The following is a 56571-nucleotide window of genomic DNA, read 5'->3' as shown; positions in this document are numbered from 1 at the left end:
GCGTTCTTCTTCCGGCCGGTCGGCGCAGCGGTGTTCGGGCGGCTCGGCGACCGGTGGGGCCGCCGTCCGGTGCTGATCCTGGTGGTGTCCCTGATGACCGGCGCGACCGCGCTGATCGGGCTGCTGCCGACATACGCGACGGTCGGCGCGCTGGCGCCCTGGCTGCTGACGCTGGCGCGGGTGGTGCAGGGGCTGTCGGCGGGCGGGGAGTTCGGCGGAGCGGTCGCCCTGATGACGGAGTTCGCGCCCGAGGGACGGCGGGGGCTGTACGGGGCGTGGCAGTCGTTCACGGTGGCGCTGGGGCTGCTGGGCGGGGCCGGGGTGGCGGCGGTGCTGGCGACCGCGCTGACCGAGGATCAGGTGCGGTCGTGGGGCTGGCGGGTGCCGTTCCTGCTGGCGGTGCCGCTGGGCGCGGTGGCGCTGTGGCTACGGCTGCGGCTGGCGGAGACCCCACGGTTCCGGGCCGAGCAGGCGCGCGCGGTACGGGTGCGTCCGCCGCGCCGGGAGGTGGTGCGGGCGGTCGCGCTGGGCGCCGGGCGGGTGATGGGCTGGTCGGCGGCGGGCTACACGTTCCTGGTGGTGCTGCCGTCGTACTTGCAGAGCACGCTGGACGCGAGTTTCCGGCAGGCGCTGATCGCGACCGTGCTCGCCAACGCGGGGTTCGCGGCGGCGATCCTGCCCGCCGGGCGGCTCAGCGACCGGGTGGGCCGCCGCCCGGTGATGCTGGCGGGCGCGGCGGGCGTGGTGGTGCTCGCGCTGCCGCTGTTCGATCTGCTCCAGGACCCGGCCGCGTCCCTGACGGCGAAGGGCGTGGCGCTGTGCGGGGCCGGGGCGGTGGTGGGCCTGATGGCGGGGCCGGGTCCGGCGATGCTGGCGGAGATGTTCCCGACGACGGTCCGCTACACGGGTCTGGGACTCGCCTACGCGCTGTCCAACGCGGTGTTCTCGGGCTGTGCGGGCCTCGTCATCACCCAGACCGTCGAACGGACCGGCGACGCCGACGTCCCGGCGTACTACGCGGCGGCGGCCTGCGCGGTGAGCGCGCTGGCCCTGGCGTCCCGCCCGACGCCCGCACGGACGCGGAGCCAGGGTGAACCAGGGTGAACCAGGGTGAGGAGGCTGTCATGCGGGTGATCGGGCTGATGTCGGGCACGTCGTACGACGCGGTGGACGCGGCGGCGGCCGACCTGCGGCGGGACGGTGACGTGCTGCGGCTGCGCCCGCTCGGGATGGTGAGTGAGGGGTACCCGGAGGAGGTGCGGGAGCTGCTCGCGGCGGCGCTGCCGCCCGCCGCGGTGACGATGGCTCAGGTGTGCCGTCTGGACACCTGGATCGGGCAGACGTTCGCGGCGCTGGCGGTCCGCGCGGACCGGGAGCTGTGCGCGGGGCGGGCGGAGCTGGTCGCCTCGCACGGGCAGACCCTCTACCACTGGACGGAGGGCACGACCGTGCGCGGCAGCCTCCAGCTGGGGCAGCCCGCGTGGATCGCGGAGGCGACCGGGCTGCCGGTGGTCGCCGACCTCCGGGCCCGGGACATCGCGGCGGGCGGCCAGGGCGCGCCGCTGGTCAGCCTGTTCGACACACTGTGGCTGCGGGACCGGCCGGGGACGCCGGTGGCGCTGAACGTGGGCGGGATCGCGAACCTGACGGCGCCCGACGGCACGGCCTTCGACACGGGTCCGGGGTGCGCGCTGATCGACGCGGCGGCGCGCGGCTTCAGCGGGGGGCGGCTGCGCCACGACACCGACGGGCGGCTGGCGGCGGCCGGGCGGGTGCGCGGCGATCTGCTGGAGACCCTGCTCCGGGAGCCGTACTACGCGCTTCCGGTGCCGAGGACGACCGGGAAGGAGCTGTTCCACCCGGGCTATCTGCGGGACGCCCTGGCGGAGGTCGGGGGCACCCTGTCGGCGGAGGACGTGATCGCCACGCTCACCGCGCTGACCGCGCGCACGGTGGCGGACGCGGTGCGCGCGGTAGGCGCGACGGAGGTCCTGGCCTCGGGCGGCGGCACCCGCAATCCGACGCTGATGGCGATGCTGGCGGACGCGCTGCCCGGGGTGCCGGTGCGGCCGACCGACGCGCTGGGCCTGCCGTCCGACGCCAAGGAGGCGTACGCCTTCGCCGTCCTCGGGTATCTCACCGCGCACGGTCTCGCGGGCACCGACCCGGCGGCCACGGGCGCCCGGCATCCGAGTGTGCTGGGGTCGCTGACGCCGGGCCGGGCGGGGCTGCGGCTGCCGCCGCCGGTGCCGGACGGGGGGCCGCGGCGGCTGGTGATCGAGTCCTGACGTCCGGGGCGTCCAGGGGGCGTTCCGCAGGGCCTTCGCGATGAGGTCGTGGATCAGGTACTCGCCCGGACCGCGGTTCTCCTTGAGGCGGTCGAGGGTGCCGGGGCCGAACCAGCCGCAGGCGGAGTGCTTGGCTCCAGTGCGGGGTGGTCCAGGTCGCCGTCGACGTCGACCAGGTAGTCGGCCTCGTGGCGCCGCCCGGCGCCGTCGTCGCCGTCCCAGGTGCTGACGGCAAGGAGTTCCCGGACATGCCGCAGGCGCCAGCCGGGGCGTCGAGCAGGGACTCGCCGGGTTCGACATGGCCGCCGACCACGTCCCAGGTGCCGGGGAAGAGGCGGCGGTCGGCGCTGCGCTTCTGCGCGAAGGCGGTGCCGTCGGGGCGCAGGACGACGGCGCCGACGGTCCAGCGTTCGCCCGGCGCGGGGCGCGGGACTTCGAGGTGCGGGGCGACGGTGAAGGTGCGGTCGGATGCGGGCATGGGGGCCAGCGTAGGAGGGCGGCGGGCGCCGGTCCGCCGTCCCGGGTGCGCGTGCGGCCGGGAAGCGTCGCCGAGTTGTGGCCCGCCCCTCTCATCCCGCTTTCACAGATGCCTCATACGGTGGGGGCATGACGCAGGTGACTCCTCCCGGGTGGTACGCCGACCCCGGGCAGACAAGTGACGGTCCGCCCACCGAGCGCTGGTGGGACGGCAAGGCATGGACGGAGCGGACCCGTCCCGCGGCCCCGGCCGCCGCGTGGGGTCCCCCGGGGCAGCCCCAGGCGGACGGGGACGCGGCGCCGGTCTCCGACCCCGCCCCCGACGCGCCGACGGCCGCCGTGCCGCTCGGCAAGCAGCCCGCGGACACCACGGTGGACGCCCCCTCCCCCGCGGCACCGCCGCCCGGTGAGCCGGCCTACCCCGCGTACCCCGCGTACCCGACACCTCCGGGGGCGGGCCACCCCCAGCCCGGCCAGTACGGTCAGCCCGGACAGTACGGCCAACCCGGCCAGCCCGGCCAGTACGGTCAGCTGAGCCAGCCCGAGTACCTGGGCGGCCATCCCGGCTATCCCGGTTACCCGGGCTACCCGGGGCAGCCCGTGCCGCCCCGCCGCAAGGGGCTCCGGACCGGGATCGCCATCGGGATCGCGGCCGTCGTGCTCGCCAGCATCGGTGTCGGGGTGTACGCGCTGACCAGCGAGGACAGCGGGGGCAGCGACCAGGCGGGGAGCGGTTCGCCGAGCCCCAGCGGGCCCGGACAGGGCGGGCCGTTCGGTGAGGGGCCGGGCCAGGGCGCCCCGTCGCCCACGCCGGAGCAGTCCCTGCCGCCGGAGGTCGAGGGCGGTGGCAGGGTGAACGACCCGGCGAACGCCATCAGCATCGAGGTGCCGGAGGGCTGGACCGGGCAGGCGATGAGCGTCGGCGCCCAGATCACCTCCGACGACGAGTACAAGTGCCCCGGCGACACGTCCAAGAACTGCACCAAGGGCGGCGCGTACTCGGCCCCCGCGGAGATGCACGGCACCAAGGGCAACACCCCGGAGGAGATAGCGAAGGCGGACATCGAGGCCAACGCCGAGGAGTCCTACGGCGGCACCACCTACGGCGCGATCACCTCGCACGAGGTGCTGGCGTCCAAGGCGGTCACGGTGGTCGGCCAGAAGGGCTACCAGGTCCGCTGGAAGGCCGTCACCAGCAAGGGCGCCGACGGCATCGTCGAGTCGCTGGTGTTCCCGTCGCCCGCAGATCCGGAGCACATGGTGATCGTGCGGATCGGTGTGGACGCCGGGGAGAACGAGGGCGTGCTGGACGAGATAGCCAAGAACATCTCGCAGCTCTCCGCCGACGCCGGCTCCGGCTCCGGCTCCGGTCAGGGCGTCTGAGGGGTCCCGGCACCGGCCAGGTGCACCAGGTCGGCCGGGCGGGGCGCCTCTCCGCTCCAGAGGTACCCCGCCCGGCCGTGGTGCGCGCCGCCCCCGTCCCCACGGTGCGGCGCGGTCAGGCCACCGTCCGGTCATCCCGGGACGGCGGCCTGGGTCAGGGGGCCGGAGGTGAGGCCGCCGTGGCGGCCGGTGCGGCGAGGTCCAGTGCCGGGACCACCGCGACCTGCACGAACCGCGCCAGATAGTCCGGGTCCGCGTGTCTGCCCTCCAGGATGGGGCGGGCCCGCAGCACCCCCAGCATCATCGCGGGCACGTACTCCAGTGCCGGATGTCCTTCGGGCACCTCCCCGCGCGCCACCCCGCGCCGGAGGATCTCCTTGAGCGCGGCGACCTCGGGCTCCACGACGGCCTCGCGCAGCGCCTGGCCGAGCCTGCGGTCCTGGACGACGGCGTGGCCGAGCGCCTGGAACAACCGGGTGTCGTCGGCGGACGCCTCCCCGGCGAGCCGGGCGGCCAGCACCAGGTCGGCGGTGAGCGAGCCCGTGTCGACCCCGGCGAACCGCACCCGGCGCCGGGCGCGCAGGGCCGCCGCCACGAACTCCGGCTTGGTCTTCCACTGCCGGTACAGCGTGGACTTGCTGCACCGGGTGCTCGCGGCGATGCCCTCCATGGTGACCGCGTCGTAGCCGCACTGGCGGAGCTGGTCGATCACGGCGTCGTAGAACTCCTGCTCACGTTCGGGCGTCAGCTTGGAGCGGCGCGAGGTGCCGACCGGTTCCGGTCGGTCCGCGGCCTGCGACGTCATGGGCTCTTCTCCTTGCTGCCGAAGCGCCGGGTCGAAGCGCCTCCGAAGCGCTGTCGCAGCACGGCCGAAGTACGGCCGAAGCGCTGCCGGACGGGTGGGGGGTGGGCGGCGGTGATGGTGCGGCCGGTGGCGGTCCGGCGAGGAGAAAACCAGATGTGCCGAATGCCACCGATACGCCAGTGTACCGGTACTACTTCGTATCGGTACACTGGCGTATCGATACGAACCAGTGTCGATGCTCTATACATGCACCATGAGTGAGGGGCCGGGGGATGACCGACGCAGCCGAGCCTGCCGGGGCGGGGTCCGATCCTCCGCAACGTCCGCCGATCCTGCGGGAACTGCTGCTCGTCGCGGGGCTCTTCCTCGTCTACAAGCTCGGCCGGCTGCTCGCCGACGGCCGTACCGCGTCGGCCTTCGCCAACGCGCGGGACGTCTGGCACTGGGAGCGCGTCCTGCGGCTGCCCGACGAGGCCGCGATACAGGCCCTGCTGCTCCACGGCGACGGGCTGATACGCGTGGCCAACACCTTCTACGCCACCGTCCACTTCCCCGCGACCCTCGCGTTCCTGGTCTGGCTCTACTGGCGCCGCCCCGCCCACTACGTCTGGGCCCGCCGGGTGCTCGCCGCGCTCACCGCCGCCGCCCTCGTACTGCATCTGGCGTTCCCGCTGGCCCCGCCCCGGATGCTGGCGGAGACCGGACTCGTCGACACCGGCCGGCTCTACGGCCCCTCCGTCTACGGGCCGCCCGCCACCGACACCCTCTCCAACCAGTTCGCGGCGATGCCCTCGCTGCACTTCGGCTGGGCCCTGATGGTGGCCGTCGGACTGATCGCCGCCACCCGCTCCCGCTGGCGCCCGCTGTGGCTGCTGCACCCGCTGCTGACCCTGCTGGTGATCGTCGGCACCGCCAACCACTACTGGCTCGACGCCCTCGTCGCCGGTCTGCTGCTGGCCGCCGCCCTGCTGGTGCTCAAGGTCCCCCGGTCCGTCCCCCGGGACGGCGCCCGCCGCACCGCCCGTGCCGTACGGCGGCCCGCCGAGCGGCCCCCGCTGGTCGGGGCGGCCCGATGAACGCCTCCCTGCTGGCCGTCGTGCTGTCCCTGCTGTCCGCCGTCGGCTACGCGGCGGCGGCCGTGGCACAGCAGCGGCTCGCCGCCCGCTCGCCCGGCACCGGGCTGCTGCGGCTGCTGCGCGGCGGCGCCTGGTGGGGCTCGGTCCTGCTGAACGCCTCGGGGGCGCTGCTGCACGTGGTGGCGCTGCGCTACGGCCCGCTGACCGTCGTCCAGCCGCTGGGCGCGCTCACCCTGGTCACCGCCGTGCCGCTGGGCGCGCGGCTGGCCGGACGCCGGGTCAGCGCCACCGAGTGGCGGGGTACGGCGTTCACGCTGGTCGGGCTGGCCGCGCTGCTGCTGACCGCCACCGGCCCGGCGCCGGACGACGTGCTCAGTGTGCGGGAGGCGCTGCTGGTGTCGGGCGCCACGGCGGTGCTGATCGCCGTCCTGTGCTTCCCCGGCGTCCGGCCGGGCCTGCGGCACGCCACCGCGTCCGGGGTCGCCTCCGGGGTCGGTTCCGCGCTCACCCAGACCGTGACGGTGGCGGCGACCGCCGGTGCCGCCTCGCTGCTGAGCCTCCAGGTGGTCGGGGTGGCCGTGCTGGTCGCGGCCTTCGCGGGCGGCGGACTGCTGCTGTCCCAGACCGCCTACCGCGACGGGCTCGGCGCCCCGCTCGCCGTGGTCACCCTGGCCAATCCGGTGGCCGCCGCGGTGATCGGGCTGACGCTGCTGGGCGAGCGGTTCCGGGGCGGCCCGGCCGGGGTGCTGCTCGCCCTCGCGGGCGCGGGCCTCGCCGCGTGGGGGGTGGTCCTGCTGTCCCGCGCCGAACCACGCCCCCGCCCGGCCCCACCACCCGCACCCCCCGTGCACCCCACGCCGGCCGCGCAGCCCGCGCCCTCCCTACAACCTCCGCCCGTCATACGGCCCGCGCCCTCCCGGCACCCCGCGCCCACCGGGCCCACCGGCCAGGCCCGGCCGGGCGGCATACCGGCGCCCCGCCAACCGGACTCCGGTCCGGGGCACCTGACGGCACGGTGAGCCGGGGCCCGGCCGGGACCGGACCCCCACCGCGGCGCCAGAACGATCCCGGCGCTAGTCGGTGATGATCGCCGGGTCGCTCACCCCCGGTCGGCCGTTCTCCACATGTCCGGCGAAGCGCCGCAGGAACGCCGGGTCGGCGTCGGAGGTGACGGTGACGTCGTACCAGCGGCGGCTGCGCTCCAGGTCCACGGTGAGGGCGGCGCGGGCGCCGGGGCGGACCCGGAGTGTGCGCGCCCGGCCGCCGTAGGCGTTGGCGACCGTGAGGGTGACCGTGGCGGTGCCCGCGTTGGTGGCGGTCAGTTCGAGGTCGTCGCCGTCGTGGCGGGCGGTGACCTCGGGTCCGGCGGTCCGATTGGCGCCCTGGAAGGTGCGCAGGAAGCCGTTGGGGCCGTGCACGGTCAGATCGTAGGAGCCGCCCGAGTAGGCCGAGTTCCAGGTGTCGGCGAGGGACTTCCCGGCCTCGGTGGTGTACTGCCAGGGGCCGTCCTCGCGGTTGCCGGAGGTCACCAGGAAGGCGGCTCCGGCCTTCGCGCCGGAGGCGAAGCCCAGCGTGAACTTCCCGGCCGCCGCGTCGACCGAGCCGTCCACCAGCGGGGCGTACTTCAGCGGCCGGGTGGGGCGCGAGCCGCGTTCCTGCTTCGGCATGTCCGGGTCGGCGGGCGGGGTGGGCCGGTAGTCCGGGTGGCGGTCGCGGTCCGGCGGCTCGTAGGCGTCGGTGTCGGGCAGCCGGGTGGGCCGGGTGTCCTTGCGGGAGAAGTCGAACGCGGCCGTCAGATCGCCGCAGACCGCCCGCCGCCAAGGGGAGATCTGGGGCTCCAGGACGCCGAAGCGGCGCTCCATGAAACGGACGATGGAGGTGTGGTCGAGGGTCTCGGAGCAGACGTATCCGCCCTTGCTCCACGGGGAGACCACCAGCATCGGCACGCGCGGGCCGAGCCCGTAGGGACCGGCCGGACGGCCGCCGCCGCCCGGGAAGAGGTCGAGGGAGACATCGACGGTGGACTTGCCCTGCGCGGCCGACTTCGGCGGCAGCGGCGGCACCACATGGTCGAAGAAGCCGTCGTTCTCGTCGTAGGTGATGAACAGCGCGGTCTTCGCCCACACGGCCGGGTTCGAGGTGAGCGCGTCCAGGACCTGGGCTATGTACCAGGCGCCGTAGTTGGTGGGCCAGTTGGAGTGCTCGGAGAACGCCTCCGGGGCGGCGATCCAGGAGATCTGCGGCAGCCGCCCGGCCTTCACATCGGCCCGCAGCCGGTCGAAGTAGCCGTCGCCGTTCTTGACGTCGGTGCCGGTGCGGGCCTTGTCGAACCAGGGGTCGCCGGGCTTCGCGGTGCGGTACTTGTTGAAGTAGAGCAGCGAGTTGTCGCCGTAGTTGCCGCGGTAGGGGTCGGAGATCCAGCCCCAGCTTCCGGCCGCGTCCAGGCCGTCGCCGATGTCCTGGTAGATCTTCCAGGAGATCCCGGCCGCCTCCAGGCGCTCGGGGTACGTGGTCCAGTCGTAGCCGAGTTCGTCGTTGCCGAGGACCGGGCCGCCGCCCTTGCCGTCGTTGCCGGTGTGCCCGGACCACATGTAGTAGCGGTTCGGGTCGGTCGAGCCGATGAACGAGCAGTGGTAGGCGTCGCAGACGGTGAACCTGTCGGCGAGGGCGTAGTGGAAGGGGATGTCCTCGCGGGTCAGGTACGCCATGGTGGTGGTGCCCTTGGCGGGCAGCCACGCGTCGTACTTGCCGCCGTGGTAGGCGTGCTGGCCGTCGGTCCAGCCGTGCGGCAGGCCCTCCAGGAACTGCATCCCGAGGTCGTCGGCGTCCGGGTGGAAGGGCAGCACCTCCGTGCCGTTCCGCGTCTGGTGCCACACCGACTTGCCGCTGTCGAGCACGACCGGGCGCGGGTCGCCGAAGCCGCGCACCCCGCGCAGCGCGCCGTAGTAGTGGTCGAAGGAGCGGTTCTCCTGCATCAGGACGACGATGTGCTCGACGTCCTCGATGGTGCCCTTGCGGTGGTGGGCGGGGAGCGCGGCGGCGCGCTCGATGCTGCTCGACAGCGCGGAGAACGCCGTGGTGGCGCCCGCGATCTGGAGGAACTTACGCCGATTGACTTCGGGCATGACTGAGCGACCTCTCGTCCTGTGGAGCCTCGACCGGTCGGGATGGTGATGTTTTGCGCGCGAAAGGAGTGTTCCAAGAGCACCAAACGTCAGGGAAGGGTGCGATGGCGCGCGTGTGAAACTCGGCGGTACGAGAGGTGCGCAAGCGGTGGAGGCGCCCGCTGGAGCCCCGTGCCGCGCCGGGGAGGTCGCACCCGGCACGGCACGGGGAGGTCAGGGCCTGAGCGGTGCGGGCATACCGCGGGGGGGGGCTCAGTCGCGCAGCCAGGCCGCCGTGTCCCGCGGGAGCCGGCCCTCGTCGTCCAGCGGGCCGCTGCTGAGCAGGAGTGCGGAGTGCGCGGGGAGTGGGACGGGGTCCGCGCCGAGGTTGACCACACACCGGGACCCGTCCGCCCGACTGAAGTGCAGCACGCCGTCCGGGGCGTCCTGCCAGGTGAGCGGTCCTTCGCCGAACACCGGGCGGAGCCGGATCGCGTCCCGGTAGAGCCGCAGCATCGAACCCGGGTCGTCGGCCTGCCGGCCGGCGGCGTACGCCGCCCAGCCCGCGGGCTGCGGCAGCCAGGTCTCCTGCCGGGAGCCGAAGCCCGCGTAGGGCTCCGCGGCGCTCCAGGGCAGCGGGACCCGGCAGCCGTCTCGGCCGGGGTCGACCCCGCCGGAGCGGAAGTGCATCGGGTCCTCGATGCGGTCCAGCGGGATGTCCGCCTCGGGCAGCCCGAGTTCCTCGCCCTGGTAGAGGTAGACCGCGCCGGGCAGGGCCAGCGACAGCAGGGCGGCGGCGCGGGCCCGGCGCTCGCCCAACGCCAGGTCGGTGGGGGTGCCGAACGCCTTGGTGGCGAAGGCGAAGGCGGTGTCCTCCCGGCCGTAGCGGGTGACCGTGCGGGTGATGTCGTGGTTGCAGAGCACCCAGGTGGCGGGGGCGCCGACCGGGGCGTGCTCGGCGAGCGTCTCGTCGATCGAGGAGCGCAGCCGCGCCGGGTCCCAGGGGCAGGACAGGAAGGCGAAGTTGAACGCGGTGTGCAGCTCGTCGGGGCGCAGATAGCGGGCGAAGCGCTCGGTGTCGGGGAGCCAGACCTCGCCGACGAAGATGCCGTCGTAGTCGTCGGCGACCTGGCGCCAGGAGCGGTAGATGTCGTGCAGTTCGTCCCGGTCGATGAACGGGTTGGGGTCACGGCCCTCGACGAAGTCGGGCAGCGCGGGGTCCTTGGCGAGCAGCGCGGCGGAGTCGATGCGCACCCCGGCCACGCCCCGCTCGAACCAGAACCGCAGCACGTCCTCGTGCTCCCGGCGCACGGCCGGGTGGTCCCAGTTGAGGTCGGGCTGTTCGGGGGTGAACAGATGGAGGTACCAGTCGCCGTCGGGCAGCCGGGTCCACACCGGTTCGGTGGACCCGGCGAACTGGGAGGGCCAGTCGTTGGGCGGGATCTCGCCCTGGTCGCCGCGGCCGGGCCGGAAGTGGAACAGCTCCCGCTCGGGGCTGCCGGGCCCGGCGGCCAGCGCCGCCCGGAACCAGGGGTGCTGGTCGGAGACATGGTTGGGCACGATGTCCACGATGGTGCGGATGCCCAGCTCGCGTGCCTCGGCGATGAGCTTCTCGGCCTCGGCGAGGGTGCCGAAGGCCGGGTCGATGGTCCGGTAGTCGGCGACGTCGTAGCCGCCGTCCTTGAGCGGCGAGAGGTACCACGGGGTGAACCACAGCGCGTCGACGCCGAGTTCGGCGAGGTACGGCAGGCGCGCGCGGACCCCGGCGAGGTCGCCGGTGCCGTCGCCGTCGCCGTCCGCGAAGCTGCGGACGTACACCTGGTAGATGACGGCGGACCGCCACCAGTCGAGGTGCTGCTGGGCAGGGGTGGGCTGTGCCACGGTTGCTGGCCTTTCTCTCGGTCGTGGGGGGCGGCGGGTGTCAGCCCTTGGTGCTGCCCGCGCTGATCCCGGCGATGATGTGGCGCTGGAAGATCAGGAACATCGCGACCATCGGGATGCTGGCGATCACCATGGCGGCGATCAGCACGGTCAGCTGGATGTTCTGGGAGAGCTGGACCAGTGCCACGCTGATGGGCTGCTTCCCGGTGTCGGAGAAGACCATCAGCGGCCAGAGGAAGTCCTGCCAGACGGCGACCAGGGCGAAGATGGAGACGACCCCGAGCACCGGCCGGGACATCGGCAGGACGATCGACCAGAGGATGCGCAGCTTTCCGGCGCCGTCGATCTCGGCGGCCTCCAGCACATCGCGGGGGATCTGGTCGAAGAACCGTTTGAGCAGATAGAGGTTGAAGGCGTTGGCGACGGCGGGCAGCCAGATCGCCAGCGGATCGTTGAGCAGCCCCAGATCGGCCACCGTCAGGTACTTGGGTACGACGAGGGCCTGGGCCGGGACCATCAGGGTGGCCAGGATGCCGCCGAGGACGATCCCGCCGAACACCGGCCGCAGCTTGGACAGGGCGTAGGCGGCGGCCGTGCACAACACGATCTGGAAGAACCAGGCGCCCGCGGCCTGCACCACCGTGTTCCACAGATGGGTGGGCAGGTCCATCAGTTCCCAGGCGTCGGTGTACCCGGTGAACTCCCACTGCTCGGGGATGAGCGTGGGCGGTGTCCTGGCCACCTCGTCCGGTGACTTCATGGCGCCCGTCACCATCCAGTAGACGGGGAAGAGGAACGCCAGCGCGAACAGCAGGACGACCCCGGTGAAGACGCTCCAGTAGACGGCCCGGCCGCGCGGCCGGGCCAGGGACGCCGGGGAGACGAGGGTACGGGTGCTCATGCGCTGTCCCCCTCCGAGCGGGTGAGCCGCAGATACAGGGCGGAGAAGGCGCCGAGGAAGAGCAGCAGCAGCACGCTCAGGGCGCAGGCGCCGCCGAAGTCGTTGTAGAGGAAGGCGTACTTGTAGATCAGGTAGAGCACGGTGACGGTGGAGTTCTCGGGGCCGCCGCCGGTGATGACGAAGGGTTCGGTGAACACCTGCATCGTGGCGATGATCTGGAGCAGCATCAGCATCAGGATCACGAACCGGGTCTGCGGGATCGTGACGTGCCGGACGCGCTGGAAGATGGTGGCGCCGTCGAGTTCGGCGGCCTCGTACAGCTCGCCCGGGATGGACTGGAGGGCGGCCAGGTAGATCAGGACGGTGCCGCCCATGTTGGCCCAGGTGGCGACGATCACCAGGGAGACGAGGGCGGTGTCGGCGCCGTTGGACCAGTTCGAGGTCGGCAGGTGCAGAAAGCGCAGGGCTTCGTTGGCGAGGCCGGTGCCGGGGTCGTAGAACCACTTCCACAGCAGGGCGGAGACCACCGGCGGGATCATCACCGGGAGGTAGACCACGACCCGGAAGAACGCCTTGGCGTGCCGGAGTTCGTTCAGCACCAGGGCGAGCACGAACGGCACGGCGAAGCCGATGAGCAGGGCGAGCACGGTGAAGGTGAAGGTGTTCTTCCAGGCCGCCGCGAACTCGGGGTCGCCCCAGACCCGGGTGAAGTTCTCCGTGCCGACCCATTCGGGCGCGGAGCCCGGGGTGTACTTCTGGAAGGCGATGACCACCGCGCGGATCGCCGGGTACCAGGAGAACAGGGCGAAGCAGATCAGTCCGCCGAGCAGGAAGCCGTAGGCGCGGACCTGGTCGGTGAGGCGGCGCCGCCCCCGGTCCCCTGCCGGGGGCGCCGCCTTCACCGGGCGGACCGCGACCTTGGCCGCGGTCCGCCGTTGTGCCGTCTTGGTCATCGCGGGTCAGCCCCGGGCGAGGATGTCGTCGATCTTGCCGGAGGCGTCCTTCAGCAGTCCGTCGATGTCGGCGTCCTCCTTGGTGAGGACGGCGGAGACGACCCCGTCGAGGACGGAGTAGATCTGCTGGGCGCTGGGCGGCTCGATCTTCATGTCGAGGCTCTGGTTGCCGTCCAGGAACGCCTGGTAGTTCTCCACCGGGACATTGGCGTTGGCTTCCTTGACCTGCTGGTCCTTCTCGTCGGCGGCGCCGGTGAACAGCCGCGGCTCGGGCAGGCCGACGGGGGCGTCGTTCTCCTTGGCTCGGGCGTAATCGCCGAGGAAGCCGTCACCGGGGGTGAGGAACATGGCGTCGAGCCACTTCAGCCCGGCGCGGATCTCCTCGGGGCCGGCGTTCTTGTTGAACATGTAGCCGTCGCCGCCTATGAGGGTGCCGTTGCCGCCGGGCATCGGCGCGAGGGCCATGTCCTCGTACTTGGCGCCCTTCTCCTTGACCAGGATCGGGATGTTGTCCGGGGCGGAGAGGTACATGCCGAGCTTGCCGGAGCCCATCATCTGCTGGACGTCGTTGATGACGAGGAGCTGCTTGGTGCCCATCGACTCGTCGGTCCAGCGCATGTCGTGCAGCGTCTGGAGGACGGCCCTGCCCTCGGGGGTGTCGATGGTGGCCGACTTACCATCGGCGCTGACCACGTCGCCGCCCTGGGAGTACAGCTCGGCGGTGAAGTGCCAGCCGCCCTGGTTCTGGGCGCTGTAGTCGGCGTAGCCGACGGTGCCGTCGCCGAGCGCGGCGATCTTCTTGGCGGCGGCGCGGACCTCGTCCCAGGTGGCGGGCGGCTGGTCGGGGTCGAGCCCGGCCTCCTCGAACAGCGCCCGGTTGTAGATCAGCCCCATCGAGTAGCCGGTGCGCGGAATGCCGTAGATCTTGCCGCCGACGGTGTAGATGTCCCGCAGCTGCTGCTGGATCGTCTCGTAGCTCTTCAGCTCCTTGATGTACGGGGTGAGGTCCGCGGCCTGGTCGATGTCCACGACATGCTTGGCGTCGGTGAAGTACGTGTAGAACACGTCCTCCATCTGGCCCCCGGCGAGCTTGGCGTCGAAGGTCTTCGGGTCCTGACAGGGGAAGGCGTCGTGCGGCACGACGTCGATGTCCGGGTTGGCCTTCTCGAAGGCGGCGACGTCCTGCTCGAAGAACTGGCGGTCGACCTTGGCGCTCTTGGGCGGCATGCAGTTGACCGTGATCTGGGTCTTGCCGCTCGCGGTGCCCTCGTCGCCCGAACCGCACGCGGTCAGGGCGGTGAGGGAGATGGCACCGGCGGCGAGGCTGACGAAGGTGCGGCGGAACCCGGAGCTTCTCATCGGTGGACCCCTTCGGGCAGGAGCCGCTGAGCCCCTTCGGGCCGAGCGGATGGGCGTCGCACACTCAAGCACCGACGGCAGCATCACGCAAGATGTCGCGTGACGATTGCAATAAACTGACAGAGAAAAGCCGTCCGGTGGGGCTCAGTCGCGCGGCGCTTGCGCGGTGGAACCGCGCACCACCAGTTCCGGTTCGAAGAGCAGTTCCTCGGTGGGCACCGCGCTGCCGCCGATCTGCGCGTTGAGCAGTTCCACCACGGCCCGGCCCATCGACTCGATGGGCTGGCGGACGGTGGTCAGCGGGGGCTCGGTGCAGTTCATCAGCGCGGAGTCGTCATAGCCCACGACGGAGATCCGTGACGGCACGTCGAGACCCTTGCGGCGGGCGGCCCGGACGACCCCGAGGGCGAGGGGGTCGCTGGCGCAGATGAAGCCGGTCACACCGCGGTCGATCAGCTTGGCCGCGGCGGCGTGACCGCCCTCGATGGAGAACATCGCCCGCGCCACATGCTCGTCCGGCAGCGCACCGCCCGCGGCCTCCCGGGCGGCGGCCAGCTTGCGGGCCGAGGGGACGTGGTCGCCGGGGCCCAGCACCAGGCCGATCCGCTCGTGCCCGAGGGAGGCGAGATGGCGCCACGCCTGCTGCACGGCGACCGCGTCGTCGCAGGAGACGCCAGGGAAGCCGAGGTGGTCGATGGCCGCGTTGACCAGCACCACCGGGATGTTGCGGGCGGCGAGCCGCCGGTAGTGGTCGTGCGGGGCGTCCTGCTGGGCGAACAGCCCGCCCGCGAAGACCACACCGGAGACCTGCTGCTGGAGCAGCAGCTCCACATAGTCCGCCTCGGAGACGCCGCCCTTGGTCTGGGTGCACAGCACCGGGGTCAGCCCGAGCTGGGCGAGCGCACCGCCGATCACCTCGGCGAAGGCCGGGAAGATGGGGTTCTGCAACTCCGGCAGCACCAGGCCGACCAGCCGGGCGCGTTCGCCGCGCAACTGCGTGGGGCGTTCGTAGCCGAGCACGTCGAGCGCGGACAGCACCGACTGCCGGGTGGCCTCGGAGACTCCTGGCTTGCCGTTCAGCACCCGGCTCACCGTCGCCTCGCTGACCCCGACCTTCTTCGCCACTTCAGCAAGTCGTCGCGTCATACCCGCAAGAATAGCGCAAGGTGCGCAAGCGACTTGCGTAGCGGAAGCGGTTTTCGGGCGGGGGGTGGGGTGGGGGTTGGGGGGTGGAGGGGGGTGGGTTTGCGTGGTTGCGGGGCGGGGGGAGGGGCGGGGCGGTCCTGTGGCGGGGCGGTTCAGCGGCGAGGCGGGGGCTGGGGGGCGGGAACGGTGCCGGTGGCTTTCGGTGGGGAGGTGAGGGGCCAGCGCGGCGCCGGTAGTGGCTTGGGGGGGCGGTACCGGGGGGCTCCGGGAGGGCTTCCGGTGGGAGGCCGGAGCGGTGACGGGGGCGGGTTCGGCGCCCTGGGGACGGAGGCGGTCCCGGCGCATACGTGTTCCGTGGCCCGGCGACAGAAACGGCGCCGCCCGGCCGTGATGGTGGAGGGAGTTCGACCGAGGCGCCGTCGGCGACCTGAACGCCGACGGTGCCCGGTCAGACCTCGGGCGTGCGGACCACGCTCAGATGGCTCGCCCCGGTCCGCCGCTCCCGGCGGTGACGGCGCGGAGCGGGTGTCGGCTTACGGCTCTCGCGCAGGACCAGCGTCAGCCGGGTGCAGCCCAGTTCCCGCAGGGCCCGGGGGGTCTCGCCGACCACCCGGCAGTCCGTGGTGCCCCAGCGCGGATCGGGGTGGTGCAGCGGACGCACCGCCCCGTCGTGCTCGAACGCGTACTCCCCCATCGCGCGGATCCAGTGCGGCAGCCCCTGGCGGAAGGCGGCCTCCATGATCGGGTCCTGGGCGATGTCCCGGCGGATGGACTGGAGCTGGTGGTCATGGCTGTGGCGCTCGACCGAGGACGCGAAGTGGGCCAGCATCGGCAGACACCACTGGGTCTCATGGTCGCCGAGCACGGCGGAGGCGTCCGGGTGGAAGAGGACGAACCGCAGGAAGTTGTCGTGCGGCATGGCCGTCGGATGGGGACCGACCTCGCGGAAAAGTGTCTCGAACGCGCTGTTCGCCAGGACCACGTCCCAACTGCGGTCGACGACGAAGGCCGGGAAGGAGAGGGCGTCGAGGAGCGAGGCGTAGTCCTGGAGATACGCCTGGGCCTCACGGCTCGCGGGGAGGGACCGCGGTACGGACCGCTGCCCACCTGCCTGGTTCGCCATCGGGAGGTCACCCCTCTTGCCTATGCGGCCTTCTCGCGGCGCATTGATCCTGCGGCCCGGAACCGAGCTGTGTCAACTATCGTGGCATTCTGCGACGGTTGACGGCTGAAATTGGCCACAGTTGTGGCGAGACCTGGATGTGAGTTCGAACGAACCGCTACGCTCCGGGAAGTTCACGGCAACCGCTTGAGAGATGGCTGTGAGAAACGTAGGAGACACGTCGGTGACGGATGGCTACGAGGTTCAGGACGCCGCCGCGTCGGTGGTGCTGTCGGCCGTCGTCGACCGCGTGAGCGCACTCGCCGACCGGCTGGGCATCCCCCACTCCGAGGTCTTCGACACCACCCGGCTCTCGGTGGCCTGCGGGGTCCCCGAGCCCGTGGTGCGCGATCTGCTGGCCGGCCGGACCGCGGGCGAACCCGATGTGCAGGCGCGCTTCCTCCAGCGCCTCGACCTGCTGCGCCGCACCCGCGTCAAGCCCAACGGCCGCAAGCACACCCAGCAGGAGATCGCGGACGGCGCCGGGATGTCCCGGCAGCAGGCGGGCGCCCTTATCAACGGCGACCGGCGGCCCACGATGGAGCACTGCGACGCCATCCAGCGGTTCTTCCGGGTGCACGCCGGATTCCTCACCGCCGAGGACCCCGAGGCGCTCGCCGACGCCCTCCAGCGCACCGAGCAGGAACTGCTCCAGAAGCTCGCCGACCGCGACCGCGAGGCCGCCGCGCGGGCCGCCGCCGAGGACCCGCTGGAGAAGCTGCTCCAGGACCACGGGGTGCGCGGTATCGCCTGGCGCGCCGCCCAACTGCCCACCGACCAGCACCGTGACAAGGTCGCCGAATGGCTGGACATGCTCCTGGAGAGCGTCAAACGGCCCGAGACGTGAGCCGGTGACCTTGGGGACCGTCGGGACCGTGGGGAGTGTCTGTGCGCATCGGTAAGGACATGCGCCGTCTGTGCGGCGAGCTGGTCGCGGAGCTGATCCTCCCCGCGCCCGCCCCGCCGGCCGATCTGTACCGCGCGCTGTGCGCGGCGATGAGCCGCCGCCGTGGCCGCCCCGTGCTGTTCCGTACGGCGGTGTTCCCGCGCAGCGCGGCGAGCGGGCTGTGGATCGACCTGGCCGACCAGGACCTGGTGGTGGTCGAGGAGCGCACGGCGCCCGATCACCAACTGGTCATCCTCGGGCACGAGTTGTGGCACATGGCCGCCGGGCACCATGGCCACCCGGTGCAGGGCGCCGAGGTCGCCGCGCGGCTGCTGCGGGACACCGCCGATCTCCAGGCGGCCGTCCGCGCGGTCGCCGCCCGTACCCGCTTCGACCTCGCGGAGGAGCGGGACGCCGAGGTCTTCGGGCTGCTCCTGGCGAGCCGCTGCCGGGGCTGGCTGGCCGGGGCGGAGCAGCGCGGCCAGCGGGACGACCTGGCGGGCCGCATCGAGGCGTCGCTCGGGTACCCGGGGCGGGAGTAGCGCACCGCGCAACCCGTACGACCCGTCTGCCCCGCCACGCCTCGCCCCGTCAAAAGGGTGACCGGACACCGCTGGTCCGGACGGATTGTCAGTGGTGGTTGGCAAGCTGGAGGTCGCGTCCCGGATGTCCGGGTGCGTGGACCGAGCGAGGGAGAGCCGCCCCATGCAGACCGTACTGCTGACCGATCGTGAACGCGCCGCCCTCCAGGCGTATCTGCGCCTGCTGCACACGGTCAGGGCGGCCTGTGACGGAGACGCCGGGCCACCTGGGGCGACCCGGCCCCGGGTGGTGCCGCCCGCCGTGCTCGCCGAGGCGGACCGGGCGCTGGAGGAGGCCGGACTGAGCGGCAACGAGGAGGCGTTCTTCCGGATGCTGGGCGGCTGGTGCCCCTCGTCCGGGACGCCGTAGCCGCCCCCGGCGGACCTCGCGCCCCGGCCCTGTGTCCCCCGGCCCGTCAGACCGGTGGCACCACCACCGCCGTCGTCGCCAAGCCCCGCTGGACCGTCCAGCGGCCCTCGAAGTGGGTCAGTCGGCGACCGGCGACGAGCGGGCCGGGGACGAGGAGTTCGGCGCGCAGGGTCCCGGAGGAGGCACCGGGGCCGGGGTCGGTGCCGGGGTCGGGGACGAGGTCGATGTCCGCCTCCGAGAAGTCCAGCCAGGCGCGGGTCAGCGGGAACCACGCCTTGTAGACGGACTCCTTGGCGCTGAACAGCAGCCGGTCCCAGTGCAGTCCGGGGCGCAGGGCGGCCAGCCGGGTCAGCCGGTCCCGCTCGGCGGGCAGCGCCACCGCCTCCAGGACACCTTCGGGGAGCGGCCCATGGGGTTCGGCGTCGATGCCGAGCGAGACGAGGTCGCCCTCGCGGGCGAGCGCGGCGGCGGCGTAGCCCTCGCAGTGGGTCATGGAGCCGAGCAGTCCGTCGGGCCAGCCGGGGGCGCCGCGCTCGCCGGGCAGCACGGGCCGGGGCGGGACGCCGAGCCCCTCCATGGCGGCGCGGGCGCAGACCCGCACGGTGGCGAACTCCCGGCGCCGCTTGGGCACGGCGCCGGCGACGAGGGCCGCCTCTTCGGGGTAGAGGGCCGCCTCGGCGGTGTCGTCGTGGGCGAAGGTCTCCACGGCGACGACGGAGGCGGGCAGCAGCTGCTCGATCACCGGGCGGCGACCTCCTCGGTCCTGATCCGGCGCAGCTTGCCGGGGGGTTCGGCGCGGCGGCGCCACTCGCGCGGGTAGCCCACGGAGACCTCTTCGAAGCGGACCCCGTCGTGGAAGGTGGTCCGGGGGATGTGGAGATGGCCGTAGACCATGGTCCGTACCCGGAAGCGGCGGTGCCAGTCGGCGGTGGCGGCCGTGCCGCACCACATGGCGAACTCGGGGTGCCAGAGCACCTCGGTGGGGTGGCGGTCCAGGGGGTAGTGGTTCATGAGGACGGTGGGGAGGTCGTCGGGGAGCGCGGCGAGCCGGGCCTCGGTGTACGCGATCCGGTCCCGGCACCACGCCTCGCGGCTGGGGTACGGGTCGGGGTGCAGCAGGAACTCGTCGGTGCAGACGATGCCGGTGGAGTGGGCGTACTCCAGGCCGTGTTCCTTGGTGGTGCTGCCGGGCGGGAGCCAGGAGTAGTCGTAGAGGAGGAAGAGGGGGGCGACGGCGACCGGGCCCTCGGGGGTCTGCCACAGGGGGTAGGGGTCCTCGGGGGTGAGGACGCCGAGGTCGCGGCAGAGGGCGACGAGCCGCTCGTAGCGCGGGACGCCGCGCAGGGTCACGGTGTCCTTGGGATGGGTCCACAGTTCGTGGTTGCCGGGGGCCCAGACGACCTTGCGGAAGCGGCTCGCGAGGGTGCTGAGGGCCCACTCGATGTCGGCGACGGTCTCGGCGACGTCGCCGGCCACCAGCAGCCAGTCGTCGTCCGTCTCCGGGCGCATCCGCTCCACCAGGGCGCGGTTCTCCGCGTACCCGATGTGCAGATCGCTGATGGCCAGCAGTTGACCGGTGCCGCCGGCCGTGGATGTCACCCGTACCCCCTTGGATCACCTTGGATCAACAAGACGTGACCACGAGATCACACTCCCCAGGGGGCGGGCAAGGGGGTCCGCGGCGGGCCGGACGCCTGGCGTACGCGTCCGTCGCGGCGGTGAACGGGACCCTGCGTTCCGGGGGGACATCATCGGAAAATCCGTAACACGCATGTTGCACGCAGGGTTCCCGGCACCCCGTATGATCGCCCCGACACCACCCGCCGCGACCTCCCTGCCACGCAGGCGGCTCGGTGCATCCCACAACCACCCCTGTCCGGGCACGGACGCGCTTCGTCATGCCCGTGAACCGTGGAAGGACGGCCCTGGATGGTCTCTCGCGTACGCGTCTGGCTCAACCGCACGTACGCGGAGAACGTGTTCTTCATGGATCAGCTGCGGCGAAATCCCAGCGACCGGGCCGTCGAGATCCACGCCACCCACGGTGACCCCGACTCCCCCGTGCTGGCCGCCGCCGACACCGCCGAGCTGGAGCCGGAGGGGCTGTCCCCGGCGGGGTACGTGGAGTACGCGCTCGACCAGTGCGGGCGGCGCGGCATCGATGTGTTCGTGCCCCGGATGAACCAGTCGGCGATCGTGGCGCACCGGGCGGAGTTCGAGGCGGTGGGCACGGCGCTGCTGGCGCCGCCCCCGGAGGCGGTCGCGGTGTTCCAGGACAAGGTGATCGCCTATGAGGCCGTGCAGGCGATCGGGGTGCCGGTGCCGCCGTGGTGGCGGGTGCGCGGCGCGGACGAACTCCTCGCCGCCGTCGAGGAGTTGGAGGCGCGCGGATACAAGGCGTGCTTCAAGCCCGCGTCGGGGGCGGGCGGGGTCGGGTTCCGGGTGATCACCCGGGCGCCGTTCTCGCTGATGCATCTCAACGGCTTCCCGACGCCGTATGTGCAGTTGGATCTGGTGCTTCAGGCGCTGCGTGAGGCCGATGAGCCGGTGGACTGGCTGGTGATGCCTCGGCTGGAGCAGCCGGAGGTGTCGGTGGACTGTCTGACCGGGCCGGACAACCGGGTGCGGCTGGCGGTGGGGCGGACCAAGAACGGGCGGCGGCGCGGGTTCACGCTGAGCGAGCAGTGGATCGGCCCGGCCCGGCTGACCGCGGAGGGCTTCGGGCTGCACTATCTCTCCAACATCCAGTTCCGGATGTTCGGTGACCGTCCGGTGCTGATGGATGTCAACGCGCGCCCGGCGGGCGGGCTGCACCAGCTCTCGCAGTGCGGGATCAATGTCCCCTGGGCGGCGGTGCGGCTGGCGCTCGGCGAGGACCCGGGCGAGATCGCGCCACCGTTCCTGGGGCAGGACTACACGGTGGTGTCGGGGCCCCGGCCGCTGCTGGATTCCGTACCGGCGCAGCGTACGGAGGAACCGGAGCCCGCTCGGGCGGCGGTGCCCGCGCAGCAGCCCGCGGCGGCCGTGCGGACTCCGGCCGAGGTGTTGCCGCTCCAGCCCTTGACACCGTAATTGGTCCATACCAACTTGGGTTGCACACACCGCACCACTCGTACTCCCGAACACCCCACACCATCCAGGGAGATCGCGTGCGCAACCCACGTTTCAGAAGGGGCCGTCGGCTGCTCGCCCTGTGCGGGGCCGTGGCCCTCGCGCTCGCCGGGGCCGTGGCCCTGCCCGGTACGGCCCATGCGGCCAATGTGCTGACCAACCCGGGGTTCGAGTCCGGCGCTCTTACGCCGTGGACCTGCTCCGGGAACCTCGGGTCGGTCGTCTCCAGCCCCGTGCGCGGTGGTGCGCGGGCGCTCCAGGGCGCGGCGAGCGCGAGCGACATCGCCCGGTGCGCCCAGACCGTCGCCGTGCGACCCGGCACCACGTACGCGCTGACCGGCTGGGTCCGCGGGGCGTATGTCTATCTCGGGGTCGACGGCGGCGGTTCGACCTGGACGACCTCACCGTCCGGGTACGCCCAGCTCAGTCTGTCGTTCACCACCGGCGCCACCCAGACCAGCGCGACCGTGTATGTCCACGGCTGGTACGGCCAGGGCACCTACCAGGCCGACGACATCAGCCTGGACGGGCCCGGCGGCCCTCCGGACACCCAGGCGCCGACCGTGCCGGGCGCGCTGCGCTCCACCGCGCAGACCGGGACGACCGTGAGCCTCGCCTGGAACGCGTCCACGGACGACGTGGGGGTCACCGCCTACGACCTCTACAGCGGGGCGAGTCAGGTGCTCAGCGTGTCGGGGACCACCGCCACGGTGGCCGGGCTCGCGCCCGGCACCACGTACACCTTCACCGTGCGGGCGCGGGATCTCGCCGGGAACCGGTCGGGGCCGTCCAACGCGATCACGGTCACCACCGGGCCCGGGGGTGACACCGGGTTCAAGCAGGCCGCGCCCTATCTGTATCTCGGCTGGGGCGATCCGCCGAGCGCGCCGACGGTGATGAGCGCGACCGGGATCAAGTGGTTCACCATGGCGTTCATCCTGTCCTCCGGTGGCTGCAACCCCGCCTGGGACGGCAACCGGGCGCTGACCGGCGGCAACGACCAGGCGGTCATCAACTCCATCCGGGCGGCGGGCGGGGACGTCGTGCCCTCGATCGGCGGCTGGAGCGGCAACAAGCTCGGGCCCAACTGCGCCACCGCCCAGGCCCTCGCGGGCGCCTATCAGCGGGTCATCGACGCCTATGGCCTCAAGGCGATCGACGTCGACATCGAGAACACCGACGAATTCGAGAACGCGGTGGTGCAGGACCGGATCCTGAACGCGCTGCGGATCGTCAAGGCCGCCAACCCCGGGCTGCGGACCGTCATCACCTTCGGCACCTCGACGACCGGTCCCACCACCTGGGGCAACCGGCTCATCGAGCAGGCCAGGGCGCTCAACGCCAATATTGATGTGTTCACCATCATGCCGTTCGACTTCGGCGGCGGCGCCGACATGTACGGCAACACGGTGAACGCGTCCGAGGGGCTGAAGAACAAGCTGAAGTCGGTCTTCGGCTGGGACGACGCCACCGCCTACGCCCATATGGGCATCTCCGGCATGAACGGGCTCAGCGACCAGCAGGAGCTGACCTCCGTCCAGACCTGGACGCAGATCCGTGACTGGGCCAACGCCCGCCATCTGGCCCGGCTGGCGTTCTGGTCCGTCAACCGCGACCGCCCCTGCCCGGGAGGCGGAGTCACCAGCAACTGCTCCGGCATCGCCCAGAACAACTGGCAGTTCACGTCGGTCACGGCCGGGTTCACGGGCTGATACGACCACACAGCGCGACCCGAACGAACAGACCCGACCAACAGCCCGACCTGACCGAACGACGCGACCCGGCCGGAACCATCGGCCCGTATGACCGCGTGGGGGTGCCCGGTGTTCTCGTGTCCACGCCCCTGGTCCGACCGACCGGACCTCATCCGGGTACCCCCACGCTTTCGCCAACTCACCTAGGCAGGGCGGCAGTTAAATGTCCGCGGCGGCGGGGCGGGCGGTCTGGACACGGCCGGACCTGATCGTGCTGCTCCAGTCGCCGAGCTGGGGGCGGAAGACTCCGTGGTCCTGGCTGCCGTAGTCGAGCATCGACGGCTCCCGGTCGACGCCGAGATGGGCGCAGAGCGCGCGGGTGGCGGCCTCGGGCTCACCGCCTCCGCGATCAGCCGCCCGCGCCGCCGTCGTGTGGTCGCGTCCCAGGGTCGGCAGGCGAACTCCGGGTGTCGCGGAGGCGACCAATCCGGTTCACCGGGACCCGGGATCCGCGGCGGCGAGGCGGTGCGTCAGCGGAGATACGCCAGACCCGGATGCACCGCCGTATAGCCGTCGACCAGCCGCCGCGCGACCGTCACCGAGTCGACCAGCGGATGCAGGGCGAACGCCGTCACCGCGGCCGTCCGCGACCCGGTTGCCGCCGCCGCCAGCACCTGACGCTCGACCGCCTTCACCGCGCACACCAGCGCGGTCGCGTGGCCGGGCAGCGGGTCCACCGCGACCGGGTGGGCCCCGTTGGCGTCCACCAGGCAGGGCACCTCCACGACCGCCTCCGCGTCGAGCCCGGCGAGGGTCGTCCCGTTGCGGACGTTGAGGATCAGGGTGGTGCGCTCGTCCCGGGCGATGGCCCGCATCAGGGCGAGGGCCACCTTCTCGTACCCGCCGGACAGGTCGTCGGCCTCGCGCTCCCCCGCCCCGGCGCTCTCCCTGTTCTCCGCCATGTAGGTGGCCTCGCGCTCGGCCCGGGTCCGTTCCCAGGCGGCGAGGGCGGGCGCCGCCGGGTCGCCCGCCTCGGCGTAGAAGGCGGCCTGCTGGTCGCGGAGGAAGGCGCCACGGGTCCGCTCGGCCCGCTGGTAGGCGCTGACGGTCTCCCGGTTGAAGTAGTAGTAGTGCAGATACTCGTTGGGGATCGCGCCCAGCGCGCGCAGCCAGTCCGGGCCGAACAGCCTGCCCTCCTCGAACGAGCCGAGCAGCGCGGGGTCGGCGAGCAGCCGCGGCAGTTCGTCCCGCCCGCCGACGCGCAGCCCGCGCACCCAGCCGAGGTGGTTGAGCCCGGCGTAGTCGATCCACGCCTCGGCGGGGTTCGCCACGCCGAGGACCCGGGCGATACGGCGGCCGAGGCCGACCGGTGAGTCACAGATGCCGACGACCCGGTCGCCGAGGTGGCGGGACATGGCCTCGGTGACCAGCCCGGCGGGGTTGGTGAAGTTGATGACCCAGGCGTCGGGGGCGAGCCGGGCGACCCGGCGGGCGATGTCCACGGCCACCGGCACGGTCCGCAGACCGTAGGCGATCCCGCCCGCACCGACCGTCTCCTGGCCGAGGACGCCCTCGGCGAGCGCCACCCGCTCGTCCTGCGCCCGGCCCTCAAGACCGCCGACCCGGATCGCGGAGAACACGAAGTCGGCGCCGCGCAGGGCCTCGTCCAGATCGGTGGTCGCGGTGACGCGCGGCGCGCCGGGCACGGCGGCGGCCTGGTCCGCGAGTACCCGGGTGACGGCGGACAGCCGGGCGGAGTCCAGGTCGTGCAGGACGACCTCGGTGACCCGGCCCTCGGCGCGGTCGGCGAGCAGCGCCCCGTACACCAGGGGGACCCGGAACCCGCCGCCGCCCAGAATCGTCAGCCTCACGCCGTCTCCGCCTTCGTTGTCGTGGTCGTTGTCGTGGTCGTACTGTCCGGCTGTCGAGGTTACTGCTGATCAGCGTCACCACTGGCCGGACATCGAGGGCACCCCGAGGCTTCAGGGCGGCTTCATCCGGCGGTCCGGGGGCCACGGCATTGTCCACCGGGTGAGTGACGGCAGAGCCGCCGGACGCGCCGACACGGGCGCCGGGCGGTACGAACAGCGCGTGGGCGCGGCGCCGGTCCGGCTGGAGTGCTTCCGGCACGAGGGACCGGTCCTCGGCAACGCCCAGCGCGTCCGGGGCCTGGACTGGCTGCGGGCGCACTGGGTGCTGCCGCTGCCCTCGGGCGGGGTGCGGACCGTGCCGGTCGCGCTGCCCGCGCTGTGCCCCGGTGAGACGGCGGCGCTGCCGCTGCCCCTGCCGTGCGGGAGCGGGGTCCGGCTGCGGATCACGACCGCCCGGGACGAGCCCTTCGCGCCACGCGGCGCCCTCGTCTGTCTGCTGGACCTGCCACCGGTCGCCCGCCGGTCACCGGGGGAGCTGCGCGAACCGCCCCCCGTACCGACGGAGGTGGCGCGCCGCCACGAGGCCGGTGGGGGCCGCCCGGCACTGCCACCGGGCGGGAACCGCCGGGCGCGGCCCCTGCGGACCACCTGAACTCGCCCCTACTCCCCCCGACTCCCCCCGACTCCCCCCTGCTGTGCCTCCCCCACGGTCCTTGTCCCATCCCATCCACCCACGGAGTTCCCCGTGTGCACTTCGCACGACCCGATCGCCGACGGACCCGACCACGGACCCGACCAGGCCCGGTGCGAGGCCCCGCAGGCCGATGCCGCCCGGCGTACGTTCCTGCGGGCGACCGCGCTGCTGGGGGCCGCCGCCACCGCGTCGGTGTCACTGCCCGGCGGTGTCGCCGAGGCGGCCCCGGCGGGCGCCTGGCGGCCCGACCCGGACAGCCGCCGGTTCACCCTGGCCGTGATGCCCGACACGCAGTACCTGTTCGACGGGCCCAGCATCGACGCGGAGCCGGTCGAGGCGTCGCTGCGCTATCTGCTGGAGCACGGCCGGGACGAGAACATCGTCTTCCTGTCCCACCTCGGCGATCTCACCGAGAACGGCACGGAGGCCGAGATCGACGCCGCGAGCCGCGCGTTCCGTCTGCTGGACCGGCAGGGCGTCGGCTACAGCGTGGTCGCGGGCAACCACGACATCCGCTCCTCCACCGACGACCAGCGCGGCCCCAGCCCGTTCCTGACCGCGTTCGGCCCGCACCGGCACCGGGGGCGGCGCACCTTCGGCGGTGCCTCACCGGACGGCTACAACCAGTACCACCTGTTCACGGCGGCCGGACGGCAGTGGCTGGTGCTGGCGCTGGACTGGCGGCTGTCGGAGAAGGGCTTCGACTGGGCCAGGCAGGTCATCGCGGCCCATCCGAAGGCGCCCGTGGTGCTCACCACCCATGAACTGGTCCACGGCGACGACGCGCTGTCCGGGTACGGACAGAAGCTGTGGGACCGGCTGATATCCGAGCACGACCAGATCTTCCTGACCCTGAACGGCCACTACTGGCCCGCCGCGCGGGCCGTGCGGCGCAACGCGGCCGGGAACGACGTCCATCTGCATCTGACGAACTACCAGAACCGCTACTTCGGCGGCGCGGCGATGATCCGGCTGTACCGGTTCGACCTGGACCGGAACACCATCGACGTGGAGACGGTGTCGCCGTGGATCCTGGGGCGGGCGGCCAAGGGGCTGAACGCGCTGGAGCGGCGGGAGATCGAGATGACCGGGGACACGGACCGGTTCTCGGTGGAGATCGACTTCGAGCGGCGGTTCGCCGGGTTCGCCCCGGTGCCCGCGCGGCCCGCCCGTCCGGCACCGGCGCTGCTGGTGCGCGGCACGCTGGCGTACTGGCGCTTCGACGGGCGGCGGGCCGGGGACGAGGTGACCGGCACGGTCCGTGACCTGTCGGGGCGGGGCAACGACCTGACCCTCCAGCGGGTCCTGGACGGGACGCTGACCTGGTCGGACGACCACCACCCGGACCAGCCGGGCCATGGCAGCCTGCGGTTCGTGGCGGGGAAGTCGCCGCTGCGGGGCGCCTATCTGAAGACCGTCGACGGGGCGCCGTTGAACGCGGAGACCTTCCCGCGCGGCTACACCGTCGAGGCGTTCTTCAAGGTGCCCGCCGACTGGACCGGCTCGCGCAACGCCTGGGGCGGGCTGATCAGCCGCACCGGCACCCAGGCGCAGGCCGGACCCGGCGGCGACCCGGAGGAGTCCCTGACGACGCTGTCCCTGTCGGACGGGCCTGCCCTCCAGTGGGCCGTGCGCCCGCTGAACCACCAGGGCGTGCTCACCAACTGGAGCCATGAGACGTCCCGGGAGACCTGGTGGCACGCGGCCGTGGTCAACGACGGCCGCCACACCACGCTGTACGTCGACGGCTGCCCGGTCGTCCGCAACCCCACCGCCCGCTCCACCGGACTGGCCACGCTCGGCCTGCCCTGGCTCCTCGGCGGCTACGAGTACGGCGGCCGGATCGACCAGATCCACCACGGCTGGCTCGGTGACGTACGGGTGGTGGACCGGGCGCTGCCGGTCTCCCAGTTCATGAACCGTTGACGCCCCCGACGACCGACCTCCACCGAGGAGCGCGCATGACCGAGCAGCAACAGCATCATCATCCGCACCACCTGCCCACCTGGGCCGATCCGTCCGTCAGCCCGGAGTCCCTGGACCCGCAGGGCTCCTCCCGCCGTCAGCTCCTGCGCCGCGCGGGCCTGTTCGGCGCCGCGTTCGCGCTGGGGTCCGCCGCGACCCCGGCGGCGGCGTCGGACGGCGGCCGGGGCCACGGCGGCGAGGATCCGCGCCTCGCCTACCTGGTGGGCGACCACCACATCCACACCGTCTACAGCCATGACGCCAAGTACACGTTCTCCCAGCTCGCCGAGAAGGGCGCGGAGTACGGCCTGGACTGGATGGTGTTCACCGAGCACTCCAACGTGGGACACGCCCGCTACGGCGCCGCGCTGGAGAACGCCGAGATCCGCCGGGCGCGGGCCGCCCGTCCCCGCCAGCTGATCTTCCAGGGCCTGGAGTGGTACATCCCGGCCGCCGAGCACGCCACCGTCATCGCCGCGCCGGGCCGGGGCGAGGTCGATCTGCTGACCCGCTTCGAGACGGCCTACGACGGCAAGCTGCTCGGCTACGACAAGGGCGGCGCCGCCGACGCCGACACCGCCCGCAACGAGGCCCACGCCGTGGCCGCCATCAAGTGGCTGGCGGCCCAGCGCCGGTGCGGCGCGATCGACGACGTGCTGGTGCTGGCCAACCATCCGCTGCGGCTGGGCATCGACTCCCCGCACGAGCTGCGCGCCTGGCGGGACGCGGCGCCCGAGATCATGATCGGCATGGAGGGCGCGCCGGGCTCCCAGGGCGCCGCGCTGCCCGGCTGGCGCGGGCCCCACTCGATCCGGGGCGAGTACGAGAACAAGCCGTCCGCGCAGTCCTGGCCGGGCTATCCGGCGGGGGCGTATGTGACGTACGGCGGGTTCGACTGGGCGACGGCCACGGTCGGCGGGCTGTGGGACGCGATGCTGGCGGAGGGGCGGCTGTTCTCGGTCACCACCAACTCCGACGCGCACCGGATCGTCCACGACACCTGGCGCAACGGCGACTGGGCGCCGGGGCAGAGCTTCGACACCACCGGACGGCTGCCCGACCCGGTGGACACCGGCTCCCCGCAGCCCGGCAGCGACTTCTGGCCCGGCCAGTTCAGCCGCACCCACGTCGGGGTCACCCGCTACGGGTACGCGGCGGTGATGGCGGGGCTGCGCGCGGGCCGGGTCTGGCTGGACCACGGTCATCTGCTGGACGGTCTCGACGTCCGGCTGAAGCGGTCCGGTGACCGGGGCCGGGGTGTCACGCTGGGCGGGCGGCTGCGGGTGCGCAAGGGCGAGCGGCTCACCCTGGAGGTGACCGTGACCAGCGCCTCCCGGCCCAATCCGCACGGTGTCCTGCCGGAGCTGGCGCATGTGGACGTGGTCCGGGGCGCGGTGCGCGGGCGGGTCGCGGACCGGGACAGCTGGCGGGCGCCGGACACCCGGGTCGCGGTGACCGAGGACGTGGCGGGCCGCAAGGGCACGTACACCCTGCGGATTCCGCTGGCCGCCGGGGACGAGTCGTTCTACGTCCGGCTGCGCGGCAGCGACGGCAACCGCCATGGCGCCGGGTTCCTGGGGGCGTCCGTCGACCCGCACGGGCCGGTACCGCATCCGCCGGGGGACGGGGACCCGTGGACGGACACGTGGTTCTACAGCAACCCGGTGTTCGTGGACGTGGTGGGGCGTTAGGGCCTGTCGCTCCGGGGCGGGGCGGCGGTCGTGCGACCCGTACGGGTGGCCGCGACCGCCGCCCCGCCACTCCCCCCTTCCCCCCCGGCCTACTTCTTGTCGGCGTCCAGTTCCTCGAACAGGGTCAGCTGGAGGGCGCCCGGTGCCTCCAGACGGGAGTTGAGGGAGTTCCAGGGCGTGCGGGTCGGCTCGGCGACGACCTCGGCCCCGGCGGCGGCCAGCCGGGCGGTCATCACCGTGGAGTCGCCGACCTGGAAGGCGACCCGGACGGGACCGGCGACCCGCCGGCCCACCTCGACGTCGTCGATGAAGGCCGCGTGGTTCGGGTCGGTGATCTCCAGGGTGGCGCGGCCCGCCTCCAGGATGGTGACGTGTCCCCCCTCGGAGGAGAACGCGGCCCGCTCGGGCAGCCCGAGGACGTCCCGGTAGAAGTGCAGGGCGGCGTCGTAGTCCTCGGCGGTGACGACGAGACGCAGTTCCCGGACAGGTGACTCGGCGGACATACAGGGGCTCCTTCGCAGGTCGCGGACGCTCGTCACAACCGCGGCGCCCCGGCGTCCATTCCTGGCCGGTCCACCGGATCGGTGTCACCCCCGCCGACGGCGCCACCGGGGCGTCCTTCACCGACCCGGTCGAGGCGGACGACGGGACGGAGGTGACGTCCACCTTCACCAGCGGTCAGCCGGTCGACTTCGTGAAGGTGAACTGGTTCCGGTTCGGCCGCTGAGGGCGGATCTCGCCGGGCGGGGACCGGCGGGTGCCGGGGACCCTGACAAGTGTCAGGTTCCGGGGGCGCGGTCCGGTGGTTAGCGTCCTGGTGGGGGCGGCGGTGACCGGGGCCGGAGGCGTGCGGTCGGGGTCGTTCCCGGGACACCGTCGATCCGGCCGTCACCGCGGCCGACACCGGAATGAGGACCTATGAGCCGCCGTTCACTGACCACCCTGCTGGCCGCGACCGGTGCCGCCGCGGCGCTGGCACTCGGTTCCGTCCCGGCCCAGGCCGCCCCGTTCTCGGGCGGCAACTACGGGGCCTACGGGATGGAGGGGCAGTATCCGACGGTCGGGTACTGCAATGGCACATTCAGCCAAGTGGGCGCCACCCAGTACCACTCGGGCATGGCGCTGAAGTACTACTACTCCTCCAAGTGCGGCTCGTTCGCCCGGATCGAGAACTCCCGGGCCAACTGCGCCGCCGTGCTCCAGCGCTCCAACAACGGGGTGGGCCGGGTGGACGGCTGGGTCTCCGAGACCGTCGACCCCGGCATCAACTACGCCTACACCCAGATCGGCAGCAACCTGAGCGGCCGGGTCTCCCGGGCGGTGCTCAGCTGTGACGGGCACGATCTGCTGTGGAGCGCCTGGTACTGACCGGTCTCAGCGCAGCTCCGCCCGGAAGGCCGCCGGGGTGCGGGCGGTGTGCTGCTGGAAGAACTTGGAGAAGTTGGCCGCGTCGGGGAAGCCCACGGCGACCCCGACGCGGCCGATCGGCAGCTCCGTGTGGGCGAGGAGACGTTTGGCCTCCAGGACGACCCGGCGGTCGATGAACGCCTTCGGGGTGGTGCCGGTGGCCGCGCCGACGACCCGGGCGAGGGTGCGGCGGGAGTAGCCGAGGGCGTCCGCGTAGCCGGAGACGCTGTGCTGGACGGCGAAGTCCCGCTCCACGGCGTCCCGGAACCGGGTGAACGGGGTGTCGGCGGGCTGCCGGGCGGTCGGGGACGCGCTGATCGCGAGATGCGCGAGGCGCAGCAGGAACGCGGTCAGGGTGTGCCGCAGCACCGCGGTGTGCAGGCTCAGCGGCAGGGTGGTGGTGTCCTCGTACTCCCGGCGGACCTGGTCGAGGGCCGCGGTGAGGGCGGCGGACCGGGGCGGGTCGGGGTGCAGCAGGGGCGGCAGGTCGTAGCGGTAGAGGCCGGTGGCCTCGACGGTGGCGCGGGGCAGGAAGCCGGGCTGCATGGTGAGCACGGTGCCCCGGTAGGCGTCCGTGGCGGCGAGGCGGTGCACCTGTCCCGGTCTGATCCACAGCACATCGCCCGCGTGGGCCTCGTAGGTGTCGAAGTCGACCATGTGGTGGACCGGACCGGCGGTGAGCAGCAGCACGACATGGAAGTCGATCCGGTGGACCCGGCCCTCGGGTGCCTCGCTGTACCAGGGGCGGCCCGGTGCCATGGTGTCGATCCGCATCCCGACGCCGCAGGCGCTGCGGTCGGCGGGGAAGGCGACGGTCCGTATCGCGTCCGTGTCGCCGTCCGGATCGCTCATCCCTGGTGTCCCCTCCCGTGCCGGGTGCTCCCGGACGGGTGTCCGGTGTCCCACTTTCACCACAGGCTGACACACCCCCACCTTCCGACAGAAAAGTCTGACTTTTAAGGTCGAACGCGTCCGGCCGGCGGTGACACCGCTTGCGTCGATCGTGTGAAGGGGACCGACGTCAGATGAGCGCGCAGAGCACGCAGACACAGACAGCGGGCGGCTGGGTCAATCCGCTGCGCGACCCGCGTGACCGGCGGCTGCCCCGGATCGCCGGGCCGTCCGGGCTGGTCGTGTTCGGGGTGACCGGCGATCTGTCCCGCAAGAAGCTGATGCCCGCCGTGTACGACCTCGCCCACCGGGGTCTGCTGCCACCGGGGTTCTCCCTGGTCGGGTTCGCCCGCCGGGACCGGGCGGACGACGACTTCGCGCGGATCGTGCGCGACGCGGTCGCGGAGCACTCCCGTACCCCGTTCCGGGAGGAGGTCTGGCGGCAGCTCGCCGAGGGGATGCGGTTCGTCCCGGGCGACTTCGACGACGACACCGCGTTCAAGGAGCTGCGGATGGTGGTCGAGGAGCTGGACGCCGCCCGGGGCACCAGCGGGAACTACGCGTTCTATCTCTCGGTGCCGCCGAAGTTCTTCCCCAAGGTCGTCCGGCAGCTGAAGCGGCACGGGCTGGCGGACGCCCCGGACGGGGCCTGGCGGCGGGCGGTGATCGAGAAGCCGTTCGGACACGACCTGGCGAGCGCCCGGGAACTGAACGCCGTCGTACACGATGTGTTCGCACCCGAGCAGGTGTTCAGGATCGATCACTATCTGGGCAAGGAGACCGTCCAGAACATCCTGGCGCTGCGCTTCGCCAACCAGCTGTTCGAACCCATCTGGAACCGCAGCTTCGTGGACCATGTGCAGATCACCATGGCCGAGGACATCGGCATCGGCGGCCGGGCCGGGTACTACGACGGCATCGGCTCGGCCCGGGACGTCATCCAGAACCACCTCCTCCAGCTCCTGGCGCTCACCGCGATGGAGGAACCCGCCGCGTTCGACGCCGAGTCCCTGCTCACCGAGAAGCTGAAGGTGCTCAGGGCGGTACGGCTCCCGGCCGACCTGGGGCGGCACACGGTCCGCGCCCAGTACGCGGCGGGCTGGCAGGGCGGCGCCAAGGTGCCCGGCTACACGGAGGAGGACGGGACCGCCCCCGCCTCCACCACCGACACCTACGCGGCGGTGAAGCTGGGGATCGACAACCGGCGCTGGGCGGGCGTGCCCTTCTATCTGCGCACCGGCAAGCGGCTGGGCAGACGGGTGACGGAGATCGCGGTGGTGTTCCAGGGCGCCCCGCACTCCCCGTTCGACGCGACGGCCACCGAGGAGCTGGGCCGCAACGCGATCGTGGTCCGGGTCCAGCCCGACGAGGGCGTCACGGTCCGGTTCGGCTCCAAGGTGCCGGGCACGTCGATGGAGATCCGGGACGTCACGATGGACTTCGCGTACGGCGAGTCGTTCACCGAGTCCAGCCCGGAGGCGTACGAGCGGCTGATCCTGGATGTGCTCCTCGGCGACGCCAATCTGTTCCCCCGTCACCAGGAGGTGGAAGAGTCCTGGAAGATCCTCGACCCGATCGAGGAGTACTGGGCGGCCCACGGCCGTCCGGCGCGCTACGCGTCGGGCAGCTGGGGGCCGGTGGAAGCGGACGAGATGCTCGCACGAGACGGACGGAGCTGGCGCAGGCCATGAAGATCGACCTGACCGACACCACGGCAAGCAAGATCAACAAGGCGCTGGTGGAGGGCCGCCGCGCCATCGGGACCCCGGCCGTGGGCATGGTCCTCACGATGGTGATCGTCACCGACGAGGAGAACGCCTACGACTCCATCAGGGCCGCCGAGGAGGCGTCCCACGAGCACCCCTCGCGCACTCTGGTGGTGATCAAGCGGCACGCCCGCACCCCGCGCGACCGCACCCTGTCCCGGCTGGACGCCGAGGTCCGGGTCGGCGCCGACGCCGGGACCGGGGAGACCGTCGTGCTGCGTACGTACGGCGAGGTCTCCGAGCACGCGGACAGTGTGGTGCTGCCGCTGCTGCTGCCGGACGCGCCGGTGGTGGTGTGGTGGCCGGCCCAGGCGCCGGACGACCCGGCCCGGGACCCGCTGGGCGCCCTCGCCCAGCGCCGGATCACCGATCTGTACGCGGTGGAGAACCCGCTGCGGGTGCTGGAGACCCGCAGACGGTTCTACGCGCCCGGCGACACCGACCTCGCCTGGACCCGGCTCACCCCCTGGCGCTCGATGCTGGCCGCCGCCCTGGACCAGGGCCAGGTGGACATCGTGGCGGCGGCGGTGGAGGCCGAGGCGGAGAACCCGGCGGCCGAGCTGCTCGCCCGCTGGCTGGAGGCGCGCCTCGGGGTCACGGTGGAGCGGGTGGTGACCGACGGTCCGGTGGTCACGGCGGTCCGGCTGGGCACCCCCGGCGGCGAGATCGTCATCGACCGGCCGGACGGCCCGCTCGCCACACTGACCCTGCCGGGGCAGCCGCCGCGGACCCTCGCCCTGAAGGTCCGCCCGACCTCCGATCTGATCGCCGAGGAACTGCGCCGCCTGGACGCGGACGAGATGTACGCGATCGCGCTGCGGGGCTCGGCACCGGCCGGGGCGCACACCTGACGCGGCCCGGCGGCACGGGGCTCGGCAGCGGGCGCGGGGGCGCACCTGACGGAGCCCGGCGGCACCCCACGGCACGGGGCTCGGCACCGGTCGGGGCGCACACCTGACGGAGCCCGGCGGCACGGGGCTCGGCAGCGGGCGCGGGGGCGCACCTGACAGAGCCCGGCCGCACCCCACCGCACCACCCCCCCACCACCGCACTGATGGAACTCACGGAAAGCGAACTGACATGCAGCTGGGTCTGATCGGTCTGGGCAAGATGGGCGGCAACATGCGCGAGCGCATCCGGCGCGCGGGCCACACCGTCGTCGGCTACGACCGCAATCCCGAGGTCACCGATGTCGGCAGCCTCGCCGAGCTGGTCGCCGCGCTGGACGCGCCGCGCACGGTGTGGGTGATGGTCCCGGCCGGGGCCGCCACCCAGTCCACCGTGGACGAGCTGGCCGGGCTGCTGGAGCCCGGGGACGTGGTGGTCGACGGCGGGAACTCCCGCTGGACGGACGACGAGAAGCACGCCGCGGAACTGGGCGCCCGGGGCATCGGCTTCGTGGACGCCGGGGTCTCCGGCGGGGTGTGGGGGCTGGAGAACGGCTACGCGCTGATGGTCGGCGGCGACAAGGAGCATGTGGAGCGGCTCCAGCCGGTCTTCGACGCGCTCAAGCCGGACGGCCCGTACGGCTATGTGCACGCGGGGAAGGTGGGCGCCGGGCACTTCTCCAAGATGGTCCACAACGGGATCGAGTACGCCATGATGCAGGCGTACGCCGAGGGCTGGGAGCTGCTGGAGAGCGTCGACTCGGTGGACAACGTCCGTGAGGTGTTCCGCTCCTGGCAGGACGGCACGGTCATCCGCTCCTGGCTGCTGGACCTCGCGGTCAACGCCCTGGACGCCGACGAGCATCTGGACAAGCTGCGCGGCTACGCCGAGGACTCCGGCGAGGGCCGCTGGACCGTGGAGGCGGCGATCGACCACGCCGTACCGCTCCCGGCGATCACCGCGTCGCTGTTCGCCCGGTTCGCGTCCCGGCAGGACGACTCCCCGCAGATGAAGATGGTCGCGGCGCTGCGCAACCAGTTCGGCGGGCACGCGGTGGAGGCGAAGGGCGGCACGGCGGAGAAGTAGCAGCCCCCCCAACGGGGTGGCGGTGGTGCCGTGTTGACAGCCGTCGGCCGTCCGGACAGAGTCGCCCGCGATGGAGATCGACGATCTGACGGCGGCCGAGCGGCGGGTGTGGCGGGCCTTCCCCCGGGGCGGGACCGTGGACTTCCGGTGCGCGGGCCCGGCCGACGACCCGGCCGACGGCGCCGACTGGGGCCCGGAGCGCACCCTGCGGGCCTCGGTGCTCAAGGCGCTGCTGGTGAGCGGACCGCAGGTGGAGGGCGAGGTCCCGGCGCTCCGGGTGGCCGGGGCCCGGATCACCGGGCCGCTGGATCTCACCCACGCCGTGCTCGACACCCCGGTCCGGCTGGCGCACTGTCACTTCACCGACCCGCCCGACCTGTACGGCGCCCAGGTGCGGCGGCTGAGTCTGCGCGGCTCCTCGCTGCCCGGCCTCGGTCTTGCCGGGGTGCGGATCGAGGGGCAGCTCCAGCTCTCGGACTGCCGGATGCGCGGGCGGCTGCAACTGGCCGGGGCGCAGATCGGGGGCGCGCTGCTGCTCGCGCGGGCGTCGCTGACCACGGACGATCCGGCCAAGCCCGCGCTGCGGCTCAACCAGGCCACCATCGGCGAGGACCTGTGGGCGCCGGAGCTGTGCGCGACCGGTGAGATACGGCTCAACGGGGCGAGCGTCGCGGGCAGCATCGAGCTGTCCGGGGCCCGTCTCGATCCGCCGCAGGGACTCGCGGTGGACGCCCAGAAGCTCACCGTCGACGGGGATCTGATGATGCGGCGGGGCCGGGTGCGCGGCTGGATCGGGCTGCGCGGCGCCCGGATCGCCGGGCGTCTCGATCTGTCGTACATCGATCTCGCGCACCCCGGGGACACCGTGCTGCGGGCGGCGAGCGCGGTCATGGGGCAGTTGTGGCTGCGGCAGGGGCCGCCGGTCGACGGGCGGGTCAGTCTGCGCCACACCCAGATCGACGTGCTGTTCCTGGAGCCGGAGAAACTCCCGGGCACGGTCCATCTGGAGAGCCTGGTCTACACATCGCTCATCCCCGGCGAGCCCGCCGCCCGACGGCTCCCGCTGCTGGAGCGGGACGGCGACGGCTATGTGCCGTTCGCCTATGAGCAGCTCACGGCCGCGTACCGGCGGATCGGCGACGACGACGCGGCCCGCCGGGTGCAGTTGGCCAAGCAGCGCCGCCGCCGCACCACGCTGGCCTGGTACGGCCGGGTGTGGGGGGTCGTGCAGGATGTCACCGTCGGGTACGGCTTCCGGCCGCTGCGGGCCGGTGGCTGGCTGCTGTCGCTGGTCGCGGTCGGGGCGCTGGTCTTCGGGCTGTGTCCGCCGCGCCCGCTGAAGCCGTCCGAGGCGCCCGGGTTCGACCCCGTCTTCTACACCCTGGACCTGCTGCTGCCGGTGATCTCCTTCGGCCAGGAGTCCGCGTTCGCGCCGGACGGCTGGTACCAGAAGCTGTCGTACATGCTGATCCTGGCGGGCTGGGTGCTGGCGTCCACGGTGGTCGCGGGCGTGGCCCGGATCCTCAACCGGCAGTAGCGGGCCCGGGGGGGCTCAGCGGGGCGGGACGCCGTAGACGTGGTCGACGGGGATGCGCAGGACCAGGCGGTGGTCGCGGACCATCGCGGCGCGGTAGTCGTCCCAGTCGGGGTGCTCGCCGGAGAGGGAGCGGTAGAGCCGGACCAGTTCCTCCACCGTGGCGTCGCCGGGGTCCTGGGCGACCGGGGTGAGGTCGGCGGTGCCCTCGGCGACCGCGTAGGCCCAGCGGTCGGCGGTGGTGACGTGGTAGGAGACCCGGGGGTCGCGCTGGGCGTTGCGGGTCTTGGCGCGGTCGTCGGTGACCGAGATCCGGATGATCCGCTCTTCGGGGTCGTAGGCGTGGACGACGTTCGACAGCTGGGGGCGGCCGTCCCGTTTGAGGGTGACCAGCACGCCACCGCGTTCCGCGGCGAGCAGCCGGTGCAGCGGGTACGAGGGGTCCTGGGCGGGGTCGCGCTTCTGGTCCTGGGTCATACCAGGGGCAACGGGGCCGGTCGGACGGCCATTCCCGGGTACGGCCGGACGAGTGGGCGGCGGGCCGCCCGGGACGGGGGTCTCCGGCGATTCCCCGCGCCCCGTTGCGCGACCATGAGGGCTGTATACGAGGGCTGAAGGCGCGGCGGCGGGGGCAATCGACCCGTATCGCGTCGCACGGCGAGCGGAGGAGCGCGCGATGGCAGGACTGCGGCAAGAGGTCGAACCGGTCGAGGTGGGACTGGACGCGAAGGCGCTGGACCGGCTCGACCGGCACTTCGCGCGGCTCGTGGACGAGGGGCGGCTGCCCGGGTTCCTGGTGGCCCTCGCCCGGGGCGGCCGGGTCGCGCACCTCACCGCGTACGGCAGCCGGGACATCGCGGCCGGGCTGCCGGTGGAGGCCGACACGCTGTGGCGGATCTACTCCATGACCAAGCCGGTCACCGCGGTCGCCGTCCTGATGCTGATGGAGGAGGGCCGGCTGTCGCTGGACGACCCGCTCGCCCGCCATCTGCCCGCGTTCGCCGACCCGCGGGTGTATGTGGACGGCACGGGCGACGGCGTACGGACCCGGCCTGTTGAGCAACCGATTCTGCTGCGGCATCTGCTGACCCACACCGCCGGACTGACCTTCGCCTTCTACCACTGCCATCCGGTCGACGCCCTGTACCGGGCGGCCGGTCTGGAGTCGTCGGTGCCGCCGGGCGCGGATCTGGCGCGGACCATCGAGGTGTACGCGGGGCTGCCGCTCCAGTTCGAACCGGGGACGCAGTGGAACTACTCGGTGGCCAGCAATGTGCTCGGCCGGGTGGTGGAGGTGGTGTCGGGGCAGCGCCTCGATGTGTTCCTCGCCGAACGGCTGTTCAGGCCGCTCGGGATGGCCGACGCCGGTTTCGAGGTGAGCCCCGCGCAGGCGGTACGGCTCGCCGAGCTGTACGGCGACCGGCCCGACGGGGACGGGATCGAGCCGATCGCCGGACTGCCGCTCAAGGGCCGGCCGCGGTTCCTGTCCGGCAGCGGCGGCATGGTCGCGGGCGCCCACGACATCCACCGGTTCATGGAACTGCTGCGCCGGGGCGGGGAACTGGACGGCGTACGGCTGCTGTCCCCCGCGACCGTCGCCCTGATGACCGCCAACCAGCTCCCCGGCGGCGCCGATCTGCGCGCCTTCGGCAGCCGTCCCGCCCATGACGAACCCGGTAACGAGGGCGTCGGCTTCGGGCTCGGGGTCTCCGTGGTCGTCGACCCGGCCCGCACCAAGGCCCCCGCCGGGCTCGGCACATACGGCTGGACCGGGGTGGCCACCACGACCTTCTTCGTCGACCCGGGCCGCGATCTGACCGTGCAGTTCTACACCCAGCTCCGGCCGCGCGCGTCCCACACGGTCTTCCCGGACCTGAAGCGGCTGGTGCACGAGGCGGTGCTGCCGTAGGGGCGGTGGGCGGTGTGCGGGGGGGGCTGTGTGCGGGGGGCTGTGTGCGGGGGGCTGTGTGCGGGGGCTGTGTGCGGGGGCTGTGTGCGGGGCGGGCGTCAGGACCAGTGGGCCAGCGCGTCCAGGTGGGGCAGCCGGTGGTCCAGGCGCTCCCGCTTGGTGCGCAGATAGGTGATGTTGCTCTCGCACGGCGGGATCAGCAGCGGGACCTCCTCGGCGACCTGGACGCCGTGCCGCACCAGGGCCTCGCGCTTGCGCGGGTTGTTGGACAGCAGCCGGACCGAGCGGACGCCGAGATCGCGCAGGATCTCGGCGGCCACCCCGTAGTCCCGGGCGTCGACCGGCAGACCGAGGGCGAGGTTGGCCTCCACCGTGTCCAGGCCCTCCGCCTGGAGCGCCATCGCCCGCAGCTTGCCCAGCAGTCCGATACCGCGGCCCTCATGCCCCCGGAGGTACACGACGACACCGCTGCCCGCGGCGACGACCGCGCGCAGCGCCGAGGCCAACTGGTCACCGCACTCACAGTGCTGGGAGCCGAACGCGTCGCCGGTCAGGCACTCGGAGTGCAGCCGGGTCAGGACGTTCTCGGCGCCCGGTTCGCCATGGACCAGGGCGACCTGTTCCTCGCCGCGGTCGTGGTCGAGATAACCGACCGCCTGGAATTTCCCGTACACCGTGGGCAGTGGGGCATTCACCATGCGTTCCACGCCGGTCCGCTGCGGTGACTTCTTGCCGAGTATGCCGATGTTCTCTGTCATGATGCGGTTCCTAAGGATTCCTGAGCGGAGACGAAAGGCCGGGAAAAGATGGGTGATTCGGGAATACGCGCGGTGCCCGTGAGGACCGGCGGGAGCGGCGGGCACAGCCCCCTGCCCGCCGACACCACGGACGACGTACGCCGCCGTGGCGCGGCCGTGCCGGTCCAGGTCGCGGTGCTGCCGGTCGGGAGCTACGAACAGCACGGCCGCTTCCTGCCGCTGGCGACGGACACGCTGGTCGCCTGTGCCGTGGCCCGCGAACTCGCCGCCGCGTACCCGGTGCACCTCCTTCCTCCGGTGACGATCTCCTGCTCCCACGAGCACGCCGCCTGGCCGGGGACCGTGAGCATCTCCGCCGTGACGCTGCACGCGGTGGTCCGGGACATCGCCGACTCGCTGCGCCGCTCCGGGGTCGGCGTCCTGGTGGTCGTCAACGGCCACGGCGGGAACTACGTCCTGGGCCATGTGGTCCAGGAAGCCTCCGCGCGCGGTGAACGGATGGCGCTCTTCCCGGCCGCGGAGGACTGGGAACAGGCGCTTGAGCGGGCGGGCGTGGAGACCTCGCTGCTCACCGACATGCACGCGGGGGAAATAGAGACCTCCGTCCTTCTGCACGCTCATCCGGAAATGCTCCGGCCCGGATACGAGTCCGCCGATTTCATCCGGGACGACCGGCGGCACCTGCTGACTCTCGGTATGTCGGGCTATACCGATTCGGGGGTCATCGGCCGTCCTTCCCTGGGGTCCGCGGAAAAGGGGAAAGCGTTGCTGGCGAGCCTCACGGAGTCTTTCGGCGCGTATCTCGCCCTCTTCGACGAGGAGTAGGCGTCGGTCAGCGCGCGGGCCCGGGTGCGCAGGGTTCTCGCGGCTCGGGCCAGCAGGACCAGGGCGCCGGGCAGGCTGGCCGCGAAGCTGAGCACTCCGTAGACCACCGCCGTCGTCAGTCCGCTGCCCGCGCCGAGGCCCGCCGCGGAGAACGCCCACGCGGTGACGCCCTCGCGGGGGCCCCAGCCGCCGACGTTCAGCGGCACGCTCATCGCGAGCAGGGCGAGCGTCGCCAGCGGGAGCAGGGTCAGGACGGGGGCGGTGACCCCGGCGACCCGGGCCGCGACGACGAACAGGGCGAGATGGCCCGCCAGGACGAGCACGGACGACACCGCCACGCCGGGGCCGTTGCGGCGGGAGAGCAGGGCGGTGCGGGCCTCGGTGAGCCAGGGGCGCCGGGTGGGCGCGGGGCGGGGGCGGCTCATGCGGAGGGCGGCCAGGACGGCGGCGGTACCGGCGGCGGCGGTCAGCAGCACGAGGGCGAGCGGGCGGGCCTGCTGCTGGACGGGGGACGGGAGGGTGACGAGTACGGCGGTGCCGGTGACGGCGAGGGCGAGTTGACCGGCGGTGCGTTCCAGGACGACGGAGCGGATGCCGCGGGCGAGGTCGCCCTCGGTGCGGCCGTGGCGGACGGCGCGGTCGACGTCGCCGAGGACGCCGCCGGGGAGGGCCGCGTTGAGGAACAGGGCGCGGTAGTAGTCGGCCACGGCGGGGGCGAGGGGGAGGTGGAGGGTGAGGGCGCGGGCGACGAGACGCCAGCGGTAGGCGCACAGGAGGGTGGTGACGGCGCCGATCGTGAGGGCGGTGGTGAGGGCGGGGAGGGTGATGCGGTGGACTCCGTCGGTGAAGGCGCCGGTTCCTAGGCGGATGGCCAGGAGGGTGAGGATGGCCGTGCCGGCGGCTGTACCTAGGTGTTTTGTGAGGTGTTTCTTTCCGGTGCGGGTGGGTTGAAGTGCTGTGCGCGGTTCCCCGCGCCCCTGGGAGGTGCGGGTCGGCTGGGGCTCTGTGCGCGGTTCCCCGCGCCCCTGAGGGGTGGGGGGTGTCATGACGTGATGTCCCTGGGGAAGGCCAGGAGGTCTGTGTGGTGGATCGTGGCTTTCAGGGTGGACGTGGTCAGTTGGGTCAGGCGGGTTTCCAGGTACGTGGTCGCCTGGGGTTTCAGGGGTGGGTGTTGGTCTATGGCCGCCGCCACCCAGCCCTGGAGCCACTGGGCCGTCAGGTCGGGGTGGGACGGGCCCAGGTGCCAGGGGCTGGGGCGGGTGTGGACCGTGACGCCGCGCTCGGCGAAGGCGGCGGCGGCCTGGGCGATGGCGTCGGGGCCGAGCAGACCGGCGCGGCGCTGGTGGGCGTTGAAGGCGGCGGTGAGGTCGTGGTCCAGGGGGTGGGAGGGGGTGAGGTCGACGCTCCCGGCGACCGAGAGGGTGAGCAGGGCCGGGCAGCCGGCGCCCGCGCAGGCCGCGGCGAGGGTGTCGAGGTCGTCGGCGGTGAGGACGTCCAGCAGGGCCGAAGCGGTCACCAGGGACGCGCCGGACAGGGCGTCCGGGGTCAGCCGGGAGATGTCTCCCCGGCGGGTCTCGACGGTGACCCGGCTGCTGTCGGCGGCCGAGCGGGGCGCACCGGCGGCGGCGAAGTGCAGGAGGTAGGGGTCGCGGTCGTGCAGGACCCAGTGCTGGGGGCCGTCCAGCCGGGGCGCGAGCCAGCGGGCCATGGAGCCGGTGCCGCAGCCCAGGTCGTGGATGACCGTACCGGTGCCGCGGCCGGGGCGGTTGGCGAGCCGGACCCGCAGCGGGTCCAGCAGGTCCGCCGCGCGGGCCGCCGCGTCGGCGGGCTCACGCAGCTCCAGCCACTCGGGGGCGTAGCGCGGGGGGTCGTCGGGGTCGGTGTCGCGGAGCCGTACGGTGGCGCGTTCGCCGGGGCCCGCGCCGGGCAGGGGCCGTCCGGTGGTGGTGTCGGTCATGCCGCCCTCCAGGAGTCGCCGGGGAGCCGGCTCAGGACGCCCGCCAGGGACTTGGCGGTGGACGCCCAGCCGTCGAGGGCGGCCCGGCGGCCCCGGGCGGCGGCCTTGAGGCGGCGGCGGACGTCCGCCTCGCCGAACCAGCCGCGCAGTTCGGCGGCGAGCGCGGCCGGGTCCTCCGGGGGGACGAGGATGCCGGGGACCCCGCCGTCAGGCGCCCGCCCGACCGCCTCCGGGAGGCCGCCGACATCGGTGGCGAGCACCGGGATACCGCGCGCGAGCGCCTCCGTGACGGCCATGCCGTACGTCTCGGCGTACGAGGTGAGGACCATCAGGTCGGCCGTGGCGTAGCTGGCGTCGAGGGCGGCGCCGGTGCGGGGGCCGGTGAGGTCGATGCGGTCGGTGAGGCCGTGCCGGGCGATGCGGGCGCGCAGGTCGTCGACGTAGCCGGGGTCCTGGGTGAGGGCGCCCACACAGACACAGCTCCAGGGGAGTTCGGCGACCCGGGCCAGCGCCTCCACCAGCCGGTGCTGGCCCTTGCGGGGGGTCACCGCGGCCACACACAGGAGGCGGGAGACGCCGTCGGTGCCGGAGGCGAGCGGGGCGATGTCGGCGCCGGGGGTGGCGACATGGACCCGGTCGGGGGCGAGTCCGTGGTGGGCGACGAGCCGCCGGGCGGCCCAGTCGCTGGTGGCGATCACCGCGGGTACCCCGCGCAGCAGGGTGCGTTCGCGGCGGTCGAGGTCGGCGGCCACCTCGTGGGTGAGGCCCTTCTCGTCGCCGAGCGGGAGGTGGACCAGTACGGCGAGGCGCAGCCGGGCCGCCTCGGGGAGCACCACCTCGGGGACACCGCAGGCGACCAGTCCGTCGAGCAGGACGACCGCTCCGTCGGGCAGGTCGGCGAGATGGCGGGCGAGGGCGGCGCGGTCGGCGGGTGCGGGGCGTGGCCAGGAACCGGCGGCGAGGTGGCGGTGCACCTGCCAGCCGAAGCCGGGCAGGTCGAGGCAGATCCGGCGGTCGTAGGCGTTGCCGCCGCTCGGGGTGGCCGGGTCGTCGACGCCGTCCGGCATCACGAAGTGCACGGAGCGCAGGGACATGGGGATGATCTCGCCGTTGCGGGGGGCGGCCGGTGCGGGGACGAAGGCCAGCCGCTGGGGGGCCGGTGCGGGGGCGGTGGTGGTCGTCAGGTCGGTCACAGGGCACGCTCGTAGCTCGCCCAGGCGACATGCGACTCGTGCAGGGTGACCGAGATACCGGTCAGGCCGTGCGCCCCGGGGCCCAGCGCGCCCTGGTGGACACGGTCGGCGAGCCGGTCGGCGATCACCTTGGCCAGATACTCGGTGGAGGTGTTGACGCCCGCGAAGTCGGGTTCGTCGTCGAGGTTGCGGTAGTTCAGCCCGCCGACGACGGCACCGAGTTCCGTGGCGGCAAGACCCATGTCGACGACGATGTTGTCGTCGTCCAGCTGTTCCCGCCGGAACGTGGCGTCCACCAGGAAGGTCGCCCCGTGCAGACGCTGCGCCGGGCCGAACACCTCGCCGTGGAAACTGTGGGCGATCATGATGTGATCGCGGACGGTGACACTGAACAACGGGCGACCCTCCTGGTGCGGCAGGCACTCGGCGGTGGACACCGGGCCATCGGATACCGGGTAATACGGCCGTACTCCCCCACCCGTTCACCGCCGTGCGGGTCTTTTCTCAGGTCAGCCCGGTCCCGTCAAGGGCGCACGGGCCGGTCAGGGCGCTTCCGGGTGGCGGACGCGGTGGCACAGGGCGGGGAGCCGGCCGGACGCCAGCAGCGGCATGACCACGGGGAGTTCGGCGAACGCGCACTCCCCGGTGATCAGTGCGTCGAGCGCCGGATCGGTGAGCAGATCGAGGGCGAGGGCGAGCCGGTCGGCGTAGCTCCGGCTGGCGCGGCGGGCCGGGGAGACCGTGCCGACCTGGCTGCCGCGCAGGACCAGGCGGCGGGAGTGGAACGCCTCGCCGAGCGGCAGCGCGATCCGCCGGTCGCCGTACCAGCTCAGTTCGAGGACCGTGCCCTCGGGGGTGAGGAGTTCCAGGGCGCGGGTCAGTCCGGCCTCGGTGGCGCTGGCGTGCACGACGAGATCGCGGTCGCCGAGGGCGTCCTCGGGGGCGGCGAAGTCCACGCCGAGCGCGGCGGCGGTCGCGGCGCGCGCCGGGTCGGCGTCGACGAGCTGGACCCGGACGCCGGGGAAGCGGGCCAGGAGGGCGGCGACCGAGCAGCCGACCATGCCGCCGCCGATCACCGTGATCCGGTCGCCGATCAGCGGGGCCGCGTCCCACAGGGCGTTCACGGCGGTCTCCACGGTCCCGGCGAGCACGGCCCGCGCGGCGGGCACCGACTTGGGCACCGGGGTGACGGCGGCGGCCGGGACGACGTACCGCGTCTGGTGCGGGTAGAGGCAGAAGACGGTCCGGCCGACGAGGGTGTCGGGGCCCTCCTCGACCGTGCCGACGCTGAGATAGCCGTACTTGACCGGGGCGGGGAAGTCGCCCTCCTGGAAGGGGGCGCGCATGGTGGTGTGCTGGCTCTCGGGGACACCGCCGCGGAAGACCAGGGTCTCGGTGCCGCGGCTGACACCGGAGTACAGGGCGCGTACGACCACCTCCCCGACCTGCGGTTCCGCGAGGGTGACGGGACGGATCTCGCCCTCACCCGGCCGGGCGAGCCAGAACGCCTGAGCGGAGCGGTTCATCCGTGTCCCCCTGAACGATCGGGAAGCTGTCCACGTACCGAGGTGTGCACAGGCCGCGCACAGTACGCGGCGACGGACGACTCTGTCACACGGCCGGAGGATGCGCGGTGGCCCTGAACAACACCCATGGAGCGAGGCCGGTTCTCCAGGAACCCGCCGTCGGCGCGGGGGCGCAGCTGGTGCTGCTGGCCCTGCTCGGCACGGAGATCGGACTGGGTCCGGTGGGCTGGCTGAGCGGGCTGGTCTTCGCGCTGGCGCTGTGGACGCTGCTGTCCGCCGCCCTGCGCCGCGCCCGGCCGAGCTGCTTCGGTCCGGCCAACCGGGTCACGCTGGGCCGGGCCGTCCTGGTCGGCGGGGTGACCGCGCTGGTCGCCGACTCCTTCCGGTCCACGCCGCCGGTCACGCTGTTCGTCGCGCTCACGGCGGTCGCGCTGCTCCTGGACGGCGTCGACGGCAAGGTGGCCCGCCGGACCGGCACCTCGTCGGCGCTGGGCGCCCGCTTCGACATGGAGGTCGACGCGTTCCTGATCCTGGTGCTGAGTGTGTATGTCTCGATGTCGCTGGGCCCGTGGGTGCTGCTGATCGGCGGGATGCGGTACGGGTTCGTGGCCGCCGCCCGGCTGTGGCCGTGGCTGACCGCGCCGCTGCCGCCGAGCACGGCCCGCAAGACGGTGGCCGCGCTGCAAGGGGTGCTGCTGCTCGCCGCGGGCGCGCAGCTCCTGCCGTGGGCGGCGAACGCGGGGGTCGCCGCCCTGGCCCTGGCCCTGCTGGTGTGGTCGTTCGGCCGGGACGTGCGCTGGCTGTGGCGGACGTCCCGACCCGTGCCCCGGGTGACGGAGGTTGCGGTGCGGACGGTGGTGGACGGGGAGCGGGTGGTGCTGGAGCCGGTGGCGGGCTGAGGGTCCGTCACCACGGTCATGGCCCTCCTGCCGGTCATGGCCCTCCTGCCGGAGGGACCACGGTCAAGCCCTCCTGACGGTCATGGCCCTCCTGCCGGAGGCGTCTCGGCCGACTCCCACACCCCACCCGCGTACGTGAGTCACCCCCGCCGCGGCAGCAGCAGCACCGCCCCGAGGGGGACCGCCGCCAGGGCCAGCCACGGCACCGCCACCGGCAGCCCGGCGTCCAGCAGCAGCCCGGTGGCCGCGCTTCCCGCCAGCACGATCAGCCCGGACACCGACGACAGCGCCCCGGTGTAGAGCCCCAGCCGTCCCTCCTCGGCGAGGTCGGGGACCCAGCCCCGGGCGGCCGGTGCGACCAGCATCTGGCCCAGGGTGAGCAGGACCACGAACCCGGCGCCGGGCAGCAGCCCCGCCGCCCCGGTCCACCCGGCGGGCGCGGTCACCGCGACCACCGCGCACCCGGCCGCGATCAGCGCCAGCCCCGCCGCCATCGCCGTACGCGGCGCGAGCCGCTCCCCCACCCGGTGGGTCACCGGCAGCTGGGCGGCCACCACCAGCAGCGAGGACAGTGCGAACAGCCAGGCCAGTGCCCGCTGGGAGCCGGTGGCCCGCGCCACCTCGGCGGGCAGCGCCAGATAGAGCTGGTTGTAGGCGAGGAGGTAGGCGCCGTAGGCGCAGCACAGGGCGAGGAAGCGGCGGTCGCGCAGCAGGAGTCCCGCCCCGCCCCGGAAGCGGACGGGCTCGCGGCCGGGGACGCGCTGCGGGAGCAGCCACGCGTGTCCGGCCAGCACCAGCACGAACACCCCGGCCCCGGCGAGGCAGACGGTCCGGAAGTCGACCGCGAGCAGCAGCGCGCCCAGCAGCGGTCCGACGAACGCGCCCGCCTGTCCGGCGACGGTGAACAGCGCGAGCACCCGGGTCCGGCTGCCGTGCCCGGCCCGCTCCCACAGCACCGCCTGCCGGGCGGTCTCGGACTCCACGGCCGGGGAGAACAGCGCGGCGGCGAACCCGATGAGCAGCACCGCCCCGATCACCGCGCCGGTCGCCTCGGCCCACCCCAGCCAGCCGAACCCGGCGATCCGCAGCGCGCACCCGGTGAGCACCACGGGCCGTGTCCCGTACCGGTCGGCCAGCGCCCCGCCGACCACGAACAGGCCCTGCTGGCTGAAGGTGCGCAGCCCGAGCACGAACCCGACCAGCCAGCCCGCCATCCCGACGGCGCCGCCCAGGTGCTGGGCGAGGAAGGGCAGCACGGCGAAGAAGCCGATGTTGAAGGCGAGCTGGGTGAGGATCAGCAGCCGCAGTAGTGGCGTGAGCGGGGCACGTACGGGCCTACGGCTCACCGCGCGGCCGGTTTCCGCCGTGCCCGGCGTCGGGGCAGGCGTACTCCGCCCGCCGCGCTGACCGCGAGGGCGCCGAGGAGGGCGAGGACGGCGGCGGGGGCGAGGACGGCCCAGGGGGCGCGTTCGGCGTAGGGCTGGTTCTCGGCGAGCAGCAGCCCCCACTCGGGGTCCGGCGGCTGGGCGCCGAGGCCGAGGAAGGCGAGGGAGGCGAGGGTGAGGGCGATGCCGGGCAGCCGCAGCAGGGCGTGCCGGGTGACCGGCGGGAGGATCGCCGGGAGCAGTTCGTGCCGCAGGAGGTACCAGGGGGAGGCGCCCAGGGCGCGGGTCGCGGTGATGTGCAGGGATGCGCGTTCCTGGGCGAGCAGCGCGGAGGTGTGGGCGGCGAGCGGGGCCCAGGCGACGGCGGCCACGGCGAGGGCGGGGGTGCCGGGGCCGCGTCCGGCGAGCGCGGTGACCAGGAGCGCGCCGAGCACGGGCGGGACGGCGTTGACGGTGTCGGCGATCGGGCCGGACAGCCGGGGCAGCAGTCCGAGGGCCACGCCGGTGAGCAGGGAGAAGGCGGTGAGGGCGAGGGCGAGGGTCAGGGTGTCGAGGGCCCCGTGTCCGACGCGGGCGAGGAGATCGCGGCCGAGGGCGTCGGTGCCGAACGGGTGCGACCAGGAGGGGGGTTCGAGGCGCCGCGCGGTGTCGAGGGCGAGCGGGTCGCGGGGCAGTCCGGCGGTGACGACGGTGACGAGGAGCCCGGCGAGGACGAGCGGCAGGACGCCCCGGGCGGGGGGCGTCGGACGGTGCAGGGAGGGCAGGGCCCCGTCGGTGAGGGCGGGCCCGATCAGCAGCCTGGCCAGCAGATGGGCGGCGCCGGTGGCGGTGGCGGCGAGCAGGACGAGGGCGAGGGTCCCGGCCTGGAGCACCGGGAGATCCTGGGCCAGGGCCGCCTGGAGGGTGGTGCGGCCGAGTCCGGGGATGTCGAAGATCTGCTCCACGGCGACCGCTCCGCCGGTGAGGCCGACCACGAAGAGCCCGGCGTTGGGCAGCAGCGCGGGCAGGGTGCGGCGGACCGCCTGACGGGCGATGCGCCGCGCGGGTATGCCCCGGGCGGCGGCGGCCCGCGCCCAGGGTTCGGCGAAGGCGCCGGGCAGCAGATCGTCCAGCAGTCGGCCGAGGACGGCCCCGGCGGGCAGCCCGAGGGCGAGGCCGGGCAGCAGCGTGTACTGGGGGCCGTACCAGCCGAGGGCGGGGAGCCAGCCGAGCTGGACGCCGACGACGGTGGCCAGCACGGACGCGGTGAGGAACTCGGGGAGCGCGGCGAGCACGGCCGATCCACCGCCGCCCGGCCTGGCCCGGCCCCCGCGGCGCAGGGTGCGGGCGCAGACCAGGGCGGCGGTGACGGCGGCGACGGCGAGGGCGACGGCGGTCAGCAGCAGGGAGACGCCGAGCGCCTGGAGGACGGCCGGGGTCACCTCGGCGCCGGAGATCCAGGACCGTCCGGCGTCGCCGCGCGGCAGCCCGGCGAGCCAGTCGCCGAGCAGCCGCAGCGGGCCCTGGTCGAGGCCCAGCTCCGCGCGGATCGCGGCGAGCACCTCGGGGGTGGGGTCGCGGTCGGCGGAGCGCGCCTTGAGCACCGTGCGCGCCGGGTCGGTGTGCGCCAGCCAGGGCAGCAGCCCGACCAGGGCGAGCAGCAGCGCGGCGAGCCCGGCACGCCACAGCAGCGCGCCGACGGTACGTCTCATCCTGTGCCTGTGTGTCCGGTCAGCGGTGGGTGGCGGTGGTGACGAGGGTGCGCTCGTAGGGGTCGAGGAGCACCTCGCGCACCTCGGTGCCGACGCCGGTGATGATCCGCTGGTGGACCAGGGGGATCACGGCGTCGGTGCCCAGGAGCCGGGCCTCGGCGGTCATCGTGGCGTCCCGGCGCCGCTCGGTGTCGGCGATGCCCTCGGCGTCGGCGATGGCCCGGTCGACGGACGGGTCGCAGAGCAGGGCGAGGTTGTAGCCGCCGTCGCAGGAGTAGTCGGAGGCGAGGATCGCGACCGGGTCGCCGGTGTCGACGAGGCTGTTGCGGGCCAGCACGAACGCGTCGAACGTCCCGGCGAGGGCGTCGCTCTCGATCCGTGAGTACTCGCGCACGTCGAGGGTGACCTCGAACCCGGCGCGCTCCAGCTGCTGCTTCAGCACCTGGGCGACCTCGGGCAGCTCGGGCCGGTTGTCGTAGGTGGCGAGGGTGATCGCCGTGCCGTCCGGGTCCTTGGCGGCGGCCCGTCCGACGGGCTCCCGGCGCCGCTCCTCGGCCCAGCTGACGGCGGGCCCGTAGATCCCGGCGCCGGGGTCGGCGTGGCCCTCGTACACCCCGTCCGCGAGGGCGCCGGTGTCCACGGCGGCACGGGCGGCGGCCCGCAGGGCCGGGTCGCGGAAGACGCCCTTGTCGCTGTTGAGGAGCAGGTTGGTGGTGCGGGTGGTGGCGGTCTCACGGACCGTCTCCGGGTCCAGGGTGGCGGCCTGGGCGACCGGGACCGCCTCGGCGATGTCGACCTGCCCGGTGCGCAGGGCGGCGGCGCGGGCGGTGCCGTCGGCGATGAAGCGGACGTCGATGCCGGGGGCCTGCGCGCGCCCGTCCCAGTGGTCGTCGTTGCGCTCCAGGGTGGCGGAGGTGGCGCCGGACACCTCGGTCAGCTCGAAGGGGCCGGTGGCGGTGCCGACCGGGTCGACGCGGTCGCCCTGGTAGGCGGCGCCGGAGAGGATGCCGAGGTTGGGGCTGGCCAGCCGCAGCGGCAGGACGGGGTCGGGGGCGCCGGTGATGATCCGTACCGTCCGCTCCCCCGCCGCCTTGGCGGTGAGGGTGACGCCGGTCAGGGCGGCGGGCTGCGGCCTCGCCCCGGCGGCGTGGCCCAGCGCGGTGGCGACGGCGGCCGGGGTGACCTCGCCGCCGTCCTGGAAGACGGCGTCGTCCCGCAGGGTGAACTCCCAGGTGCGGTCGTCCGGCTGGGTCCAGGACCGGGCCAGCGCGGGGACGGCGGTGCCGTCGGCGTCGAGCGCGGTCAGGCCCTCGGTGACACCGAGCCTGCTGAGGATGGTGGCGTCGGCGCCGTACGGGGAGAGCTGTTCGGCGGGCGGGAAGGCGAGGGCGACGCGGAGCCGGGAGCCGTCCCCGGCGCCGTTCTCGCCCTTCTCTCCGCTCTCTCCGCCGGGGCCGGTGGCGAAGCAGCCCGCCAGCAGGGGGGTGAGCAGCAGCGGGGCGAGCAGGCGGGTGCGCCGCCGGGGGAAAGGGGAACGCATGGAGGTACTACCGGCCCATCGGTATCTCGAAGTGGATGATGCCCTGTCCGCCGCCGGGGTCGTCCCGCTCGTCGTGCACGACCTTGCCGAGCGAGCGCCAGAACGCTTCGGCGCCGGGGACGGCCGGGTCGGTGTGCAGATACACGGCCCGGTAGGCGTGGTCGTCGGCGAACGCGAGCAGCCCGGTCACCAGCAGCCGGGCGATGCCGCGCCGCCGGTGCCCGGGGCGGACGTAGATCCGGCGCAGTTGCGCGGTCGGCCCGGACGGGTAGCGCGCGGCGAGGTGTGCCGGGTTGGGCGGGTGCAGGGGGCCGCGGGAGTCCAGTGCCCCGGTGGCGATCACCTGGCCGTCGCCGTCGTGGGCGACGAGGAGGGTGTGCCGGACGGGGGTGAGGTAGGCGGCGGCCGGGTCGACGATGTCGGCGTGCCACCGGGGCACATAGCCGGAGCCGAAGTCGCGGTAGACGGTGTCGAGCATGACGGCTCGGGCTCCGTCCACGTCCTGCGGCTCCGCCGTCCTGATACTGAACTTACGCACCTGCACATAGTACGCAAGAGGTAAAAGTGGCTGATCAGGGGTGTGGTGTGGGGTATCTCGCAGCGGGGTAGCCGGCTCCCGTGGCGGACTGGAGCCGGTTTCCGGGACCCGACCGGAGGTCGTCACGCGGCCTCCGCCGCCCTCCCCCGGTGCCGTCGGATGATGTCCGCGTACCGGTGTCCGGAGCCCTTGATGGTCCGCCGCTGGGTGGCGTAGTCGACATGGACCAGGCCGAAGCGCTTGTCGTAGCCGTAGGCCCATTCGAAGTTGTCGAGCAGCGACCAGGCGAAGTAACCGGCCAGCGGGGCGCCCTTGCGGGCGGCGGAGGCGCAGGCGGCGAGATGCTGGACCAGGTAGTCCTGGCGCTCGGGGTCGTCGATGGTGCCGTCGGGGCGGATCACGTCCGGGTAGGACGAGCCGTTCTCGGTGACGTAGAGCTTGCGCGGGGCGTACTCCTCGGTGAGCCGGAGCAGCAGGGACTCGATGCCGCCCGCGTCGACCTCCCAGTCCATGCCGGTGCGCGGGACCCCGCCCCGGCGGACGCTGTGGACGTACGGGACGGGGGCGTCGGAGGCGTCGGCGACGGTGGCCGGGAAGTAGTAGTTCAGGCCCAGCCAGTCCAGCGGCTGGGCGATGGTCGTGAGGTCGCCGGGGCGCTCGGGCAGGTCGACGCCGTACAGCGACCGCATGTCGGCGGGGAAGCCGCGGCCGAACACCGGGTCGAGCCACCAGCGGTTGGTGTGGCCGTCCATCCGGTGGGCGGCGGCGAGGTCCTCGGGCCGGTCGGAGGCGGGGCGCACGGTGGAGAGGTTGTTGACGATGCCGACCTGGGCGCCGGGCACGGCGGCGCGGATCGCCTGGGCGGCGAGGCCGTGGCCGAGGAGCAGGTGGAAGGAGGCGCGGACGGCGGCGGTGAGGTCGCGCCAGCCGGGCGCCATGGTGCCTTCGAGGTGGCCGATCCAGGCGGAGCAGAGGGGTTCGTTGAGGGTGGTCCAGTGGGTGACCCGGTCGCCGAGCCGCTCGGCGACGACGGCGGCGTACGCGGCGAAGTGCTCGGCGGTGGCGCGCTCGGGCCAGCCGCCGCGGTCCTGGAGCACCTGGGGCAGGTCCCAGTGGTAGAGGGTGACGGACGGGGTGATCCCGGCGGCGAGCAGCGCGTCGATGAGCCGGTCGTAGAAGTCGAGTCCCCGGGCGTTGACCGGGCCGTCGCCGCCGGGCAGGACCCGGGGCCAGGCGATGGACAGCCGGTAGGCGTCGGTGCCGAGCCGCCGCATCAGGGCGATGTCCTCGGCGGTGCGGTGGTAGTGGTCGCAGGCGATGTCCCCGTGGTCGTCGTTGTCGATGTTCCCGGGAGTGTGCGAGAAGGTGTCCCAGATCGACGGCGACCTGCCGTCCTCGGCCACGGCGCCCTCGATCTGGTACGCCGAGGTGGCCGTGCCCCAGAGGAAGTCGTCGGGGAGTGCGGCGAGGTCGATACGGTCGAAACGTTCCGGCACGGGAGTCCTTTCGGGGTGGGCGGGAGTGCCGGTCACTTGACGGCGCCCGCCGTCAGACCGGTGACGAGATAGCGCTGGAGGAGCAGGAATCCGGCGACCACGGGCACGCTCACCACCAGCGACGCGGCCATGATCTGGTTCCAGTACACGTCGTTGAGGGTGGAGTAGCCCTGGAGGCCGACGGCCAGGGTGCGGGTGGTGTCGTTGGTCATGACCGAGGCGAACAGCACTTCGCCCCAGGCGGTCATGAAGGCGTACACGGCGACCGCGACGATGCCGGGCACGGCGGCCGGGACGACGACCCGGAACAGCGCGCCGAGCGGTCCGCAGCCGTCGACCAGGGCGGCCTCGTCCAGATCGCGGGGCACCGAGTCGAAGTACCCGATGAGCATCCAGATCGAGAACGGCAGCGAGAAGGTGAGGTAGGTGAGGATCAGTCCGCCGCGCGAGCCGAACAGGGCGATGCCGGTGGCGTTGCCGATGTTGACGTAGATCAGGAAGAGCGGCAGCAGGAAGAGGATGCCGGGGAACATCTGGGTGGACAGCACGGTGACCGTGAAGACCCGCTTGCCGCGGAAGCGGTGGCGGCTGACGGCGTAGGCGGCGAACACCGCGATGACCACCGAGCAGACGGTGGCCGCGCCCGCCACGATCAGCGAGTTCAGGAAGTACCGCGCGAGCGGCACGGTGGACCAGATGTCGATGTACGGGCGGACGGTGAGGCCGCTGGGCAGCCAGCGGAACTCTCCGGTGACATCGGCGAGCGGCTTGAGCGAGCTGGAGACCATGACGTAGACGGGCAGCAGGACGAAGCCGGTGAGGAGGGTGAGGAAGAGCCGCCGGGTCCAGAGGAAGGAGCGGGGCGGGGCCATCGGGGAGCGCGGGGGTATGTCTTTCGGGGAACTCAGGGGTGTGTCTTTCGGGGAACGCGGGGGCAGGGCGCCCCGGGGGCGCTCGGGGACGGTGGTGTCAGACATCGGCGGTCCTCCGTCCGCGCGAGGTGAGCCACAGGTAGGCGCCGGTCACCAGCAGCAGGAAGAGCAGCAGCAGGACGGACATGGCGGAGCCGGTGCCGAAGTTCCAGGTGACGAAGGACGCCTGGTAGATGTGGACGGAGATCAGGTCGGCGGCCTCGGGCGCGGACTTGCCGAACATCACATACGGCGTGTTGAAGTCGTTGAACGTCCACAGGAACAGCACCAGGACGAGCACCTGGTTGACCGGGCGCAGCGACGGCAGGGTGATCCGGCGGATCTGCTGCCACATCCCGGCGCCGTCCAGGGCGGCGGCCTCGTACAGGTCGCGGGGGATGTTCTGGAGTCCGGCCATCACGATCAGGAAGGCGAACGGCCAGCCCTTCCACACCGACACGGTCAGCAGGGCGTAGAAGCTGTTGTCGCCGATCAGCCAGAAGGACGGCTGGTCGGTGATGCCGAGCTGGTCGTGCAGGACATGGTTCACCAGGCCGTTGTCGTGCTGGAACATGAACACCCAGGTGATGACGGCGGCGTACACGGGCAGCGCGTACGGCACCAGGAACAGGGCGCGCAGCAGGCCACGGCCGCGGAAGGCGTCCTGCATACAGACGGCGGCGGCGGTGCCGATCAGCCAGCACAGGCCGACGGAGAGGACGGTGAACAGGGCGGTGGTGAGGAAGGAGCGGAGCAGGGCCTCGCCGACGGGGGCGTCGAAGTCCACCGCCATCGAGTAGTTGCCGAGGGCGGTCCAGGGGGCGGTGCTCCAGTCCCGGATGTAGAACTGGGTGAGTTCCTTGAAGCTCATCACGATGCCGATGACCATCGGCACCAGATGGACGAGCAGTTCCAGCAGCAGCGCGGGCAGCAGCAGAAGGTACGGCAGGGAGACGCGGCGGAGCCGTCCGGGGCGGCGCGGGCGGGGCGGCGCCCCGGGCGGGGACGGGCGCACCGCGGGTCCGCCGGTCCCGGCCGAGGCGGTGGTGGTGGTCCCGGGGCCGGTGCTCACTTCGCCGGCATCTGCTGCTGGGCCTTCTCCAGCGCCGCCTTGACGGAGTCCTCGGTCACCGCGCGCCCGGCGGCGGCGTCGGCGAACAGCTCCTTGACGGCGGTGCCGACGGCGGTCTCGAACTGGGACTCGTCGGGCACCTGGGGCGCGGCGACGGCACTTCCGGCGAGGGTGTCCTTGAGGACCGCGTTGGCATCGGTGGTGAAGGCGGTGTCCTGCTGGGCGCCCTTGACCGGCGGGATGGAGCTGTACGCCTGGTTGAGGATCTTCTGTTCGGCGTCGCTGGTCATGAACTTCACGAACTCGGTGGCGCCGTCGAGGTTGTCGGTGTTCTTGAAGACGGCCAGGTTGATGCCCATGACCATGGAGTTGACCCCGGTGCCGGTGCCGGGGGCGCCGGACTGGACGGGGACGGGGGCGACACCGTAGGCGTCCTCGCTCATGCCCTGGGACTTCAGGTTGGCGGACGCGGACTGCCAGAGCAGCATGGCGGTCTTGCCCTTGGCGAAGTCGCTGATGGACTGGTTCTGCGCGTACTCCGCGTTGCCGGGGGCCACGATCTTGTCCTTGGCCATCAGGTCCACGAACTGCTTGACGCCGGTGACGGCGGCGTCGGAGGTGAAGTCGGGCGTGCCGTCGGCGGTGAAGAAGTCGGCGCCGTGCTGTTTCGCGAACACGACGGCGTGGTGGATGTTCTCGGAGGGGTTGGACCCTTCAACGGCCAGACCCCACTTCCCGTCCCCGGAGAGCTTCTGGCCGTCGGCGATCAACTGGTCCCAGGTGGCGGGCGGCTCGGTGATCCCGGCGTCCGCGAACATCTGCTTGTTGTAGTAGAGCGCGTACGCCATCGAGTACAGCGGTACGGCGGCGGGGTCCTGGCCCTGGGCGCCGGTGGAGCCGAGCGCGGAGTCGACGAAGCGGTCCTTGCCGCCGATCGTGTCGAACGCGGCCTGGTCCCAGGGGAGCAGCGCGCCGGTCGCCTGGAGCGAGGCGCTCCAGGTGTTGCCGATGTTCAGCACGTCCGGGCCCTGGCCGGAGGTGGTGGCGGTGAGGATGCGGTTCAGCAGATCCGACCAGGGGACGACCTCCAGCTCGACCTTGATGCCGGTCTGCTCCTCGAACTTGTCCAGCTCGGGCTGGAGCACGTCCTTGTCGACCTCGATGCTGGCGCCCTGGTTCGACGCCCAGTAGGTGAGCGTCTTCGGGGAGCCGCCGGACCCCCCACCGTCGGTCGAGGTCCCGCCCCCGCAGGCCGAGGCGGCGAGGGCGAGTGACAGGGTGACGGCGCCAATGGCCGCGGCTCGGATTCTGCGCATGAGCGGGGGTGTCCCTTCAGAAGGAGGGTCATCATGGCTTAATTTAGAACGTGAGTTAAACCGGTGAGGACGACGCCGTCAAGGGATTGGACGGGGGGTTGTGGGGGGGCGTGGGGGTCAGGACTCCTGAAACGCCGGGCGCGCGCGGCAACGAACCTAAAGGGGCGCGGGCAAGCCCGAGCCCCACCGTTCCGGAGGATGGAAAGCGGCGGGGCTCGGAGTCGTACAGGTGGATCGGCGGGAGGGCTGTGCGGCCCTACAGCTCAGCGGAGCGAGCCAGGGCCACCAATCCGGCGAACGCGCCGACGGACAGGTTGAGAATGGGACCCTGCGGGTTCTTGCTGTCCCGGACGGGAACCACGCCGGAAGTGGCCGCGTGGCCGGGGGCCCACTCGATGCAGGCCCCGCCGTTGTCCGTGCTGTACGAGGACTTGACCCATTGCGGCGGGGGTGAATTGTTCGCGTTCATCGCATAGTGCCCTTTCGCAGCTGTGCGGCCCTACAGCTCAGCGGAGCGAGCCAGGGCCACCAATCCGGCGAACGCGCCGACGGACAGGTTGAGAATGGGACCCTGCGGGTTCTTGC

At 73.0% G+C, this 56571-nt stretch carries 51 protein-coding genes and 2 pseudogenes (1 of these 53 cut by a window edge); 22 read left to right on the top strand and 31 right to left on the bottom strand.

Annotated elements, in window-relative coordinates:
* On the top strand, window positions 1-1104 hold the 3' portion of the coding sequence (locus AB0D49_RS05545; protein WP_362752067.1) for an MFS transporter. Its footprint begins 150 nt before the window's first position; only the last 1104 of its 1254 coding nucleotides appear in the window; its start codon lies beyond the left edge, outside the window; it ends in the stop codon at window positions 1102-1104.
* 20 nt (window positions 1105-1124) lie between these two features.
* Window positions 1125-2288 (top strand): anhydro-N-acetylmuramic acid kinase, encoded by a 1164-nt coding sequence (locus AB0D49_RS05540; protein ID WP_362751156.1) that lies wholly within the window; start codon window positions 1125-1127, stop codon window positions 2286-2288.
* A gap of 328 nt (window positions 2289-2616) precedes the next feature.
* On the opposite strand, the pseudogene AB0D49_RS05535 reads toward AB0D49_RS05540, so the two are convergent.
* Window positions 2617-2766: pseudogene (locus AB0D49_RS05535) on the bottom strand (NTP pyrophosphohydrolase); the annotation flags it as partial.
* A 128-nt stretch (window positions 2767-2894) separates the two neighbouring features.
* Here AB0D49_RS05535 and AB0D49_RS05530 point away from each other — a divergent pair.
* Window positions 2895-4148, top strand: coding sequence for a DUF2510 domain-containing protein (locus tag AB0D49_RS05530; RefSeq protein ID WP_362751153.1), 1254 nt, complete (start codon window positions 2895-2897; stop codon window positions 4146-4148).
* Between the two features lie 154 nt (window positions 4149-4302).
* Here the strand turns inward: AB0D49_RS05530 and AB0D49_RS05525 are convergent, their stop codons facing one another.
* Window positions 4303-4953: a TetR/AcrR family transcriptional regulator C-terminal ligand-binding domain-containing protein gene (locus AB0D49_RS05525; RefSeq protein ID WP_362751150.1), complete on the bottom strand. Its 651-nt coding sequence runs from the start codon at window positions 4951-4953 to the stop codon at window positions 4303-4305.
* Window positions 4954-5225: 272 nt separating this feature from the next.
* On the opposite strand from AB0D49_RS05525, the gene AB0D49_RS05520 reads away from it, so the two are divergent.
* Entirely contained in the window at window positions 5226-6029 is an 804-nt protein-coding gene (locus AB0D49_RS05520; RefSeq protein WP_362751147.1) for a phosphatase PAP2 family protein, read from the top strand.
* Window positions 6026-7048, top strand: a complete 1023-nt coding sequence (locus AB0D49_RS05515; protein ID WP_362751144.1) for a DMT family transporter — start codon at window positions 6026-6028, stop codon at window positions 7046-7048. Before AB0D49_RS05520 ends, AB0D49_RS05515 begins: the two co-directional genes overlap by 4 nt.
* A 54-nt stretch (window positions 7049-7102) precedes the next feature.
* On the opposite strand, the gene AB0D49_RS05510 is transcribed toward AB0D49_RS05515, so the two are convergent.
* From AB0D49_RS05510 to AB0D49_RS05480, 7 genes are all read right to left on the bottom strand, one after another.
* Window positions 7103-9154 carry a phosphocholine-specific phospholipase C gene (locus AB0D49_RS05510; RefSeq protein WP_362751141.1) on the bottom strand — a complete coding sequence of 684 codons (2052 nt, stop codon included), beginning with the start codon at window positions 9152-9154 and terminating at the stop codon, window positions 7103-7105.
* 252 nt (window positions 9155-9406) lie between these two features.
* Window positions 9407-11014, bottom strand: coding sequence for a glycoside hydrolase family 13 protein (locus AB0D49_RS05505; RefSeq protein WP_362751138.1), 1608 nt, complete (start codon window positions 11012-11014; stop codon window positions 9407-9409).
* A 40-nt stretch (window positions 11015-11054) separates the two neighbouring features.
* Window positions 11055-11915, bottom strand: a complete 861-nt coding sequence (locus AB0D49_RS05500) for a carbohydrate ABC transporter permease (RefSeq protein ID WP_362751135.1) — start codon at window positions 11913-11915, stop codon at window positions 11055-11057.
* Window positions 11912-12868, bottom strand: coding sequence for a sugar ABC transporter permease (locus AB0D49_RS05495; RefSeq protein ID WP_362751132.1), 957 nt, complete (start codon window positions 12866-12868; stop codon window positions 11912-11914). The genes AB0D49_RS05500 and AB0D49_RS05495 overlap by 4 nt, the downstream gene beginning before the upstream one ends.
* Before the next feature lie 6 nt (window positions 12869-12874).
* Complete coding sequence (locus AB0D49_RS05490; RefSeq protein ID WP_362751129.1) at window positions 12875-14227, bottom strand: sugar ABC transporter substrate-binding protein; 1353 nt, start codon at window positions 14225-14227, stop codon at window positions 12875-12877.
* A gap of 144 nt (window positions 14228-14371) precedes the next feature.
* A complete protein-coding gene (locus AB0D49_RS05485) occupies window positions 14372-15373 on the bottom strand; it encodes a LacI family DNA-binding transcriptional regulator (protein WP_362751126.1) in 1002 nt (333 codons plus the stop codon).
* Window positions 15374-15821: 448 nt separating this feature from the next.
* Window positions 15822-16496, bottom strand: coding sequence for a hypothetical protein (locus AB0D49_RS05480; protein ID WP_362751123.1), 675 nt, complete (start codon window positions 16494-16496; stop codon window positions 15822-15824).
* Window positions 16497-16719: 223 nt separating this feature from the next.
* On the opposite strand from AB0D49_RS05480, the gene AB0D49_RS05475 reads away from it, so the two are divergent.
* The 3 genes from AB0D49_RS05475 (at window position 16720) to AB0D49_RS05465 (ending at window position 18372) form a co-directional block, all read left to right on the top strand.
* Window positions 16720-17382, top strand: a complete 663-nt coding sequence (locus AB0D49_RS05475) for a helix-turn-helix transcriptional regulator (protein WP_362751120.1) — start codon at window positions 16720-16722, stop codon at window positions 17380-17382.
* Between the two features lie 59 nt (window positions 17383-17441).
* On the top strand, window positions 17442-17963 hold the full coding sequence (locus tag AB0D49_RS05470; protein WP_362752064.1) for a toxin-antitoxin system, toxin component: 522 nt from the start codon (window positions 17442-17444) through the stop codon (window positions 17961-17963).
* Between the two features lie 163 nt (window positions 17964-18126).
* Window positions 18127-18372: a hypothetical protein gene (locus AB0D49_RS05465; protein ID WP_362751117.1), complete on the top strand. Its 246-nt coding sequence runs from the start codon at window positions 18127-18129 to the stop codon at window positions 18370-18372.
* 46 nt (window positions 18373-18418) lie between these two features.
* On the opposite strand, the gene AB0D49_RS05460 is transcribed toward AB0D49_RS05465, so the two are convergent.
* Together AB0D49_RS05460 and AB0D49_RS05455 are read right to left on the bottom strand one after the other, a co-directional pair.
* Window positions 18419-19114 carry a 4'-phosphopantetheinyl transferase superfamily protein gene (locus AB0D49_RS05460; RefSeq protein ID WP_362751114.1) on the bottom strand — a complete coding sequence of 232 codons (696 nt, stop codon included), beginning with the start codon at window positions 19112-19114 and terminating at the stop codon, window positions 18419-18421.
* On the bottom strand, window positions 19111-19971 hold the full coding sequence (locus tag AB0D49_RS05455; protein ID WP_362751111.1) for a metallophosphoesterase: 861 nt from the start codon (window positions 19969-19971) through the stop codon (window positions 19111-19113). Before AB0D49_RS05455 ends, AB0D49_RS05460 begins: the two co-directional genes overlap by 4 nt.
* Before the next feature lie 330 nt (window positions 19972-20301).
* Between AB0D49_RS05455 and AB0D49_RS05450 the strand changes: the two genes are divergently transcribed.
* Window positions 20302-21444 (top strand): ATP-grasp domain-containing protein, encoded by a 1143-nt coding sequence (locus AB0D49_RS05450; protein ID WP_362751108.1) that lies wholly within the window; start codon window positions 20302-20304, stop codon window positions 21442-21444.
* Between the two features lie 77 nt (window positions 21445-21521).
* Window positions 21522-23195 (top strand): carbohydrate binding domain-containing protein, encoded by a 1674-nt coding sequence (locus AB0D49_RS05445; protein ID WP_362751105.1) that lies wholly within the window; start codon window positions 21522-21524, stop codon window positions 23193-23195.
* A 201-nt stretch (window positions 23196-23396) separates the two neighbouring features.
* On the opposite strand, the gene AB0D49_RS05440 is transcribed toward AB0D49_RS05445, so the two are convergent.
* Both AB0D49_RS05440 and AB0D49_RS05435 read right to left on the bottom strand, forming a co-directional pair.
* Window positions 23397-23663: a hypothetical protein gene (locus AB0D49_RS05440; protein ID WP_362751102.1), complete on the bottom strand. Its 267-nt coding sequence runs from the start codon at window positions 23661-23663 to the stop codon at window positions 23397-23399.
* Window positions 23664-23707: 44 nt separating this feature from the next.
* Complete coding sequence (locus tag AB0D49_RS05435) at window positions 23708-25048, bottom strand: 6-phospho-beta-glucosidase (RefSeq protein ID WP_362751099.1); 1341 nt, start codon at window positions 25046-25048, stop codon at window positions 23708-23710.
* Between the two features lie 160 nt (window positions 25049-25208).
* On the opposite strand from AB0D49_RS05435, the gene AB0D49_RS05430 reads away from it, so the two are divergent.
* The 3 genes from AB0D49_RS05430 to AB0D49_RS05420 all read left to right on the top strand — a co-directional run bounded on the left by AB0D49_RS05430 (window position 25209) and on the right by AB0D49_RS05420 (window position 29398).
* Window positions 25209-25700 (top strand): hypothetical protein, encoded by a 492-nt coding sequence (locus AB0D49_RS05430; protein ID WP_362751097.1) that lies wholly within the window; start codon window positions 25209-25211, stop codon window positions 25698-25700.
* A gap of 114 nt (window positions 25701-25814) precedes the next feature.
* Window positions 25815-27668: a LamG-like jellyroll fold domain-containing protein gene (locus tag AB0D49_RS05425; protein WP_362752061.1), complete on the top strand. Its 1854-nt coding sequence runs from the start codon at window positions 25815-25817 to the stop codon at window positions 27666-27668.
* Window positions 27669-27703: 35 nt separating this feature from the next.
* Complete coding sequence (locus tag AB0D49_RS05420) at window positions 27704-29398, top strand: PHP domain-containing protein (protein WP_362751094.1); 1695 nt, start codon at window positions 27704-27706, stop codon at window positions 29396-29398.
* Window positions 29399-29487: 89 nt separating this feature from the next.
* Here the strand turns inward: AB0D49_RS05420 and AB0D49_RS05415 are convergent, their stop codons facing one another.
* Window positions 29488-29901: a VOC family protein gene (locus AB0D49_RS05415; protein ID WP_362751091.1), complete on the bottom strand. Its 414-nt coding sequence runs from the start codon at window positions 29899-29901 to the stop codon at window positions 29488-29490.
* Between AB0D49_RS05415 and AB0D49_RS05410 the strand changes: the two genes are divergently transcribed.
* Together AB0D49_RS05410 and AB0D49_RS05405 are read left to right on the top strand one after the other, a co-directional pair.
* A complete protein-coding gene (locus AB0D49_RS05410; RefSeq protein WP_362751088.1) occupies window positions 29886-30125 on the top strand; it encodes a hypothetical protein in 240 nt (79 codons plus the stop codon). The genes AB0D49_RS05415 and AB0D49_RS05410 overlap by 16 nt on opposite strands.
* Before the next feature lie 191 nt (window positions 30126-30316).
* Window positions 30317-30766, top strand: a complete 450-nt coding sequence (locus AB0D49_RS05405; protein WP_362751085.1) for a hypothetical protein — start codon at window positions 30317-30319, stop codon at window positions 30764-30766.
* 6 nt (window positions 30767-30772) lie between these two features.
* Here AB0D49_RS05405 and AB0D49_RS05400 read toward each other — a convergent pair whose 3' ends face one another.
* Entirely contained in the window at window positions 30773-31657 is an 885-nt protein-coding gene (locus AB0D49_RS05400) for an AraC family transcriptional regulator (RefSeq protein WP_362751082.1), read from the bottom strand.
* Window positions 31658-31830: 173 nt separating this feature from the next.
* Between AB0D49_RS05400 and zwf the strand changes: the two genes are divergently transcribed.
* The 4 genes from zwf (at window position 31831) to AB0D49_RS05380 (ending at window position 36973) form a co-directional block, all read left to right on the top strand.
* Window positions 31831-33387, top strand: coding sequence for a glucose-6-phosphate dehydrogenase (zwf, locus tag AB0D49_RS05395; protein WP_362751079.1), 1557 nt, complete (start codon window positions 31831-31833; stop codon window positions 33385-33387).
* The gene (gene opcA, locus AB0D49_RS05390) at window positions 33384-34313 is read left to right on the top strand and encodes a glucose-6-phosphate dehydrogenase assembly protein OpcA (RefSeq protein ID WP_362751076.1); all 930 of its coding nucleotides are present in this window, start codon (window positions 33384-33386) and stop codon (window positions 34311-34313) included. The genes zwf and opcA overlap by 4 nt, the downstream gene beginning before the upstream one ends.
* Before the next feature lie 229 nt (window positions 34314-34542).
* On the top strand, window positions 34543-35436 hold the full coding sequence (gnd, locus tag AB0D49_RS05385; protein ID WP_362751073.1) for a phosphogluconate dehydrogenase (NAD(+)-dependent, decarboxylating): 894 nt from the start codon (window positions 34543-34545) through the stop codon (window positions 35434-35436).
* A 70-nt stretch (window positions 35437-35506) separates the two neighbouring features.
* On the top strand, window positions 35507-36973 hold the full coding sequence (locus tag AB0D49_RS05380; protein ID WP_362751070.1) for a membrane-associated oxidoreductase: 1467 nt from the start codon (window positions 35507-35509) through the stop codon (window positions 36971-36973).
* A 15-nt stretch (window positions 36974-36988) separates the two neighbouring features.
* On the opposite strand, the gene AB0D49_RS05375 is transcribed toward AB0D49_RS05380, so the two are convergent.
* The gene (locus AB0D49_RS05375) at window positions 36989-37447 is read right to left on the bottom strand and encodes a PPOX class F420-dependent oxidoreductase (protein WP_362751067.1); all 459 of its coding nucleotides are present in this window, start codon (window positions 37445-37447) and stop codon (window positions 36989-36991) included.
* 199 nt (window positions 37448-37646) lie between these two features.
* Here AB0D49_RS05375 and AB0D49_RS05370 point away from each other — a divergent pair, with 199 nt between their 5' ends.
* On the top strand, window positions 37647-38879 hold the full coding sequence (locus AB0D49_RS05370) for a serine hydrolase domain-containing protein (protein WP_362751064.1): 1233 nt from the start codon (window positions 37647-37649) through the stop codon (window positions 38877-38879).
* A gap of 98 nt (window positions 38880-38977) precedes the next feature.
* On the opposite strand, the gene ribA is transcribed toward AB0D49_RS05370, so the two are convergent.
* A complete protein-coding gene (gene ribA / locus AB0D49_RS05365) occupies window positions 38978-39637 on the bottom strand; it encodes a GTP cyclohydrolase II (RefSeq protein ID WP_362751061.1) in 660 nt (219 codons plus the stop codon).
* A 78-nt stretch (window positions 39638-39715) separates the two neighbouring features.
* Between ribA and AB0D49_RS05360 the strand changes: the two genes are divergently transcribed.
* Window positions 39716-40462, top strand: coding sequence for a creatininase family protein (locus AB0D49_RS05360; RefSeq protein ID WP_362752058.1), 747 nt, complete (start codon window positions 39716-39718; stop codon window positions 40460-40462).
* Window positions 40463-40593: 131 nt separating this feature from the next.
* On the opposite strand, the pseudogene AB0D49_RS05355 reads toward AB0D49_RS05360, so the two are convergent.
* The 5 genes and pseudogenes from AB0D49_RS05355 to AB0D49_RS05335 all read right to left on the bottom strand — a co-directional run.
* A pseudogene (locus tag AB0D49_RS05355) lies at window positions 40594-41508 on the bottom strand (lysylphosphatidylglycerol synthase transmembrane domain-containing protein); the annotation flags it as partial.
* Entirely contained in the window at window positions 41505-42419 is a 915-nt protein-coding gene (locus tag AB0D49_RS05350; protein WP_362751058.1) for a class I SAM-dependent methyltransferase, read from the bottom strand. The pseudogene AB0D49_RS05355 and the gene AB0D49_RS05350, both read right to left, overlap by 4 nt.
* Window positions 42416-43612 carry a glycosyltransferase family 4 protein gene (locus tag AB0D49_RS05345; RefSeq protein WP_362751055.1) on the bottom strand — a complete coding sequence of 399 codons (1197 nt, stop codon included), beginning with the start codon at window positions 43610-43612 and terminating at the stop codon, window positions 42416-42418. The genes AB0D49_RS05350 and AB0D49_RS05345 overlap by 4 nt, the downstream gene beginning before the upstream one ends.
* Window positions 43609-44007 carry a 6-carboxytetrahydropterin synthase gene (locus AB0D49_RS05340; RefSeq protein ID WP_362752055.1) on the bottom strand — a complete coding sequence of 133 codons (399 nt, stop codon included), beginning with the start codon at window positions 44005-44007 and terminating at the stop codon, window positions 43609-43611. The genes AB0D49_RS05345 and AB0D49_RS05340 overlap by 4 nt, the downstream gene beginning before the upstream one ends.
* Before the next feature lie 147 nt (window positions 44008-44154).
* The gene (locus tag AB0D49_RS05335; RefSeq protein ID WP_362751052.1) at window positions 44155-45138 is read right to left on the bottom strand and encodes a zinc-binding alcohol dehydrogenase; all 984 of its coding nucleotides are present in this window, start codon (window positions 45136-45138) and stop codon (window positions 44155-44157) included.
* 107 nt (window positions 45139-45245) lie between these two features.
* Between AB0D49_RS05335 and AB0D49_RS05330 the strand changes: the two genes are divergently transcribed.
* Window positions 45246-46037, top strand: a complete 792-nt coding sequence (locus AB0D49_RS05330; protein WP_362751049.1) for a CDP-alcohol phosphatidyltransferase family protein — start codon at window positions 45246-45248, stop codon at window positions 46035-46037.
* A gap of 140 nt (window positions 46038-46177) precedes the next feature.
* Here AB0D49_RS05330 and AB0D49_RS05325 read toward each other — a convergent pair whose 3' ends face one another.
* The 9 genes from AB0D49_RS05325 to AB0D49_RS05285 all read right to left on the bottom strand — a co-directional run bounded on the left by AB0D49_RS05325 (window position 46178) and on the right by AB0D49_RS05285 (window position 56455).
* Complete coding sequence (locus tag AB0D49_RS05325) at window positions 46178-47383, bottom strand: MFS transporter (protein WP_362751046.1); 1206 nt, start codon at window positions 47381-47383, stop codon at window positions 46178-46180.
* On the bottom strand, window positions 47380-49113 hold the full coding sequence (locus AB0D49_RS05320) for an ABC transporter permease subunit (RefSeq protein WP_362751044.1): 1734 nt from the start codon (window positions 49111-49113) through the stop codon (window positions 47380-47382). The genes AB0D49_RS05325 and AB0D49_RS05320 overlap by 4 nt, the downstream gene beginning before the upstream one ends.
* A gap of 19 nt (window positions 49114-49132) precedes the next feature.
* Window positions 49133-50653 carry an ABC transporter substrate-binding protein gene (locus tag AB0D49_RS05315; protein ID WP_362751041.1) on the bottom strand — a complete coding sequence of 507 codons (1521 nt, stop codon included), beginning with the start codon at window positions 50651-50653 and terminating at the stop codon, window positions 49133-49135.
* A 7-nt stretch (window positions 50654-50660) separates the two neighbouring features.
* Complete coding sequence (locus AB0D49_RS05310; protein WP_362751038.1) at window positions 50661-51191, bottom strand: GNAT family N-acetyltransferase; 531 nt, start codon at window positions 51189-51191, stop codon at window positions 50661-50663.
* Between the two features lie 122 nt (window positions 51192-51313).
* A complete protein-coding gene (locus AB0D49_RS05305) occupies window positions 51314-52723 on the bottom strand; it encodes a GH1 family beta-glucosidase (protein ID WP_362751035.1) in 1410 nt (469 codons plus the stop codon).
* The gene (locus AB0D49_RS05300; protein ID WP_362752052.1) at window positions 52720-53559 is read right to left on the bottom strand and encodes a carbohydrate ABC transporter permease; all 840 of its coding nucleotides are present in this window, start codon (window positions 53557-53559) and stop codon (window positions 52720-52722) included. Before AB0D49_RS05300 ends, AB0D49_RS05305 begins: the two co-directional genes overlap by 4 nt.
* 97 nt (window positions 53560-53656) lie before the next feature.
* Entirely contained in the window at window positions 53657-54613 is a 957-nt protein-coding gene (locus tag AB0D49_RS05295) for a sugar ABC transporter permease (RefSeq protein ID WP_362752049.1), read from the bottom strand.
* A 53-nt stretch (window positions 54614-54666) separates the two neighbouring features.
* Window positions 54667-55986, bottom strand: a complete 1320-nt coding sequence (locus AB0D49_RS05290; protein ID WP_362751032.1) for a sugar ABC transporter substrate-binding protein — start codon at window positions 55984-55986, stop codon at window positions 54667-54669.
* 256 nt (window positions 55987-56242) lie between these two features.
* Window positions 56243-56455: a DUF397 domain-containing protein gene (locus tag AB0D49_RS05285; protein ID WP_362751030.1), complete on the bottom strand. Its 213-nt coding sequence runs from the start codon at window positions 56453-56455 to the stop codon at window positions 56243-56245.
* Between the last annotated feature and the right edge of the window lie 116 nt (window positions 56456-56571).

The organism is Streptomyces sp. NPDC048290 (assembly GCF_040652095.1).
Lineage (GTDB): Bacteria > Actinomycetota > Actinomycetes > Streptomycetales > Streptomycetaceae > Streptomyces.
Note: the sequence above shows the minus strand (reverse complement) of the source record. Positions and strands in the feature narration are given on the sequence as shown.

Coding starts and splice junctions, on each gene's coding strand:
- AB0D49_RS05540 (WP_362751156.1), top strand. CDS start 1,125: ATGCGGGTGATCGGGCTGATGTCGGGCACGTCGTACGACGCGGTGGAC.
- AB0D49_RS05530 (WP_362751153.1), top strand. CDS start 2,895: ATGACGCAGGTGACTCCTCCCGGGTGGTACGCCGACCCCGGGCAGACA.
- AB0D49_RS05525 (WP_362751150.1), bottom strand. CDS start 4,953: ATGACGTCGCAGGCCGCGGACCGACCGGAACCGGTCGGCACCTCGCGC.
- AB0D49_RS05520 (WP_362751147.1), top strand. CDS start 5,226: ATGACCGACGCAGCCGAGCCTGCCGGGGCGGGGTCCGATCCTCCGCAA.
- AB0D49_RS05515 (WP_362751144.1), top strand. CDS start 6,026: ATGAACGCCTCCCTGCTGGCCGTCGTGCTGTCCCTGCTGTCCGCCGTC.
- AB0D49_RS05510 (WP_362751141.1), bottom strand. CDS start 9,154: ATGCCCGAAGTCAATCGGCGTAAGTTCCTCCAGATCGCGGGCGCCACC.
- AB0D49_RS05500 (WP_362751135.1), bottom strand. CDS start 11,915: ATGAGCACCCGTACCCTCGTCTCCCCGGCGTCCCTGGCCCGGCCGCGC.
- AB0D49_RS05495 (WP_362751132.1), bottom strand. CDS start 12,868: ATGACCAAGACGGCACAACGGCGGACCGCGGCCAAGGTCGCGGTCCGC.
- AB0D49_RS05490 (WP_362751129.1), bottom strand. CDS start 14,227: ATGAGAAGCTCCGGGTTCCGCCGCACCTTCGTCAGCCTCGCCGCCGGT.
- AB0D49_RS05485 (WP_362751126.1), bottom strand. CDS start 15,373: ATGACGCGACGACTTGCTGAAGTGGCGAAGAAGGTCGGGGTCAGCGAG.
- AB0D49_RS05480 (WP_362751123.1), bottom strand. CDS start 16,496: ATGGCGAACCAGGCAGGTGGGCAGCGGTCCGTACCGCGGTCCCTCCCC.
- AB0D49_RS05470 (WP_362752064.1), top strand. CDS start 17,442: ATGCGCCGTCTGTGCGGCGAGCTGGTCGCGGAGCTGATCCTCCCCGCG.
- AB0D49_RS05465 (WP_362751117.1), top strand. CDS start 18,127: ATGCAGACCGTACTGCTGACCGATCGTGAACGCGCCGCCCTCCAGGCG.
- AB0D49_RS05450 (WP_362751108.1), top strand. CDS start 20,302: ATGGTCTCTCGCGTACGCGTCTGGCTCAACCGCACGTACGCGGAGAAC.
- AB0D49_RS05420 (WP_362751094.1), top strand. CDS start 27,704: ATGACCGAGCAGCAACAGCATCATCATCCGCACCACCTGCCCACCTGG.
- AB0D49_RS05415 (WP_362751091.1), bottom strand. CDS start 29,901: ATGTCCGCCGAGTCACCTGTCCGGGAACTGCGTCTCGTCGTCACCGCC.
- AB0D49_RS05405 (WP_362751085.1), top strand. CDS start 30,317: ATGAGCCGCCGTTCACTGACCACCCTGCTGGCCGCGACCGGTGCCGCC.
- AB0D49_RS05400 (WP_362751082.1), bottom strand. CDS start 31,657: ATGAGCGATCCGGACGGCGACACGGACGCGATACGGACCGTCGCCTTC.
- zwf (WP_362751079.1), top strand. CDS start 31,831: ATGAGCGCGCAGAGCACGCAGACACAGACAGCGGGCGGCTGGGTCAAT.
- opcA (WP_362751076.1), top strand. CDS start 33,384: ATGAAGATCGACCTGACCGACACCACGGCAAGCAAGATCAACAAGGCG.
- gnd (WP_362751073.1), top strand. CDS start 34,543: ATGCAGCTGGGTCTGATCGGTCTGGGCAAGATGGGCGGCAACATGCGC.
- AB0D49_RS05380 (WP_362751070.1), top strand. CDS start 35,507: ATGGAGATCGACGATCTGACGGCGGCCGAGCGGCGGGTGTGGCGGGCC.
- AB0D49_RS05375 (WP_362751067.1), bottom strand. CDS start 37,447: ATGACCCAGGACCAGAAGCGCGACCCCGCCCAGGACCCCTCGTACCCG.
- AB0D49_RS05370 (WP_362751064.1), top strand. CDS start 37,647: ATGGCAGGACTGCGGCAAGAGGTCGAACCGGTCGAGGTGGGACTGGAC.
- ribA (WP_362751061.1), bottom strand. CDS start 39,637: ATGACAGAGAACATCGGCATACTCGGCAAGAAGTCACCGCAGCGGACC.
- AB0D49_RS05350 (WP_362751058.1), bottom strand. CDS start 42,419: ATGACCGACACCACCACCGGACGGCCCCTGCCCGGCGCGGGCCCCGGC.
- AB0D49_RS05335 (WP_362751052.1), bottom strand. CDS start 45,138: ATGAACCGCTCCGCTCAGGCGTTCTGGCTCGCCCGGCCGGGTGAGGGC.
- AB0D49_RS05320 (WP_362751044.1), bottom strand. CDS start 49,113: ATGAGACGTACCGTCGGCGCGCTGCTGTGGCGTGCCGGGCTCGCCGCG.
- AB0D49_RS05315 (WP_362751041.1), bottom strand. CDS start 50,653: ATGCGTTCCCCTTTCCCCCGGCGGCGCACCCGCCTGCTCGCCCCGCTG.
- AB0D49_RS05300 (WP_362752052.1), bottom strand. CDS start 53,559: ATGGCCCCGCCCCGCTCCTTCCTCTGGACCCGGCGGCTCTTCCTCACC.
- AB0D49_RS05290 (WP_362751032.1), bottom strand. CDS start 55,986: ATGCGCAGAATCCGAGCCGCGGCCATTGGCGCCGTCACCCTGTCACTC.
- AB0D49_RS05285 (WP_362751030.1), bottom strand. CDS start 56,455: ATGAACGCGAACAATTCACCCCCGCCGCAATGGGTCAAGTCCTCGTAC.